Source organism: Polaromonas sp. CF318, from assembly GCF_000282655.1.
GTDB lineage: Bacteria > Pseudomonadota > Gammaproteobacteria > Burkholderiales > Burkholderiaceae_C > Polaromonas.
Genome location: NZ_AKIV01000073.1, coordinates 1 through 55,207, shown reverse-complemented (window position 1 = coordinate 55,207; position 55,207 = coordinate 1). Strand labels below are relative to the sequence as shown.

50 protein-coding genes are annotated in these 55,207 nt (G+C 65.2%); 27 read left to right on the top strand and 23 right to left on the bottom strand.

All coding sequences use genetic code 11. The features are described from left to right. Positions 1-116 precede the first annotated feature (116 nt). From PMI15_RS14015 to PMI15_RS14005, 3 genes are read left to right on the top strand one after another with little or no spacing between them, the layout of a single operon-like run. Positions 117-1,652: an RNA polymerase factor sigma-54 gene (locus PMI15_RS14015; protein WP_007870000.1), complete on the top strand. Its 1,536-nt coding sequence runs from the start codon at positions 117-119 to the stop codon at positions 1,650-1,652. A gap of 42 nt (positions 1,653-1,694) precedes the next feature. Further along, on the top strand, positions 1,695-3,104 hold the full coding sequence (locus PMI15_RS14010) for a class I SAM-dependent RNA methyltransferase (protein WP_007869997.1): 1,410 nt from the start codon (positions 1,695-1,697) through the stop codon (positions 3,102-3,104). After that, entirely contained in the window at positions 3,101-3,526 is a 426-nt protein-coding gene (locus tag PMI15_RS14005) for a putative toxin-antitoxin system toxin component, PIN family (protein WP_007869995.1), read from the top strand. Before PMI15_RS14010 ends, PMI15_RS14005 begins: the two co-directional genes overlap by 4 nt. Before the next feature lie 26 nt (positions 3,527-3,552). Here the strand turns inward: PMI15_RS14005 and PMI15_RS14000 are convergent, their stop codons facing one another. Further along, positions 3,553-5,280 carry an FMN-binding glutamate synthase family protein gene (locus PMI15_RS14000; RefSeq protein WP_007869992.1) on the bottom strand — a complete coding sequence of 576 codons (1,728 nt, stop codon included), beginning with the start codon at positions 5,278-5,280 and terminating at the stop codon, positions 3,553-3,555. 95 nt (positions 5,281-5,375) lie between these two features. Here PMI15_RS14000 and PMI15_RS13995 point away from each other — a divergent pair, with 95 nt between their 5' ends. Beyond that, positions 5,376-6,206 (top strand): UPF0149 family protein, encoded by an 831-nt coding sequence (locus tag PMI15_RS13995; RefSeq protein WP_007869989.1) that lies wholly within the window; start codon positions 5,376-5,378, stop codon positions 6,204-6,206. A gap of 16 nt (positions 6,207-6,222) precedes the next feature. Here the strand turns inward: PMI15_RS13995 and PMI15_RS13990 are convergent, their stop codons facing one another. The 6 genes from PMI15_RS13990 to PMI15_RS13965 all read right to left on the bottom strand — a co-directional run bounded on the left by PMI15_RS13990 (position 6,223) and on the right by PMI15_RS13965 (position 13,656). Continuing rightward, positions 6,223-6,990, bottom strand: coding sequence for a 5'-methylthioadenosine/adenosylhomocysteine nucleosidase (locus tag PMI15_RS13990; protein ID WP_007869986.1), 768 nt, complete (start codon positions 6,988-6,990; stop codon positions 6,223-6,225). A 100-nt stretch (positions 6,991-7,090) separates the two neighbouring features. Next, the gene (locus tag PMI15_RS13985) at positions 7,091-8,779 is read right to left on the bottom strand and encodes a long-chain-fatty-acid--CoA ligase (RefSeq protein ID WP_007869984.1); all 1,689 of its coding nucleotides are present in this window, start codon (positions 8,777-8,779) and stop codon (positions 7,091-7,093) included. Positions 8,780-8,932: 153 nt separating this feature from the next. Continuing rightward, positions 8,933-10,357 (bottom strand): NAD(P)(+) transhydrogenase (Re/Si-specific) subunit beta, encoded by a 1,425-nt coding sequence (locus PMI15_RS13980; RefSeq protein WP_007869983.1) that lies wholly within the window; start codon positions 10,355-10,357, stop codon positions 8,933-8,935. Further along, positions 10,354-10,680, bottom strand: a complete 327-nt coding sequence (locus PMI15_RS13975; RefSeq protein WP_007869982.1) for an NAD(P) transhydrogenase subunit alpha — start codon at positions 10,678-10,680, stop codon at positions 10,354-10,356. Before PMI15_RS13975 ends, PMI15_RS13980 begins: the two co-directional genes overlap by 4 nt. Positions 10,681-10,768: 88 nt before the next feature. Beyond that, positions 10,769-11,884: a Re/Si-specific NAD(P)(+) transhydrogenase subunit alpha gene (locus PMI15_RS13970; protein ID WP_007869980.1), complete on the bottom strand. Its 1,116-nt coding sequence runs from the start codon at positions 11,882-11,884 to the stop codon at positions 10,769-10,771. Positions 11,885-12,120: 236 nt separating this feature from the next. Further along, a complete protein-coding gene (locus PMI15_RS13965; RefSeq protein ID WP_007869977.1) occupies positions 12,121-13,656 on the bottom strand; it encodes a CoA-acylating methylmalonate-semialdehyde dehydrogenase in 1,536 nt (511 codons plus the stop codon). A gap of 163 nt (positions 13,657-13,819) precedes the next feature. On the opposite strand from PMI15_RS13965, the gene PMI15_RS13960 reads away from it, so the two are divergent. Together PMI15_RS13960 and PMI15_RS13955 are read left to right on the top strand one after the other, a co-directional pair. Next, positions 13,820-14,782 carry a LysR family transcriptional regulator gene (locus PMI15_RS13960; RefSeq protein ID WP_007869974.1) on the top strand — a complete coding sequence of 321 codons (963 nt, stop codon included), beginning with the start codon at positions 13,820-13,822 and terminating at the stop codon, positions 14,780-14,782. A gap of 62 nt (positions 14,783-14,844) precedes the next feature. After that, positions 14,845-15,369 (top strand): NUDIX hydrolase, encoded by a 525-nt coding sequence (locus PMI15_RS13955; RefSeq protein ID WP_007869972.1) that lies wholly within the window; start codon positions 14,845-14,847, stop codon positions 15,367-15,369. Here PMI15_RS13955 and PMI15_RS13950 read toward each other — a convergent pair. Beyond that, on the bottom strand, positions 15,363-16,964 hold the full coding sequence (locus tag PMI15_RS13950; protein ID WP_036839060.1) for a glucan biosynthesis protein D: 1,602 nt from the start codon (positions 16,962-16,964) through the stop codon (positions 15,363-15,365). The two genes, PMI15_RS13955 and PMI15_RS13950, sit on opposite strands and share 7 nt — an antisense overlap. A 200-nt stretch (positions 16,965-17,164) precedes the next feature. On the opposite strand from PMI15_RS13950, the gene mnmA reads away from it, so the two are divergent. Further along, positions 17,165-18,403 carry a tRNA 2-thiouridine(34) synthase MnmA gene (gene mnmA / locus PMI15_RS13945; protein WP_007869966.1) on the top strand — a complete coding sequence of 413 codons (1,239 nt, stop codon included), beginning with the start codon at positions 17,165-17,167 and terminating at the stop codon, positions 18,401-18,403. Here the strand turns inward: mnmA and PMI15_RS13940 are convergent. Next, positions 18,382-19,797 (bottom strand): MipA/OmpV family protein, encoded by a 1,416-nt coding sequence (locus tag PMI15_RS13940; protein ID WP_007869963.1) that lies wholly within the window; start codon positions 19,795-19,797, stop codon positions 18,382-18,384. The two genes, mnmA and PMI15_RS13940, sit on opposite strands and share 22 nt — an antisense overlap. 214 nt (positions 19,798-20,011) lie before the next feature. Here PMI15_RS13940 and PMI15_RS13935 point away from each other — a divergent pair, with 214 nt between their 5' ends. From PMI15_RS13935 to PMI15_RS13925, 3 genes are read left to right on the top strand one after another with little or no spacing between them, the layout of a single operon-like run. Then, the gene (locus tag PMI15_RS13935; protein WP_007869951.1) at positions 20,012-20,287 is read left to right on the top strand and encodes a DUF4242 domain-containing protein; all 276 of its coding nucleotides are present in this window, start codon (positions 20,012-20,014) and stop codon (positions 20,285-20,287) included. A 9-nt stretch (positions 20,288-20,296) separates the two neighbouring features. Then, on the top strand, positions 20,297-22,123 hold the full coding sequence (locus PMI15_RS13930; protein WP_007869949.1) for a BTAD domain-containing putative transcriptional regulator: 1,827 nt from the start codon (positions 20,297-20,299) through the stop codon (positions 22,121-22,123). A gap of 32 nt (positions 22,124-22,155) precedes the next feature. Then, positions 22,156-22,617, top strand: a complete 462-nt coding sequence (locus tag PMI15_RS13925) for a DUF2917 domain-containing protein (RefSeq protein ID WP_007869945.1) — start codon at positions 22,156-22,158, stop codon at positions 22,615-22,617. 3 nt (positions 22,618-22,620) lie between these two features. Here PMI15_RS13925 and PMI15_RS13920 read toward each other — a convergent pair whose 3' ends face one another. Further along, the gene (locus PMI15_RS13920; RefSeq protein ID WP_007869940.1) at positions 22,621-23,580 is read right to left on the bottom strand and encodes a LysR family transcriptional regulator; all 960 of its coding nucleotides are present in this window, start codon (positions 23,578-23,580) and stop codon (positions 22,621-22,623) included. A 76-nt stretch (positions 23,581-23,656) separates the two neighbouring features. Between PMI15_RS13920 and PMI15_RS13915 the strand changes: the two genes are divergently transcribed. From PMI15_RS13915 to PMI15_RS13880, 8 genes are all read left to right on the top strand, one after another. Continuing rightward, a complete protein-coding gene (locus tag PMI15_RS13915; RefSeq protein WP_007869937.1) occupies positions 23,657-24,292 on the top strand; it encodes a DsbA family protein in 636 nt (211 codons plus the stop codon). A gap of 65 nt (positions 24,293-24,357) precedes the next feature. Next, positions 24,358-25,257 (top strand): MBL fold metallo-hydrolase, encoded by a 900-nt coding sequence (locus PMI15_RS13910; protein ID WP_007869933.1) that lies wholly within the window; start codon positions 24,358-24,360, stop codon positions 25,255-25,257. Between the two features lie 4 nt (positions 25,258-25,261). Next, complete coding sequence (locus PMI15_RS13905; protein WP_036839052.1) at positions 25,262-25,657, top strand: nuclear transport factor 2 family protein; 396 nt, start codon at positions 25,262-25,264, stop codon at positions 25,655-25,657. 209 nt (positions 25,658-25,866) lie between these two features. Then, complete coding sequence (locus PMI15_RS24825) at positions 25,867-26,781, top strand: helix-turn-helix domain-containing protein (protein WP_007869928.1); 915 nt, start codon at positions 25,867-25,869, stop codon at positions 26,779-26,781. A gap of 233 nt (positions 26,782-27,014) precedes the next feature. Next, positions 27,015-27,515: an SRPBCC family protein gene (locus tag PMI15_RS13895; RefSeq protein ID WP_007869924.1), complete on the top strand. Its 501-nt coding sequence runs from the start codon at positions 27,015-27,017 to the stop codon at positions 27,513-27,515. Between the two features lie 71 nt (positions 27,516-27,586). After that, positions 27,587-28,150, top strand: a complete 564-nt coding sequence (locus PMI15_RS13890; protein WP_007869922.1) for a DUF4124 domain-containing protein — start codon at positions 27,587-27,589, stop codon at positions 28,148-28,150. Positions 28,151-28,249: 99 nt separating this feature from the next. After that, positions 28,250-29,800: an ankyrin repeat domain-containing protein gene (locus PMI15_RS13885; protein WP_007869920.1), complete on the top strand. Its 1,551-nt coding sequence runs from the start codon at positions 28,250-28,252 to the stop codon at positions 29,798-29,800. Between the two features lie 44 nt (positions 29,801-29,844). Then, positions 29,845-30,249, top strand: coding sequence for a hypothetical protein (locus tag PMI15_RS13880; RefSeq protein WP_007869917.1), 405 nt, complete (start codon positions 29,845-29,847; stop codon positions 30,247-30,249). A gap of 137 nt (positions 30,250-30,386) precedes the next feature. Here PMI15_RS13880 and ssb read toward each other — a convergent pair whose 3' ends face one another. Both ssb and PMI15_RS13870 read right to left on the bottom strand, forming a co-directional pair. Continuing rightward, entirely contained in the window at positions 30,387-30,887 is a 501-nt protein-coding gene (ssb, locus tag PMI15_RS13875; protein WP_007869915.1) for a single-stranded DNA-binding protein, read from the bottom strand. A 54-nt stretch (positions 30,888-30,941) separates the two neighbouring features. Beyond that, positions 30,942-32,174, bottom strand: coding sequence for an MFS transporter (locus PMI15_RS13870; RefSeq protein WP_007869913.1), 1,233 nt, complete (start codon positions 32,172-32,174; stop codon positions 30,942-30,944). 252 nt (positions 32,175-32,426) lie between these two features. Between PMI15_RS13870 and uvrA the strand changes: the two genes are divergently transcribed. Then, the gene (gene uvrA, locus PMI15_RS13865; protein WP_007869910.1) at positions 32,427-35,495 is read left to right on the top strand and encodes an excinuclease ABC subunit UvrA; all 3,069 of its coding nucleotides are present in this window, start codon (positions 32,427-32,429) and stop codon (positions 35,493-35,495) included. A gap of 75 nt (positions 35,496-35,570) precedes the next feature. Next, on the top strand, positions 35,571-36,500 hold the full coding sequence (locus PMI15_RS13860) for a DMT family transporter (RefSeq protein WP_007869907.1): 930 nt from the start codon (positions 35,571-35,573) through the stop codon (positions 36,498-36,500). A gap of 140 nt (positions 36,501-36,640) precedes the next feature. Here the strand turns inward: PMI15_RS13860 and PMI15_RS13855 are convergent, their stop codons facing one another. Beyond that, complete coding sequence (locus tag PMI15_RS13855) at positions 36,641-37,285, bottom strand: NAD(P)-dependent oxidoreductase (protein WP_007869904.1); 645 nt, start codon at positions 37,283-37,285, stop codon at positions 36,641-36,643. Positions 37,286-37,393: 108 nt separating this feature from the next. On the opposite strand from PMI15_RS13855, the gene PMI15_RS13850 reads away from it, so the two are divergent. Further along, positions 37,394-38,332 carry a LysR substrate-binding domain-containing protein gene (locus PMI15_RS13850; protein ID WP_007869901.1) on the top strand — a complete coding sequence of 313 codons (939 nt, stop codon included), beginning with the start codon at positions 37,394-37,396 and terminating at the stop codon, positions 38,330-38,332. Here the strand turns inward: PMI15_RS13850 and PMI15_RS13845 are convergent. The 8 genes from PMI15_RS13845 to PMI15_RS13810 form a co-directional block, all read right to left on the bottom strand. Continuing rightward, positions 38,307-39,221, bottom strand: a complete 915-nt coding sequence (locus PMI15_RS13845; RefSeq protein ID WP_007869898.1) for an EamA family transporter — start codon at positions 39,219-39,221, stop codon at positions 38,307-38,309. The two genes, PMI15_RS13850 and PMI15_RS13845, sit on opposite strands and share 26 nt — an antisense overlap. Before the next feature lie 16 nt (positions 39,222-39,237). Beyond that, entirely contained in the window at positions 39,238-39,684 is a 447-nt protein-coding gene (locus PMI15_RS13840) for an acyl-CoA thioesterase (protein ID WP_007869895.1), read from the bottom strand. A 28-nt stretch (positions 39,685-39,712) separates the two neighbouring features. After that, positions 39,713-40,684, bottom strand: coding sequence for a dipeptidase (locus PMI15_RS13835; RefSeq protein ID WP_007869892.1), 972 nt, complete (start codon positions 40,682-40,684; stop codon positions 39,713-39,715). A gap of 73 nt (positions 40,685-40,757) precedes the next feature. After that, positions 40,758-41,549 carry an ABC transporter ATP-binding protein gene (locus PMI15_RS13830; protein ID WP_007869890.1) on the bottom strand — a complete coding sequence of 264 codons (792 nt, stop codon included), beginning with the start codon at positions 41,547-41,549 and terminating at the stop codon, positions 40,758-40,760. Beyond that, the gene (locus PMI15_RS13825) at positions 41,546-42,394 is read right to left on the bottom strand and encodes an ABC transporter ATP-binding protein (protein ID WP_007869886.1); all 849 of its coding nucleotides are present in this window, start codon (positions 42,392-42,394) and stop codon (positions 41,546-41,548) included. The genes PMI15_RS13830 and PMI15_RS13825 overlap by 4 nt, the downstream gene beginning before the upstream one ends. After that, complete coding sequence (nikC, locus tag PMI15_RS13820) at positions 42,391-43,305, bottom strand: nickel transporter permease (RefSeq protein ID WP_007869883.1); 915 nt, start codon at positions 43,303-43,305, stop codon at positions 42,391-42,393. The genes PMI15_RS13825 and nikC overlap by 4 nt, the downstream gene beginning before the upstream one ends. After that, a complete protein-coding gene (locus PMI15_RS13815) occupies positions 43,302-44,396 on the bottom strand; it encodes an ABC transporter permease (protein WP_238541123.1) in 1,095 nt (364 codons plus the stop codon). The genes nikC and PMI15_RS13815 overlap by 4 nt, the downstream gene beginning before the upstream one ends. A 21-nt stretch (positions 44,397-44,417) precedes the next feature. Next, positions 44,418-45,971 carry an ABC transporter substrate-binding protein gene (locus tag PMI15_RS13810; protein ID WP_081499616.1) on the bottom strand — a complete coding sequence of 518 codons (1,554 nt, stop codon included), beginning with the start codon at positions 45,969-45,971 and terminating at the stop codon, positions 44,418-44,420. A gap of 480 nt (positions 45,972-46,451) precedes the next feature. Here PMI15_RS13810 and PMI15_RS13805 point away from each other — a divergent pair, with 480 nt between their 5' ends. The 5 genes from PMI15_RS13805 to PMI15_RS13785 all read left to right on the top strand — a co-directional run bounded on the left by PMI15_RS13805 (position 46,452) and on the right by PMI15_RS13785 (position 52,534). Continuing rightward, the gene (locus PMI15_RS13805) at positions 46,452-47,480 is read left to right on the top strand and encodes a TRAP transporter substrate-binding protein (protein WP_007869872.1); all 1,029 of its coding nucleotides are present in this window, start codon (positions 46,452-46,454) and stop codon (positions 47,478-47,480) included. Between the two features lie 2 nt (positions 47,481-47,482). Continuing rightward, a complete protein-coding gene (locus tag PMI15_RS13800) occupies positions 47,483-49,417 on the top strand; it encodes a TRAP transporter large permease subunit (protein ID WP_007869869.1) in 1,935 nt (644 codons plus the stop codon). Between the two features lie 165 nt (positions 49,418-49,582). Then, a complete protein-coding gene (locus tag PMI15_RS13795) occupies positions 49,583-50,632 on the top strand; it encodes a LacI family DNA-binding transcriptional regulator (protein WP_007869867.1) in 1,050 nt (349 codons plus the stop codon). A gap of 32 nt (positions 50,633-50,664) precedes the next feature. Further along, positions 50,665-51,672, top strand: a complete 1,008-nt coding sequence (locus PMI15_RS13790; protein ID WP_007869865.1) for an NAD(P)-dependent oxidoreductase — start codon at positions 50,665-50,667, stop codon at positions 51,670-51,672. Between the two features lie 43 nt (positions 51,673-51,715). Then, complete coding sequence (locus PMI15_RS13785; RefSeq protein WP_007869862.1) at positions 51,716-52,534, top strand: amidohydrolase; 819 nt, start codon at positions 51,716-51,718, stop codon at positions 52,532-52,534. 223 nt (positions 52,535-52,757) lie between these two features. On the opposite strand, the gene pyrF is transcribed toward PMI15_RS13785, so the two are convergent. After that, positions 52,758-53,597 carry an orotidine-5'-phosphate decarboxylase gene (gene pyrF, locus PMI15_RS13780; protein ID WP_007869859.1) on the bottom strand — a complete coding sequence of 280 codons (840 nt, stop codon included), beginning with the start codon at positions 53,595-53,597 and terminating at the stop codon, positions 52,758-52,760. An 81-nt stretch (positions 53,598-53,678) separates the two neighbouring features. Here pyrF and PMI15_RS13775 point away from each other — a divergent pair, with 81 nt between their 5' ends. Continuing rightward, positions 53,679-54,569: a DMT family transporter gene (locus tag PMI15_RS13775; protein ID WP_007869857.1), complete on the top strand. Its 891-nt coding sequence runs from the start codon at positions 53,679-53,681 to the stop codon at positions 54,567-54,569. Between the two features lies 1 nt (position 54,570). Here the strand turns inward: PMI15_RS13775 and PMI15_RS13770 are convergent. Continuing rightward, a partial coding sequence (locus tag PMI15_RS13770) for a uracil-DNA glycosylase family protein (protein WP_007869855.1) occupies positions 54,571-55,207 on the bottom strand: 637 nt, incomplete at its 5' end.

The window sequence follows — 55,207 nt, the reverse complement described above, 5'->3', positions numbered from 1 at the left end:
CTTCGTGTAGCCCCCTCCCCCCTCAGGGGGCTGCGCCTGCGGCCCGGCAAAGCCGGTTCCGCGGCCCATGCTTGCGGCTCGCTCACTGTGTCTGATCGCGGGCGCCTGGAACTGTCGTGAAGCAAGGCCTGTCATTACGCGTCTCGCAGCATCTCGCGCTGACGCCCCAGCTGCAGCAGTCGATACGGCTGCTGCAGCTGTCCACGCTCGAGCTGAGCCAGGAAGTCGAGCAGATGCTCGACGAAAACCCGTTTCTCGAGGTGTCGGACGAAACCGCGGTGCGCGAAGAGTTCGGCCTGGAGCATGTCAACACGCCGGTCAGCCAGGACAGCCGCGAGTTTGAATCCGCGGCGGAGTCGATCGCCGGCGGCGCGGAAGACGCGGGCATTTCAGCGGCCGGCGAAGCCGAGGTCAGCGCGGAACCCAAGCTCGAGGAAAGCTGGGAAGGCGACGGCACGGTGGAAACCGCGCCCGACGACAGCGAATGGGGCAGCGACGCGCCGGCGCGCAAGAACAACAACGAGGAAAGCGAGGCCGAGGCCTCGGACCTCACGGGCGGCCATGAGTCCCTGCAAGACCACTTGCACCGCCAGTCGCTGGGCCTGCGCCTCTCGGAGGAAGACCGCGCGGCCCTGCATTTCCTGATCGAGTCGCTCAACGACGACGGTTACCTTGAGGACAGCCTGGCCTCGCTCGCGGCCGGCCTGGCCGGCGGCGACATGGAACAGGCCGAGGACCTCGAGCAGCGTTTTGCCATGGCGCTCAAGCTGCTGCACCACATGGAGCCGGCCGGCGTGGGCGCGCGCAACCTGGCCGAATGCCTGAGCCTGCAGTTGCTCGACTGCAAGGACTGCGAGGAAACCCGCGCCGCCATCGCCGTGTGCAAGCATCCCATGGAGCTGCTGGCCAAACGCGACGTGAAGCGCCTGTCCTACCTGTGCGGATTCACCGAAGCCGCCATCAAGGGCGCGATCGCGGTGATAGGCCGGCTCGATCCCAAACCCGGGCGCCGCTTCGTCAATGTGGAGCGCAACCTGATCGTGCCCGACGTCATCGTCGTGAAGTCGGGCCGGGGCTTCAAGGTCACTCTCAATGGCGACGTGATGCCGCGCCTGCGCGTGCACGACATCTACGCCAACGCCCTCAAGCAGCACAAGGGCCAGGACGGCCAGGCGCTGCAGCAACGCCTGCAGGAGGCGCGTTGGTTCATCAAGAACATCCAGCAGCGCTTTGACACCATACTGCGCGTGAGCAGCGCCATCGTCGAGCGGCAAAAGAGTTTCTTCACGCACGGCGAGCTCGCGATGCGCCCGCTGGTGCTGCGCGAAATCGCCGACGAACTGGGCCTGCATGAATCCACAATTTCGCGCGTGACCACCGCCAAGTACATGGGCACGCCCTTCGGCACCTTTGAACTGAAGTATTTCTTCGGCTCCGCGCTGGGCACCGAAACCGGCGGCAACGCCTCCAGCACGGCGGTGCGCGCGCTGATCAAGCAGTTCGTCTCGTCCGAAAGCGCGAAAAAACCGCTGAGCGACAACCAGATTTCCGAAATGCTCAAGGAGCAGGGCATTGAATGCGCGCGCCGCACCGTGGCCAAGTACCGCGAAGCCCTGCGCATCGCCCCTGCAAACTTGCGCAAGTCTCTCTAGCCGCTCGATCAGGCAGCGCTGCCCCGTCCCTCACAGTCAGTCATGAACCAACTCCAACTCTTTTTACCGTGCGCCGCCGGCGTCGAGGCCCTGCTGGCCAGCGAAGTGCAGCGCATCACCGGCATCCAGGGCAAGGCCTGGCGCGCCGGCGTGCAGCTGCAGGCTTCCTGGCGCGACGCCTTGCAGCTCAACCTGCACAGCCGCCTGGCGCAGCGTGTGCTGATCGAGCTGCAGCACAACCAGTACCGCGGCGAACAGGATCTCTACAACGCCGCCGCCAACGTGGCCTGGGAGATCTGGTTCACGCCCAAACAGACCTTCAAGGTCGAGATCACCGCCCAGCACAGCCCGCTGACCAGCCTGAACTTCGCGGCGCTGAAGATCAAGGACGCGATCGCCGACCGTTTTCGCGCGAAGTTCGACGACGTGCGGCCCAGCGTCGACACGCGCTGGCCCGACGTGCGTGTCTACGTGCACCTGACGACGGACACCGTCACGATTTACATCGACACCTCGGGCGAGCCCCTCTTCAAGCGCGGCTGGCGCGAGGACAAGGGCGACGCGCCGCTGAAGGAAACCCTGGCCGCCGCGATGATCGCCGCCAGCGGCTGGGACCTGCTGTGCAAAACCGGCGTGCCGCTCTACGACCCCTGCTGCGGCTCGGGCACCATCGCCATCGAGGCGGCGCAGATCGCCTGCAACATCGCGCCCGGCATCAACCGGCGCTTCGCCTTCCAGAAGTATTTGCCCTTCCAGGGCCATGTGTGGGACGGCCTGCTGGGCCAGGCCGAGGCCGCCATCACCGAACCGACGGCGCCGGTGTTCGGCAGCGACGTGTCCTTTCGCATGGTCGACTTCGCCGAACGCAATGCCGAGCGCGCCGGCGTGGCCAACGCGGTGGAGTTCCGTGGCGGCGACGCGCTGCAGCGCATGCCGCCCGCGCCTTCGGGCGTGATGCTGGTGAACCCGCCCTATGGCGAGCGCATCGACGTAGCCGGTGTGGCCGGCATCACCGGCGTGCAGGGCCGCGACCAGCGCCGCCAGCAAGGACATGCCGAAGGGCGCGTGCAGCACGACCACCGCAACCAGCCCATCGACGAATTCGGCCAGCCCCTGAACCCCGACAGCGGCGACACGCGCGAAGAGCCCGCCTTCGAGACCTCGCGCGACCGCTCGGCCAACCCGGGCCGCGAACAGGCGCAAAACGCCTGGGGCGAAGAAGCCGCCGACTTCTTTCCGCAGCTGGCAGCGCACTGGAAGAAAAATTACGCGGGCTGGACGGCCCACGTGCTCACGCCCGACCTCAAGCTGCCCGGCAAGATGCGACTGAAGGAATCGCGCCGCGTGCCCATGTGGAACGGCCCGATTGAATGCCGGCTGTTTCGCTTCGACATGGTGGCCGGCTCGGCGCGCGGCAAGCCGGGGTCCGCGGCGCGCGAGCCGGCGCCGTGACCGCGGCGGCGCGCCAGCCCGTGGTGCTGGACACCAACATCGTCCTTGACCTGTTTGTCTTCAACGATGCGGCCGCGCAGCCGCTGAAGCAGGCGCTGGAAGCCGGCGAGCTCGACTGGCTGGCCACCGAGCCCATGCGCGATGAGCTCGCGCGCGTGCTGGCTTATCCGCAGATCGCACCACGCCTGGCGTTTTACCAATTGAGCGCCGACGACGTGCTTGCGGCCTTTGACCGGCATGCACACTTGATGGAGGTGGCCGCGAAGGCATCTGTGACCTGCAGCGACGGCGACGACCAGAAATTCATAGACCTGGCGGTGGCCGGCAAGGCGCTGCTGTTGAGCAAGGACAGAGCCGTACTTTCCATGGCCAGACGGCTGGTCAGCCTCGGCGTCAAGGCGCGGAGCGCGATGCAGCCCTAGCGGCAAGCGGCCACGGCCAGGACTGTTCAGGCCGCCGCGATGCCGGCGCCTGGGGCCATGGCGCCATCGGGCCCGGCCGGCGCCTGCATGGCGGCGCCGTTGGCGCGAAAGCTGTGCGCGCTGGCCAGCGGCCAGTAGTAGCTGAACACGGTGTTCTGTTTTTCCAGCGAACCGAGCAGCGCGCCGGGCTCCACCCGCATGATCAGGTTGCTGAGCAGCCGCACCTCGGTGTCGGTCAGGCGGCGCACGATGTGGTGGGCGTTGACTTCGCGCGGGTGGCACAGGCCGGCGGCCTGCACCAGTTCCTGCAGCGCATGCAGCGTGCTGCGGTGGAAGTTGCGCACGCGCTCGGCCTTGTCGGGCACCACCAGCGCCTGCTGGCGCACCGGATCCTGCGTGGTGACGCCGGTCGGGCATTTGCCGGTGTGGCAGCTTTGGGCCTGTATGCAGCCCAGCGCCATCATGAAGCCGCGCCCGGCGTTGCACCAGTCGGCGCCCAGCGCCATCAGCCGCACCATGTCGAAGGCGCTGACGACCTTGCCGGCCGCCCCTATGGAGATGCGGCTGCGCAGGTTCACGCCGATCAGCGTGTTGTGCACCAGCAGCAGGCCTTCCTGCAGCGGCGCGCCCACATGGTCGGTGAATTCCACCGGCGCGGCGCCCGTGCCGCCCTCGGCGCCGTCCACCACGATGAAGTCCGGCGTGATGCCGGTCTCCAGCATGGCCTTGACGATGGCGAACCACTCCCAGGGGTGGCCTATGCAGAACTTGAAGCCGGTGGGCTTGCCGCCCGAGAGCTTTCGCAGCCTGGCGATGAAATGCATCATCTCCACCGGGGTGGAAAACGCGCTGTGGCTGGAGGGCGAGATGCAATCCTTGCCTTGCGGCACGCCGCGCGCCGCGGCGATCTCCGCGGTGACCTTGGGGCCGGGCAGTATGCCGCCGTGGCCGGGTTTGGCGCCCTGGCTCATCTTGAGTTCGATCAGCTTGACCTGCGGGTCGCGCGCGTTGGCGGCGAAACGCTCCTCGCTGAAGCTGCCGTCCTCGTTGCGGCAGCCGAAGTAACCCGAGCCGATTTCCCAGATCAGGTCGCCGCCGTGCAGCCGGTGGTGCTGCGAGATTGAGCCCTCGCCCGTATCGTGCGCGAAGCCGCCCAGCTTGGCGCCCTTGTTGAGCGCCATGATGGCGTTGGCCGAGAGCGAGCCGAAGCTCAGCGCCGAGATGTTGAAGACGCTGGCATGGTAGGGCTGGGTGCAGGGCTCGACCGAGGGCGAGGGATGCTCGGGCGAGCCGCCTATCCAGACCCGGAAGTCGTGCGAAGGCAGCTTGGTCGGCGACATCGAATGGTTAACCCATTCATACCCCTGCGCGCCCACGTCCAGCTGCGTGCCGAAGGGCCGGTTGTCGGGTTCGCTCTTGGCGCGCTGGTAGACCAGCGAGCGCTGGGCGCGCGAAAACGGCGTGGCCTCGCTGTCGCTTTCGATGAAGTACTGGCGCATCTCGGGCCGTATGAACTCGAACAGAAAGCGCATATGGCCGATGACCGGGTAGTTGCGCAGCACCGCGTGCCGGGTTTGCCGCAGGTCGTGCACGCCCACCCCGACCAGCGCGATACAGCCCAGGAAGGCCAGCAGGGTCAGCCGGCCCACGCCGAAGAGCGCCAGGCTGAACAGCGCCAGCAGCGCGCCCAGCGCGCACAAGGCCATGAAGGTGTAACGAACCGGGAACCGGGCATCCAGACGCTGGAGAAACATGGTGGCGCTTCCGTGGGGGAGGGGCAGAATAACCGCGATGCGGCAGATACACTTTGCATCATAAGAGCCTCGCGTGAGGCTCAGGACTGTTTTTCATGAAGCCCTCCCCCAAATCCGCTACCCCTTCAACGCCCACGCCGGAGCAGGCTTTCCTCGAAGCCGAGGACTTCGACGCGCTCGACGCCATCCTCGACGACTTGCGCACTCGCTACGACGAGACGCCGCAGTGGGAGTTTTGCGAAGGTTTTATGGCCGCCGTGATCTGCTCGCGCCGGCCCATCGCCGCCGCGGAATATCTGCCCGTGCTGCTGGCCGTGCCCGCCGAGGGCGAGGCACCGGACCCGGAAGGCGGCTCCTTCACGGACGACGGCCAACGTGAGCGCTTCCTCACGCTGTGGAACCGGCGCTGGCAGGAAGTCGCTGTCGCATTGGACTCGGAAGTCGACTCACTGGAAGACGACAATTGCTACCACCCCGAGGTGATGGACATACGCGGCGCCGTGGCCGAGATGGCGCCCGAGGAACGCGCCGCCTTCAAGCGCGAGGACCTGCCGGCCTTTGCCCAGGTCTGGGCGCTGGGCTTTATGTTCGCGGTCGAAAGCTGGCCCGACGAATGGACGGCACCGCGCGACAAGGACGCCGCCAAATGGCTGGACGGCGCGCTGCAGGCGGTGGTGGCCATGACCGAGGACGACACGGCCGCGCCCGAAGTCTCACCGCTGAGCGAAGACGGCGCGCCCAGCACCAGCATCGCCCGGCTCAATGCTTTTGGCGAAGCCATCTGGGCGGTGTACGACCTGCGCGAGCTGTGGAAGACGCTGGGGCCGAAAGTGGAGACGGTGCGCGCCCAGGCCACGCCGGGGCGCAACGACCTCTGCTACTGCGGCAGCGGGAAAAAATACAAGAAGTGCCACGGCGCGGGCTGAGAGCCTCCCGCCGCTTTCACGGCTCCAGCGACACCAGCAGCTTCTCCACGATCGCGTGGGCATAACGACTGGCCACTTGCTCGATGAAGCGCGGAAAATCCACATGCGCGCTGTCGTCCGCGCGGTCCGAGATGGTGCGCACGGCCGCAAAGGGCACACCGTAGTCGAGGCAGACCTGCGCCACGGCCGCGCCCTCCATCTCCACCGCGAGCACCTGGTGGCCCGCGCCCGTCAACGTGGCATGCAGGCTGCGCGACTCGCCGGCGCCTGAAACGAACCGGTCGCCGCTGGCGATCAAGCCCCGGTGCACGCGCGCAACCGGAAAGGCCGCGCTGGCGCCGCCGTCACCGAGCGCCGCTGAGGCCGCATTGAACAGCAAGGCCGTGAGGGCCGCGTCGCCCTCAAATCGGGCGCGGCCGTACAGCGGCACCTCATAACGTGGGAATAAAGGCGAGGCGTCGAGGTCGTGCTGGACAAACTCGCTGGCCACCACGACGTCGCCCACATTCACGCCCGCGCCCAGGCCGCCGGCCACGCCGGTGAACACCATGCGGCGCACGCCGAAGCGTTCAATCAGCGCGGTGGCCGTGGTGGCGGCCGCCACTTTCCCGATTTTCGAGAGGGCCAGCACCACGGACCGGCCGTGCAGCTCGCCGAGCCAGAAGTCGCGGCCGGCATGCGTCACCTTGTGCGGCTGGTGCAGCAACTCCATCAGGCCTTGCTGCTCCTGCAGCAGGGCGCTGAGAATGGCGATGGGGGTCGGGGAGGTGGAGGAAATCGACATGAAGGGATTGTGCCCACAAAGCACGGACGCAAAAAAGGGCGACTTGCGCCGCCCCTAGAAAACCTTTGCAGGCTCTAAAAAAACCAGCTTTACCGTTGGGTTATTTTTTATCCCGCAACTCGCGGCGAAGAATTTTGCCGACCGGTGTCTTGGGCAGCTCGGTGCGGAACTCCACCACCTTGGGCTGCTTGTAGCCGGTCAGGTTGGTCTTGCAGTATTCGCGCACCTGGGCTTCGGTGAGGTCCGGATTTTTCTTGACGATCACCAACTTGACGGCTTCGCCCGACTTTTCGTCGGCCACGCCCACGCAGGCGCATTCCATCACGCCGTCGAGCTTGGCCACCACGTCTTCGATCTCGTTCGGGTAGACGTTGAAGCCGCTCACCAGGATCATGTCCTTCTTGCGGTCGACGATCCTGAAGAAGCCGTTTTCATCGAGCACGCCGATATCGCCTGACTTGAAGTAGCCGTCCGGCGTCATGACCTTGGCGGTTTCGTCGGGGCGCTGCCAGTAGCCGGCCATGACCTGCGGGCCCTTGATGGCGATCTCGCCGGGCTGGCCCTGCGGCACTTCGTTGCCGTCGTCGTCGAGCAGCTTGAAGTAGGTGCCGGGAATCGGCACGCCTATGGTGCCGGTGAAGGCCTTGCTGTTGGTCGGGTTGCAGCTGGCCGAGGGCGAGGTCTCGGACAGGCCGTAGCCCTCGCAGACGGGGCAGCCGGTTTTCTCGAGCCAGAGCTTGGCCACCGCGCTTTGCACGGCCATGCCGCCGCCCAGTGAAATCTTCAAGTGCGACCAATCCACCGTGTTGAAGTCCGGGTGGTTGGCCAGGCCGTTGAACAGCGTGTTGACGGCCGGGAAGCTGTTGACCTTGTGCTTGGAGAGTTCCTTGAGCACCGCGGGCAGATCGCGCGGATTGGGGATCAGGATGTTCTTGCCGCCGGTGCGCATGCCCAGCATCATGTTCACGGTGAAGGCGAAGATATGGTACAGCGGCAGCGCGCAGACATAGGTGGGCTGGTGGCCGGCCTGCATACTGGCCATGGCCGGGCCGTTCCAGGCCTCGGACTGCAGCACGTTGGCGATCACGTTGCGGTGCAGCAGCACCGCGCCCTTGGACACGCCGGTGGTGCCGCCGGTGTATTGCAGCACGGCCACGTCGTCGGGCTTGATGTCGGGGCGCTTAAGCGTCAGGCGCGTGCCCTGGGCCACGGCGTCGTTGAAGCGCACGGCGCCCGGCAGGTTGAAGGCCGGCACCATTTTTTTGACGTTGCGCACCACGTAGTTGACCAGCGCGCCCTTGAGCATGCCGAGCTGGTCGCCCATGGCGCACAACACCACGTGCTTGACCGGCGTGGCGGCAATGCACTGCTCCAGCGTGTTGGCGAAGTTCTCGATGATGACGATGGCCTTGGAGCCAGAATCCTTGAGCTGGTGCTCGAGTTCACGCGGGGTGTACAGCGGGTTGACGTTGACCACGACGTAGCCGGCGCGCAGGATGGCCGCCACGGCCACCGGGTATTGCGGCACGTTGGGCATCATGATGGCGATGCGGTCGCCCTTGGCCAGGCCCAGGCTTTGCAGGTAGGCGCCGAAGGCCAGCGAGAGGCTGTCGGTCTGGCCGAAGGTGACGTCCTTGCCCATGAAGCTGTAGGCGACGCGGCTGCCGTGCTTTTTGAAGCTTTCCTCCATCAAGGCCACCAGCGACGGGTATTGCGACGCGTCGATGTCGGTGGGAACGCCCGGCGGGTAGGCCTTGAGCCACGGGCGGTCAATGGTCGCTGCATTCATGTTTGTCTTCTCCATTACGTTTTGCTTACAGCCATGGATTCTCACGGCCTGCCCTCTTCGTGGCTATTGCGTTTTCCCTAGGAAACCCGGGAAATCAGAAGGGGAGCCCCTCTAAAGTGGATGGGCACCGAGGCATCCGGCCGCGGTACAGGCTTATTCGATGGCCTTGCCCATGTCTTCAATCACCTTTTTGGCATCGCCGAACACCATCATGGTTTTGTCCATGTAGAAGAGTTCGTTGTCCAGGCCCGCATAGCCTGCCGCCATGGAGCGCTTGTTGACGATGACCGTCTTGGCCTTGTAGGCCTCCAGGATGGGCATGCCGTAGATGGGGCTGCCCTTGACGTGCGCCGCGGGGTTTACCACGTCGTTGGCACCCAGGATGATGGCCACGTCGGCCTGGCCGAACTCGGCGTTGATGTCTTCCATTTCATGCACCTGGTCGTAGGGCACTTCGGCCTCGGCCAGCAGCACGTTCATGTGGCCCGGCATGCGGCCGGCCACCGGGTGGATGGCGTACTTGACGTTGACACCCTTGTCGATGAGCTTTTGCGCCAGCTCCTTGACCGAGTGCTGCGCGCGCGCCACCGCCAGGCCGTAACCCGGCACGATGATGACGGTTTCGGCATTGCCCAGGATGAAGGCCGCGTCGTCGGCCGAGCCCGACTTGACGGGGCGCTGCTCCTTGGCGCCAGCGGCGGCCCCGCCGGCCTCACCGCCGAAGCCGCCCAGGATCACATTGAAGAAGGAGCGGTTCATCGCCTTGCACATGATGTACGAGAGGATGGCACCCGAGGAGCCGACCAGCGAGCCGGCAATGATCAGCATGGAGTTGTTCAGCGAAAAACCGATACCGGCCGCCGCCCAGCCCGAGTAGCTGTTGAGCATGGACACCACCACCGGCATGTCGGCGCCGCCGATCGGGATGATGATGAGCACGCCCATCACGAAGCTCAGCGCCAGCATCGCGAAAAAGGCTGGCCAGCTGCCGGTGAACATGAACACCAGCCCCAGGCCTATGGTCAGCAGGCCCAGCACCAGGTTCAGCTTGTGCTGGCCGGCGAACTGCACCGGTGCGCCCTGGAACAGGCGGAACTTGTAAGTGCCCGACAGCTTGCCGAAGGCGATCACCGAGCCGCTGAAGGTGATGGCGCCAATCGCCGCGCCCAGGAACAGCTCCAGCCGGTTGCCGGTGGGGATGGCGCTGCCCTTGGCCGCGATGCCGAAGGCATAGGGCTCGGCCACGGCGGCCACGGCGATAAAGACCGCGGCCAGACCGATCATGCTGTGGAAGAAAGCCACCAGCTCGGGCATCTTGGTCATTTCAACCGTCTTGGCGCGCCAGGCGCCATAGCCCCCGCCCACCACCAGGCCCACCAGGACATAGACCATGCCCAGGGCCTTGCCGCCCGAGATTTCGACAATCAGCGCGGCCGTGGTCAGCGCGGCGATGGCCATGCCCACCATGCCGAACAGGTTGCCGCGAATAGAGCTGGTGGGGTGCGACAGGCCCTTGAGCGCCTGAATAAAACAAACGGAAGCCACCAGGTACAGCAGCGTGACGAGGTTCATGCTCATTTGGCGGCTCCTTCAGCGGGCGCGGCGGCTTTCTTTTCTTTCTTGCGGAACATCTCCAGCATGCGGCGCGTCACCAAAAAGCCGCCAAAGATGTTGACGGCCGCCAGCGCCACGGCCAGCACGCCCATGGTCTTGCCCAGCGGTGTCTCAGTCAGTGCGGCCGCGAGCATGGCGCCCACGATCACGATGGCCGAAATCGCGTTGGTCACCGCCATCAGCGGCGTGTGCAGGGCCGGCGTGACGGTCCACACCACGTGGTAGCCCACATAGATGGCCAGTACAAAAATAATGAGGTTGATGAGGGTGGGTGACACTGCATCCATGGTCTTCTCCGTGAGAGCTGCCGGCCAGGGGCCGGCCTTATTTACGATGGGTCCTGGGGTCCTGTGGGGGCCGGTGGATTCGGGACGGCTACTTGCGCTTGACCTCGCCGCCCTGCGTCATCAGGCAGGCCGCGACGATGTCGTCTTCCATGTCGACCTTGATCTCACCTTCCTTGGTGATGATGAGCTTGAGGAAGTCGAGCAGGTTGCGCGCATAGAGAGCGCTGGCGTCGGCCGCGACCAGCGCCGGCACATTGGTTTCGCCGATCAAGGTCACGCCATGCTTGACCACGGTCTTGCCGGCTTCGGTGAGCGGGCAGTTGCCGCCCTGCGGCGCGGCCAGGTCGACGATCACACTGCCGGGCTTCATGGCCTTGACCATCTCTTCGGTGACCAGCACGGGCGCGGCGCGACCCGGGATCAGCGCGGTGGTGATGACCACGTCGGCCTGCGCCACGCGTTTGGCGACCTCGGCCTTTTGCCGCTCCAGCCAGCTGGGCGGCATGGGCTTGGCATAACCGCCCACGCCGACGGCGGCTTCGCGCTCTTCGTCGGTTTCATAGGGCACATCGATGAATTTCGCGCCCAGCGATTCAACCTGTTCCTTCACGCTGGGGCGCACGTCGCTGGCCTCGATGACCGCGCCCAGGCGCTTGGCCGTGGCGATGGCCTGCAGGCCGGCGACGCCGACGCCCAGGATCACCACGCGTGCGGCCTTGACCGTGCCGGCCGCCGTCATCAGCATGGGGAAAAAGCGCTGGTAGCGGTCGGCGGCCATCATCACGGCCTTGTAGCCGGCGATGTTGGCCTGCGAGGACAGCACGTCCATGCTTTGCGCGCGGCTGGTGCGCGGCGCGGCTTCGAGGGCAAAAGAAGTCAGCTTGCCGGCGGCCAGGCGCTGCAGGCCGGCGGCGTCAAAAGGATTGAGCATGCCGACCAGCACACCGCCGGCTTTGGCCAGCCCCATTTCGCTGTCCAGCGGACAACGCACCTTGAGCACGATGTCGGCGCCGTAGGCGCCCGCCGCGTCGGTGATCTCGGCGCCGACGGCCGTGTAGGCCTCGTCGGGAACGCTGGCGGCGACGCCGGCGCCCGACTGCACACGGATGGTGTGCCCCTGGGCCTTGAGTTTTTTGGCCGTCTCGGGCGTGATGGCGACGCGTGTTTCTCCGGCCGTGATTTCGGCGGGTACCCCAATCAGCATGGGTCTCTCCTCAGTACGTTGGTATGGGCTTGGTGGACATCAGCCCGTGGCTGGGCTTGTGCGTGATCTGTCTTCTGCGTGTCTGTATTTGTACCTGTCATGAAGCTTACATGAGATTTTTGCGATTTTTTGTCACGGCAGTCTATAGTTTTTGCGCATTCCGCAGCCGCCCATAAAAATAGCCCCCTCGGACGCCATGCGCCTGAAGGGGCTGCCACGCCGCGCTGTGCGCCGTGTTATTTGGCCGTCGGCATCACGAACTCGGCGCCCTTGCCTATGCTTTCGGGCCAGCGCTGCATGATGGATTTCTGCTTGGTATAGAAGCGCACGCCCTCTTCGCCATAGGCGTGCATGTCGCCGAAGAGGCTCTTTTTCCAGCCGCCGAAGCCGTGCCAGGCCATGGGCACGGGGATGGGCACGTTAATGCCGACCATGCCGACCTGGATGCGGCGGCTGAATTCGCGCGCCACATGGCCGTCGCGGGTGAAGCAGCTCACGCCGTTGCCGAACTCATGCGCGTTGATGAGCGCCACCGCCTCGGCGAAATCCTTCACGCGCACGCAGCCCAGCACCGGGCCGAAGATCTCTTCCTTGTAGATGCGCATCCCGGGCGTGACGTGGTCGAACAGCGTGCCGCCCATCCAGAAGCCCTTGTCGCAGCCGGCGCCGGCCTGTGCGCCCTTGAAGCCGCGGCCGTCGACCAGCAGCTTCGCGCCTTCCTTCACGCCGGTGTCGATATAGCCGGTGATGCGCTGGTGCGCGGCCGCGGTGACGATGGGGCCCATCTCGGCGTCGAGCTCCACGCCGTTCTTGACCACCAGCGTTTTGGCGCGCGCCTCCAGCATGGGCACCAGCTTGTCGGCCACATTGCCGACCAGCACCGCCACCGAAATCGCCATGCAGCGCTCGCCGGCCGAGCCGTAGCCCGCGCCTACCAGCGCGTCCACCGCCTGCTCGAGGTCGGCGTCGGGCATGACCACCATGTGGTTCTTCGCGCCGCCCAGGGCCTGCACGCGCTTGCCATGGCGGGCGCCGGTTTCATAGATGTAGTTGGCGATCGGCGTGGAGCCGACAAAGGACACGGCCTTGACGTCGGGGTGCACCAGCAGCGCGTCGACAGCCTCCTTGTCGCCCTGCACCACGTTGAAGACGCCGTCGGGCAGGCCCGCCTGCTTGAGCAGGTCGGCCATGAACAGGCTGGGGCTGGGGTCTATCGGGCTGGGCTTGAGCACAAAACAGTTGCCGGCGGCAATCGCCACGGGGAACATCCACATCGGCACCATCACCGGGAAGTTGAAAGGCGTGATGCCGGCCACCACGCCCAGAGGCTGGCGCAGCGTCCAGTTGTCGATGCCGGTGGAGACCTGGTCGGTGAAGTCGCCCTTGAGCAGCTGCGGGATGCCGCAGGCGAATTCCACGATGTCAATGCCGCGCGAGACCTCGCCCTGCGCGTCGGTGAAGACCTTGCCGTGCTCGGCGGTGATCATGTGGGCTAGCGTGTCCTTGTTCTGGTTGAGCAGCTCCAGGAACTTGAACAGCACGCGCGCGCGGCGCAGCGGCGGCGTGTCGGCCCAGGCCGGGAAGGCCGCCTGCGCGGATGCGACAGCCGCGTCGACCTCCGCCGTGCTGGCCAGCGCGACGTGGCCCGACACCGCGCCGGTCGCGGGGTTGAAGACTTCCTGGCTGCGGCCCGAGGTCGGTGCGGCGACGCGGCCGTTGAGGTAGTGGCCAATGGTGGCCAGGGGAGCGGTGGCGGCGGGTGACAAAGACATGGGGAAATCCTCTGGAGGTGGCCGGGCGGCCGGCGGGGAGCCCGAAAGGGGCGGCTTGCTGGCAGTCTAGGCCTGCAGGGCCGGATTGATAACTCCCTCATTTGTGATTACATTGTTCATATTCCTGAACAATCGAGGGCTGGGGCGACCCGGCGCCCGCACCATGTCCTCCGACCAGCTCTCCCCCCTTGTCGCCGACCTGCACCTGCTGACGGTGCTGGCCGCCACCCGCAGCTTCACCGAGACGGCGCGCCGCCTGGGCGTCTCCAAGGCCTCGGCCAGCATGCGCATCAGCGAGCTGGAGCGCGCCGCCGGCGTGATGCTGGTACGGCGCACCACGCGCTCGGTGGGTCTGACCGAAGCCGGCCAGCAGCTGGTCAACGGCATGCAGCCGGCCTTTGCCCGCATCAGCGAAAGCTATTCGGCCGTGAAAGACCTGGTGGGCACGCCGCGCGGGCTGATACGCGTGACGGCGCCGGTGGCGCTGGGGCGCCAGCACCTGGCGCCCTGCGTGGCGGCCTTTCTCAAGCGCTTTCCCGAGATCCACATCGAGCTCGAGCTGACCGACCGCTTTGTGAACCTGGCCAATGAGGGCTTCGACCTGGCGATACGCCACACCAACACGCCGCCCGATACCCATGTGGCCTGGGTGCTGTGCGAAACGCGCTCCATCCTGCTGGCCAGCCCCGATTACCTGGCGCGGCGCGGCGTGCCTACCCAGCCCTCGGAGCTCGCTGGCCATGACTGCCTGCTCTACCTGGGCAACCACAACACGGGCAGCTGGACCTTTATGCGCAACGGCAAGCGCAAGTCGCGCGAGCAGGTCGGCGTCAGCATCAGCGGCACGCTCAAGGCCAACAACAGCGAGGTGCTGCGCGAGGCGCTGGTGGCCGGCCTGGGCATAGGGCTGCTGCCGGACTTCAGCGTGCCCCCGGGCGGCGGCGGGCAAGCGCCCCTGGTCCATGTGCTGCCCGACTGGCAGGTGCAGGGCTTTTTCGGCGAGCGCATCTATGCCTTGAGGCCCTGGTCGGCCCAGGTGCCCAAGGCCGTGCAGTGTTTTGTCGAGCACCTGCGCGAGAGTTTTGCCCGCGGCTTCGGCGCCGCGCAGCCTGCCCCGGCGCCGTGACAATCCGGCCAGAGGAAAAATACCCCGACGAACCGTCACGCGCGCCACGGATAATCACCGCCATGAACAATCGATGGAAGCCCAGCGTCACGGTCGCTGCGGTCATAGAAAAAATAATCGACGGCGTCCCCAAGTTCCTGCTGGTGGAGGAGGAGACCCGGGACGGTCTCAAGCTCAACAACCCCGCCGGCCACCTGGACCCGGGTGAAAGCCCGGTTCAGGCCTGCGCCCGCGAAACGCTGGAGGAATCCGCCTGGCACTTCAAGCCCACGGCCATCGTCGGCGTGTATTTGTCGCGCTTCGAGCGGGCCGTGCCCGGCCAGGACCAGCCGCTGGACATCACCTATTTGCGCTTCGCGTTTTGCGGCGAGCTCGGCGACCACGTCCCCGGCCAGGCGCTGGACGAAGGGATTGTGCGCACCGTCTGGCTGACGGCCGACGAGATCCGGGCCAGCGTGCCCATGCACCGCAGCCCCCTGCTGCTGACCTGCCTGGAAGACTACCTGGCCGGCAAGCGCTACCCGCTGGAGCTGGTGACCACGGATGCCAGCGTGCATGCGCCGCTGGGCGAAGGCGGGGCTCAGTAAAGAATCCGTTGCGCCACGGGTGGCGGCGTCCATTGGTATAGCCAGGTTTCCGTCAAGGGCTGGCCGTCGACCTGCAAATGCATGCGCAGGTTGATGGGTGCCGTGCTCTCGCCATCGGGGCGCAAGTCGAACATGGCGCGCCACCCCTTGATGGCGTCCAGCGGCCGGGCCGACGTCAATTCAACCGTGCCGCGCGAGGCGGTGATCACGGCCTTGACCTGGGCCCCGGCATTGAGCAACGCAAAGTCGCCGCCCGCAAAATCGACCGCAAAACGCCGTGAGTAGGCGGTGCGTTTTTGCCCCACCACGCCGCCCAGGCCGGTGCGTGTGGCCACGCAGCGCGCCAGCGGCCCTTGCGCGGCGGGCGGCTGGCCGCCCCAGTGCAGCCGGTAGGAAAACAGCAACTCCTGCCCCGCCTGCGGCTTGTCCCTGGGGTTCCAGAAGGCCACGATGTTGTCAAAGGTTTCGTCCACGGTCGGGATCTCCACCAGCTGCACTGCGCCGGCGCCCCAGCCCGCCTTGGGCTCGACCCACAGGCTGGGGCGTTTTTCGTAGAACACGCCGTCGTCCTGGTAGTGGTCAAAGTTCCGGTCGCGCTGCATCAGGCCGAAACCGCGCGGGTTGTCGTCCTGGAAGGCGTTGAACTGCAGTTGCGCCGGGTTGGTCAAGGGGCGCCACAGCCATTCCCCCGTGCCGCTGTGCATGGCCAGGCCGTCGGTATCGTGGATTTCACCGCGCCAGTCCCAGCCCATACGCCTGTCGTTTTCGCCGGTCTGGAACATGCTGGTGCACGGCGCGATGCCCAGTCGGTCTATGGTCTTGCGCGGGTACAGCGCGACGTCCAGGTCCATGATCTGCGTGTCGCCCGGCGTAATCACAAAGCGGTAGGCGCCGCTGACGCTCGGCGAGTCCAGCAGGGCGTAGACCGTCAGTGAAGCCGCCTTCGGGTCCGGCTTTTCGAGCCAGTAGCCGATGAAATCCGGAAACTCTTCCGGGAAAGTTTGCGCCGTGTCGATGGCCAGACCCCGTGCCGACTGGCCGTACTGCCATTCGCCGCCCACCGCGCGAAAGTAGCTGGCGCCCAGGAAGGCCGCCACGTCACGCACCGGATCGGTGTGGAAATTGAGCCGGAAGCCGGCAAAACCGAGATCGGCGGGCAGTTTGTCGCCCCGCACGCCGCTTTTCCCGTAATCAAACATGGCCGGGTCATAGGCCAGTTCCTGGGCCTGGCCGTTGCTCACTTCGTACATGCGCACCGGCGTCTTGAAATACAGGCCGAGGTGGAAAAACTTGGCCACGAAACGCAGTTTGTCGTCGCCCCACAAGGCATGGTCGTCCCGAAAGCGAATGGCCTGGTGCTGGTCCCAGTTCAAGTCCGAAATACCAGCCGGTAACGCCGCCGACCGGGGCCGGTAGGGTTTGGCGGCCAGGTCGCGCGCCTGGCCCTTGAGCGCCGCGTAGTCGAAGGCCTGGGCCTTGCCCACGGGTTTGAGGCCCGCGGCCCGGGCCAGGGACGAAAGCCATGGCAGCCCGGCGGCCATGCCGGCAGCCGCGGCGGCCCGGCCGGTGCGGGAAAGAAATTGACGTCGTTGCAAAGTGGCAGCTCCTGCAGGAAGGGGCTTTCCATTGTGCTGGAAACATCCGCGGCGACGCGCTGCGGCCGTCGACATTAGTCCGAATGGCTCAACAAGCCCGGCGGTTTGCCCCTGGCGAGCGCCAGCCTGCGGCCGCATGGCCAGCAGGGCCGTAAGGCCCGAAGCAGGCGCAAAAGCTTTCGCCTTTTTACAATGGCGCCATGGACAACCCGCAAATCAACATACACAGCCACGGCGGCAAGCGGCAACGCATCGTCGTCGGCCTGAGCGGCGGGGTGGACTCCGCGGTAACGGCGCACCTGCTCAAACAGCAGGGCCACGAGGTCATAGGCATCTTCATGAAGAACTGGGAAGATGACGACAACAGCGAGTATTGCTCGTCCAACATCGACTTCGTGGACGCCGCCGCGGTGGCCGACGTGATAGGCATCGAGATAGAACACGTCAACTTCGCGGCCGACTACAAGGACCGCGTGTTCGCCGAATTCCTGCGCGAATACCAGGCCGGCCGCACGCCCAATCCCGACATCCTGTGCAACGCCGAGATCAAATTCAAGGCCTTCCTGGACCACGCCATGCGCCTGGGCGCCGAGAAAATCGCGACGGGTCACTATGCACGCGTGCGCCACAACGAAAGCACCGGCCTGCATGAACTGCTCAAGGGCCTGGACCCGGCCAAGGACCAGAGCTACTTCCTGCACCGCCTGAACCAGGCTCAGCTGTCAAAGACGCTGTTCCCGGTGGGCGAGCTGCACAAGACCGAGGTGCGCCGCATCGCCGACGAAATCGGCCTGCCCAATGCGAAGAAAAAAGACTCCACCGGCATCTGCTTTATCGGCGAGCGCCCTTTCCGCGATTTCCTCAACCGCTACATCGCCAAGGCGCCCGGCCCCATCAAGAATGACAAGGGCCGCGTGCTCGGCGAACACGTGGGCCTGTCCTTCTACACGCTGGGCCAGCGCCAGGGCCTGGGCATAGGCGGCGTGAAAGCCAAGGGTGCCGACCTCAAGGCCGCGCAGGCGCGCGGACTGCGCGGCGTGGGCGAGCACGACCCCTGGTTTGTGGCGCGCAAGGACCTGGAGACCAACACGCTGTGGGTGGTGCAGGGCCATGACCACCCCTGGCTGCAATCGACGGTGCTGACGGCGCAGGACTGCAGCTGGGTGGCGGGCCACCCGCCCGCGCCCGGCGCCATGGCCGCCAAGACACGCTACCGGCAGGCCGACGCCGCCTGCGAGCTGCGCCAGGCCTCCAGCGACAGCTGCGAGCTGGCGTTTGCCGATGCGCAGTGGGCGGTCACGCCCGGTCAGTCGGCCGTGCTTTACCAGGGCGAGGTCTGTCTGGGCGGCGGCGTGATCACCGCCAGCAATGTGCAGAACCAGCCGGCGGCCGCGCCGCCCCACGCCGGCGCGGCGCGTCACAGCGCGGTTTCGACGTAGGTGTAGATGTAGTTGGAGCCGCCGTTGACGTTGCCCAGCAGGCGCGACGAGCCAAAAATGCCCGAGCGGTGCGACACGCCGAAGCCGATATAGGTTTCCTTGAGCGGCCGGTAGCCGATCAAATCGCCCAGGCTCACGTCCAGGGTCGGGTCCAGGAAATTGAGCATGCGCGAGGCCGGCTTGCCGTTGGCCGCCAGACTGGAAGCCTCGATGTAAGGGGCGCGCTGCGCCATCGACACCCCCACGCCCAGGCCCAGCCGGGTTTTCACGCGATGGCTCCAGGGGAAGCCCGAGTACACGGCCTTCATGAACAGGTCGAGCTGCATGCCGTTGGCCTGCAACCCGCGCTCGTTGTGCTGCGTCAGGCCCACGTAGCCGATGAAGTCCAGCGGCCAGCCGTTCACGTTGTTGAGAAAGGGCTTGCCGACCTGGATGCCGGTGATGCTGGTCGAATTGGTCTTGGCCGTCGACAGGCACTGTGCCGTGATGATCTTGGCCAGGTGGCAGCCGTCCTCGGTGGACTTGCCGTACAGCACCTTGAAGTAGGTGGGCGTGTCGTTCTCGGCCCATTCGCGCTTGTGGCCGCCGAAATCGTAGGCCGCGCCCACATACACCGCGGGCAGCACGCTTTTTTGCACGATGGGGCTGTCCTTGACCTTGTTGCCCAGGAAGGTCGCCGACACGCCGGCCAGCAGGCGCCAGCGCTCCGTGAGGTCATAGGACCCGTAAAGCCCGAGGGAAGTCTGCACGCCCGCGCCCGGCGCATAGGCGGGACGGCCCGCCGTGGCCTCGCCGGTCTGCACACCGTAGTAATAGTTGTTGAGTTTGGCGTCGCGAAACGCCACCGTCAGGCTGGGGCGCAACATCCAGGGGCCGGAGCGCCAGTCATAGGAATAGCCGAGGCGGAACTCATTGCCCTTGTAGGTATTGCCGATGTCGTGCACCAGCTCGGCCTGCAGCGTGCCCCAGGGCTGGCGCCAGCGGTAGGCCAGGCCCAGGTCGATGGCGGAGTCGCGCGCCGACATGCCGGCCAGGCTGGCCGGCAAGCGCTCGGTGGGAAAGCCTTCCAGGCGCTGCTCCACAAAAAGGTCCAGCCGCCGCTCGTCGCCGTTGAGCAGCTTCACGCCGCCACGGTTGGCATGCAGGAACAGCCGCTCGCCTTCGTAAAGGTAGAGCGGCAACAGGTCGTAGCGGGCGCCCGCGTCCTTGTAGGGCGAGCGCTCGACGCGCATCACGAGCCCGAGCCCGGCGCTGCCCGTCGCCGGGAGAATGTCGGTGATCGGCTCGATGTTGCCACCGGCCAGGGTCGGTGCGGCCGCGCACAGGCCGCTCAGCACAAGGGCGAAACCGCGCAGGATGCCGCGCGGCAAAGGGAGCAGAGGGAAACGATTCATCATTTTTTTTAGGTGTTGGATGCCGGCCGCGCCCGGGCAGGCGCGGCAAACACTCCGATGCTATCCACGAACAATGCATTTTCCCTGGCCGATTTGTAAGAAAACAGGCACAGATCGGATAGGCGCTTATCTCCATGCGAGGCTTTACCCTCACACGCCGGCTCACACGTACACTGCCTATCGTCGGGTCTCCCTTAACTCAACGGAGCCTGTTATGCCCAAATTCGTGATCGAACGTGCCATCCCCGGACTCGGCGCCCTCAAGCCAGCCGAGCTGCACTCCATTTCCCAGAAATCGTGCGGCGTGCTGCGCGAACTCGGCCCCGACGTGCAGTGGGTGCAGAGCTACCTGACGGGAGGCAAGATGTACTGCGTCTACAACGCGGCCAGCGAGGAACTCGTGAGGGAACATGCGCGCAGGGGCGGCTTCCCGGCGGACTCCGTCGCGCGGGTCACCGGCGTCATAGACCCCACCACCGCCGAAGCCTGAGGCCCACCCATGGCTGCGCAAGCCCCGAACGAGATGCCGCCTTTGGGGCTTGCCATCCACCTGCTCGGCCCGCCGCGCGTGGAGCGGGACGGCAAGCCCCTGCCGGCGCCGCGCGGCCACAAGGTCTGGGGCCTGCTGGCCTACCTGGTGCGCAGCGAGTCGCCGGTCAGCCGCAAGCAGCTGGCGGGACTGCTGTTCGAGGATGCCGAGGACCCGCTGGCCGCCCTGCGCTGGAACCTCAGTGAACTGCGGCGCCTGCTGGGCAGCGCGGATTTGCGCGGCGACCTGCTGGCGCTTGCGCTGGCGCCCGCGACCTACGTCGACATCGGGGCCGTGCTGTCGGGAAGCTGGGCGCAAGCCCTGTGCGTGCCCGGCCTGGACCGCGAACTGCTCGAAGGCATGAATTTTTCAGGCAGCCCGGCCTTCGAGGTCTGGCTCGCCACGGAACGCCGCCACCTTCAGGCCGCCGCCGAGGCCGTGCTGCGTGAGGCCGCGCTGGCCCGTCTGGCGGCCGGCGCCATGGCCGAAGCCGCCACACTGGCCGGCCGGCTGGTGCGCCACAACCCGCTGGACGAAAACTACCAGGCGTTGCTGGTGCGCAGCCTCGCCGCTTGCGGCGACGGCGTGGGCGCGGCACGCCAGGCCGCCGCCTGCCGTGAATTGTTCCAGCGCGAACTCGGCGTGCAGCCGGGCGCCACACTGGATGCCGCCCTGCGCACCGCCACCGCGACGCCCACCGAGCGACCGGCCACCGGTCGCGCCGCGGCACTGGCGCAGCTGGAGGCCGGGGAGGCCGCTATAGGCGCCGGAGCGCTCGACGCCGGACTGCAATGCCTGCGCCGCGCCATTGTCGAGGCCGACGCCACCGGCGACACGGCGCTGCGCGCGCGTGCCCGCGTGGCCCTGGGTGGCGCGCTGGTGCATGCCGCCCGCGGCCGCGACGAGGAAGGCGCCACGGCGCTTCACGAAGCACTGGAGGTGGGCCGGGACGCCTCGCCGGCGCTCGCCGCGGCGGCTTGCCGCGAGCTCGGCTACGTGGAATTCCTGCGCGGCCGCTACGAGCGCACGCTGGCCTGGCTGCAGCGCGCCGCGCCGCTGGCAGGCGGCGACCGCACGGAGCAGGCGCGCATCGCCACCGTGCACGGCAGCGCGCTCAGCGACACCGCGCATTACGCGGCCGCCATCAGCCTGCTGCGCGAAGCCGAGGCGCTGGGCGCCGCCGCCGGCGACCACAAACAACTCGCCTACGCCCTGTCCATGCTGGGGCGCGCGCTGCTGCTGCACGGCGAGCTGGACGCCGCCGCCGACGCCCTGGACCGCTCGGTGGCGCTGGCCCAGCCGGGCTGGACCGCTTTTGTGCCCTGGCCGCAATCGCTGCGAGCCGAAGTTGATTTGCTGCGCGGCGACGTGGAGGCCGCCGCAAACCGTTTCGAGCATGCCTTTGCGCTCGGCTGCCAGATCGGCGACCCCTGCTGGGAAGGCATTGCCGGCCGAGGCCTGGGGCGGGTGGCGATGGCACGCGGCGAGCCCCAACGCGCGGCCGAAATCCTGGTCGACGCGCTGGCGCGCTGCGTGCGCCTGCCCGACGCCTACCTGTGGGGCAAGGGCTACGCGCTCGATGCGCTGTGCGGCGTCGCGGTGGCCGAGGCCATGCCCCAGGCCTCGGCCTGGATCAACGAGCTGCAGGACCTGGCCGCGCGCAGCGGCATGCGTGAGCTCACGGTGCGCGCCTGCCTGCACCGCGGCGCGCTGGGCGACGGCGCGAGCGCGGCCGCGGCCGGCTTGCTCGCCGGCCAGATCGACAACCCCGCGCTGCACGCCCTCGCCGGGCTTTGACAGCAGCGACGACACCCCCCAAGAGCTTGATGATGAAGACGAAACCCAAAGACACCGTGTTTCACGGCGGAACCCGGCGCCTGCTGCCCGGCCAGGCGCTGCGCCTGCCGCGGCGCGGCGGCGAATTGACGGTGCTGCGCGGCCGGCTCTGGCTCACGCGGGGCCAGGACCCCGGCGACCACTTCATCGCTGCCGGCCAGCGCGTACGCCTTGGCGACCACGAAAACGCGGTGATCGAGCCCGCGGAAAGCGCGCGGGGCGTGAGCCTGCACTGGGAGCCCTGCCGCCCGGGCCTGGCCGGCGCCCTGCTGGCCCGGCCCTTGAGCGGCGCGGCCTTCCTGGCTTTTGTGGCGGCCCGCGGCTTCGCGGCGCTGGCGCGCCAGGCGGCTGCGGCTGCCAGGCGCGCGCGCGGGGATGGCGAAATCAGCGGCGGCCCTGCCTTGTTCGTTGCGCTCGAAGGCGGCCGGGCGCGGGAGCCGGGCCGGCGCTGCTGAAACTCAGCCTTCCTTAACCTCGCTGACGGCCTGCCCTTGCTGCGCCCTGTCCGCCAGCAGGTCAACAAAGGCGCGGACCTTGGCGGGACGAAAGCGCGCGGCCGGAAACACCGCGTGGATACCGCCCGAAGGCAGCTGCCACTGCGGCAGGACCTCGATGAGACGGCCGGCCGCAAGGTCGCCGGCCACCGCATAGTCGGGTAGCACCGAGAGCCCCGCGCCCTGGCATACGGCCTCGCGCACGGCCAGTGTGGCGTCGAGAAAAATCGAAGCCTGCACAGTCACGGCCTCGCGCTCTGTCTCGCTCAGCGAAAAATTCCAGGCGAGGTGGTCACGCAAGGCGGTGTTGGCGACGAAGGGAAGATCGGCGATGTCTTGCGGACGTGTGAGCCGCGCCACTTGGGCCTTCATGGCCGGCGGCGCCACAAGCAGTTGCCGGAAGGCGCCGATTTTTCGGGCCTGCAAACTGGTTTCAGCCAGCCAGCCGACACGGATTGCCAGTTCGAAGTTGCCGGACATCAGGTCCATCGTCTGGTCGCTCAGGACCGCATCGACCTTGCACGCGGGATATCGCCGGGTAAAGGCGGCGATGGCCGGCACCACCACACCGACGCCATAGTCGAAGGGGGCGGTGAGCCGCAGCATGCCGGACGGCTCCGCCGAAGTTTCGGCCAGGTCGTCGAAGGCATTCCCGGCCTCGCGCAGGATCAGTGCGCAACGCAGGTAAAAGGCCTGGCCCAGTTCGGTGGGCTGCACCTTGCGCGTGGTGCGCACCAGCAGCGACGTGCGGAACTCGCGCTCCAGCCGCGCGACCTGCTGGCTGACCACGGCCTTGGTGATGCCCAGGCGATCCGCCGCCGCGGTGAAAGAGCCGGTTTCCACCACCGCCGCGAAGTAGGCCAGGCGCCTCAGGTTTCCCAGCCCCGCGAGGCCGCTGTCGTCGTGATTGTTTACTTTAAACATACATAGTGTTTATCAGGGATGTCTTTAACAGTCAATGCAGAGTGCCTACCATCGCTTCCATTGACGCAAGAAGCCTATGAACAAGACCCTGCATTACCTGTTCGACCCGCTGTGCGGCTGGTGCTACGGCGCCACGCCAGCGCTCTCGGCATTGAGCGAAGTTCCCGCTGTCAGCGTCGAATTGCTGCCGACCGGGCTGTTCTCGGGCGCGGGCGCAAGGCCCATGGACAGCGAGTTCGCCGCCTACGCCTGGTCCAACGACCAGCGCATAGAGCGCCTGACCGGGCAGCGCTTCAGCGAACAGTACCGCCAGCAGGTTCTAGGTGATCGCCAGCGGCTTTTCGACAGCGGCCCGGCCACCGTGGCGCTGACGGCGGTATCCTTGACTGCGCCGGCCAGGGAGCTGGAAGCCCTCAAGGCCATACAGCATGCACGCTATGTGGACGGCAAGGACGTGACCTCACTGGAAACCCTTGCCGGCCTTTTGCGAGGGCTGGGCCTCCAGCAGGCCGCCGAAATGCTCACGCAGCCCGGTCCGGATCTTCTCGCGGCCAACCAGGCCCGTACCCGCCAGGCACAGGCCTTGATGCAGGAATTCGGCGCCCGCGGCGTGCCGACCTTGATTGCCGACTCGGGTGCCAGGCGCTGGATCGTCAATCACACGGCGTTCTATGCCACCCCCCGTGCACTGATCAGCGAGCTGGAGGCCTGAGCCAGGCGCCTGACTCAAGCGCGCCCGGAGAACCCCTTTTAGTGTCAACCGTAAGAAAGCGAACCATGACCACACGAAGAGAAGCCATCAAAACTGTAGCCGCCGCGGGTGTCGCGACGGCCATCTTAGGAGTGAAAAGCACCATGGCTGCAAATACCAACCTGACCTGGAAACATTTCCCAGCCGGCGAGCATGGATTCTTCCGCGCCCCGGTCCTCATCTCCGGCGAGCGCGAGGCCGTGCTGATCGATGGCGGCTTCACGCTTCCCAACGGCAAAGCGCTGGCCGAGGCCATCAAGGCCACGGGCAAAAAACTCACGACCATTTACATCAGCCAGAGCGATCCTGATTACTACTTCAGCCTCGCGCCCATCAAGGCGGCGTTTCCCGATGCCAAGGTCATCGCCGCGCCGGCCACGATCGCGGCCATCAAGGGCAATGTGGAAAAGAAGCTGGCGACCTGGGGCCCCCAGCTCAAGGAAAACGGCCCGCAGGCCCTGGCCGACATCGTGATGCCCGAAGCCTTCGACGGCCGGAGCCTGACCCTGGAAGGCCAGGCCCTCGAGATCGCCAACGTCGACGGCCTTGCGAATCGCCGCTACATCTGGGTGCCTTCGCTGAACGCCATCTTCGGCGGTGTGCTGCTGTTCTCCGGCGTGCATGTGTGGACCGCCGACACACAGGGCGCCGAAGGCCGTGCCGCCTGGGTGAAAGCGCTTGACGCGATGGCGGCGCGCAAACCCGCCGTGGTGGTACCCGGCCATATGGCGGTCACGGCGGCGGTGGATGCAAGCGCGATCAAATACACCCGCGACTACCTCATCGCTTTCGAAGAAGAGCTCGCCAAGGCCGCCGACAGTGCCGCCCTCATCGCGGCCATGACCAAACGCTATCCGGACGTCGGCATGGGCGTGGCGCTGCAAATTGGCGCCAAGGTCGCCAAGGGCGAGATGAAGTGGGGTTGAGGCCATGATGTCGAACATCGACATCGTCCGCGCGCACTATGCCGCGTCAGCGCAGGGGAACCTCGACGCGATGATGGCCCATGTGTCGCCGCAGGCGCGCTGGACCGAGATGGCGGGCTTTCCCTGCGCGGGGACCTGGGTCGGGCCGCAAGCGGTGGCGGAGAACGTCTTTGCCGTACTGGGCAGGGACTGGATCGGCTATCGCTTCGAACTGCAAAGCCTGATCGACGCCGGCGAGCATATCGTCGGGGTGGGAAGCTACCACGGCACCTACCGCGCCACGGGAAAAGCCATGCGGGCCCGTGTGGCCCACATCTGGCATCTGCAAAACGGCAAGATCGTGGCCTTCGAGCAATTCACGGACACGCTGCTGGTCCGCCAGGCCATGGGTAGCCACTAAGAAAAAAGAAAAGAAAAAGCCCGCCCTCCTCTCGGAGCGCGAGCCTTGGTCAAAACACTGTTGGTAGGGCGCCCGATGTGCGTGTGCTGAACAAGCTGATCGAATCGGGTGCTACGCATTTGCGCGCCGGCATTGACGACAGCCGCTAAAATTCCGACCGGAAGCAAAGGGCACCGGGAGGTCGATCGCCTCGTTGTTGAAGGCAAAACATGGCAATAAACCATCTTGAGGTGGATGACGGGGCAATACACCCCGGCACGCGCACATCGCTATTCCTGCCTTCGCCCTTGCTGGCGGATTGCGTGTGCGCTTATGTGGTGCGCGACACCTTGGACACCCAACTGACTCCCCAACAAAGCTTCAGTCATTTACCGGTGTCTCCGCTGGTCAGCATTGTTTGGTTGATCCAAGGTGGAAGATCATCCGTACCTGTCGGTAATGGCGAATGGCCCCCGTCGTCAAGACGGGTTGTCTTGCGCGGCCCTCGCACGCAACCCACGGTTTGGCAAAGCCACGGCCCGGCCCTTGGATTTTCACTGACTATTTTTCCGGATGCATTTCATGCGCTGACACATTTGAATGTGACCAGTTTGCTTGACCAGGCCAGGAACCTGCAAACCGTACTTGGCAAGGACTGGCAGCAGATGGCAATTGCCGTCCTGCGGGCCGGCGACGACCTGGAACGCATTCAAATCATTGAGGCTTTTTTAACGCCTCGCTGGACACCTGTGCGTGCGCCGCGGCCGGTGACAACGCCGCCGGATGGCCTGTCCTTGTTCAATGACTGGGTCGATGCGGTAGCGCTGCGTGCCTCCGCTTCAACCCTTGGGCAAAGCACGCGCCAACGGGAGCGGCTCATCAAGGGGCAATTGGGACTTCCCATGCGTGCGATCCGTGGGCTGGTACGCATGGAGTCCACATTGACGCGGGGACACGACTCCAACGCGTTTGGAGGCCCGTCTCTGGTGGATGTCGCCCATGCAATGGGATTCTCCGACCAGGCGCATTTGTGCCGGGAAGTGAAACGCTACTCCGGTCTGAATCCAACGGACCTGCAGCGCGCCATTGAAACCCAGGAATCCTATTGGCCTTACCGCTTGAGGCAGGCGCTGAAAGTGCGTTGATAGCCCTGAATCCCGCCCCCAGGCGTGTCTATGCGCCCGCGATTCTTGCGGCCGGCGCCACCAGGTGCGCCGAAATGTCGTTTTGATTCAAGACCGAATCCCCGCACTTCCGTAACATCCGAGGCTTTTGTTTGCCCAGCGGACAAAGGTCTCCGGTCATGCCCCCTTTTGCGGCTGTAGCACTGGGGCTTCAGCACTGTGCAAGTTCAAGTGACAGGCAGCTTTGGCGCCCGATGTTTTTTGAAAAATTGGAAATTGCATTGCAGCTACTCACTGAACAGACCACAACCATTGCCAGATCCGTCGAGGCCACATACCTGTACGCGACAAATCTTGAGCATTTCGCCGAGTGGTTTCCGGGCGTTTTATTCATGGAGTCAGCCAACACGCTTGGGCACGCCCAGCGCGGCAAGGAATATCTTGAAACGGTCGCCGTCCCTCTGAGGGGCAAGAGAAAAATCAAAATCAGTGTCAAAGACGCTCAATCCAACAAGGTGTTCGTTACCGAGGGCGAGTTCCCGCCCTTGATGCCAAGAATGGAAATGCTCTTTCAGGCAACGGGCGCCGGTTCCTGCAGCGTGACATGGCGCATGCTCAGCCGCAACAAGAGCTTTCTATTCAAAACCACGCTCCTGCTTTTGTTCAAGCGCGTCATGCGCAAAAGGGCGGCCATTGGCATGAAGCGCCTGCAGCAAGCCCTCGAAAATCCGGTGGCGGAGCCCGCTGAAACCTGACAAGGCATTGCCACCCTTCACCACGGCGGCTTTCCCGATGAACTTCCACTTTTTCCATCTTTGACCCCACCATGCGCTTGCACATCAGCCCCCAATTTCTCAGCCTGAGCCTGGCCCTGCTGCTCATTACCTCTCCGGGCCACGCCCAGGGTGTCTACAAATGGGTGGATGCACAGGGTAAAACCCACTACGGCGAGCAACCGCCCGCCAACGATAAACCCAGTGAGGCACTGAAGCTGCACAGCAACAGCAGTTTTGGCGGCGACAACAACGGCAAAGTGCGGGCCACGGAATACAACGCCGACGGCACCAAGAAAATCCCCAAAGACGTGCAGGACCTGGCCAAAGGAATGGAGAAAGCCCTGCGGAAAGCAGACCCCAAGGAGGTGCCGCTGGACTGCGCCAGCGCGGTCAGAAATGCACAGGACCAGGCGGATACGGCGCTGGAAGTGAGCGCCAAGAACCTGAGAACCGGCTACATCACCCAGGCGGACTACGACAGCAATGCCGCCAAGTTGCGGCGCGCCAAGGCAGAGACCAACCTGGCCAGTTGCCAGTCCGCCACGGGCAGGGATCGTGCCTTCTACCAGTGCATGTCCAACGGCAACAACCACTTCCTGGCGTGCATCAAGTAGGCAAGCACTGCGCGATTTTCCCGACCCCACCAGCCTTGATAAACCCCGGGCGATTCCAAATACCTTGTTTCACAGCAAGATGAACGTCAGTAGCACCCCATGTCAGAAGTAAGAACGATTGCCACCCTCTGTTTTGAAGACGCCGACAGCAGCCAGCGCTGGCTGGAAGCCTTCAAGCTGGCTTCCGGTGATGGGTGGGATGCCGCCAGCCAGGCCTTGAGCGCCCTGGGCTTGCGCTGTGTTCAGCCGCACGCGGGTGAACGGATTCAAGTTGAGCGCCTGGAGCGCTTTGGCCGACGCCTGGAATTGCGGTTCATGGAGCTGGGCCTGGACAGCCAGACGCTGCTGAACGAGTTGATCGAACTGGGGGCCACGCACTTGCGCGCCAGCATCGACGACAGCCGCACGGGCAGTGTCACCAAGCTGGTTCGCATCGGCAAGGCCAAGGCGAAAGAGGCGGAGTTTGTGGCCGCCGTGGCCGAGTTCGACGACGACTTTGCGTTCCTCACGGCACTGGAAAAAGGCAAGTCGGCGGAAATCAAACGGCTTCTGGCCAAGGGCATCAGCCCGAACCAGGAAGTACGGCCCGGTGTGTACCCCATCCATCTAGCGGTGCTGCATGACAAGAAGCCCATCGTCAAGCAGTTGATTGCAGCGGGCGCCGATGTGAACGTCCAGACGCCTGACAAGCGAATCAAAGAGGACGGGTTAAGAACGCCGCTGCATCTCGCCATCAACAACAAATCGCTTGACGTCATTGAGATGCTGGTCAAGGCCGGTGCGGACCTCACGCTCAGAAACGCTGCCGGGCAAACGTCACTGCACTATGCAATCGTCTATCGGCACCAGGACGCCTGCAAGCTGCTGATGGAACATGGTGCAGATCCGTCCGTGTTGAACGCCAACGGCGTGCCGGCATTGCTCGACCTGCGAACGCACAGCCAGGAAGAAATTCCGGCATTTCTGGCCTTTGCCGATTCGATGGGGCTGGATCTCAACGTCAAACAGGAAGATGGGAAAAATCTCTACTGGAAGCTTGGATACATCAAGGGTGCGGTGGATTACCTGAAGGCGCGGGGCATGATTTCCTCACCACCATCAGATGCCTACACCGGTGACTTGCCCCGCGATCTTTACAAGGCCATTCGTGGGCATGACCTAGCCAAGATCAAGGCACTGACAAAAGAGGGATTTGATCTGGATACGCCGTATGCGGCTTTCGATTTCTGCGAGCCCGAACCGCCAATACTTGCCGCAGCGAGTGATGGCCATACCGACGTGGTTGAACTGTTGCTGGATGCTGGGTGCAATGTCAACGCGACTGGCACCGACAAGGTGACGCTTCTGCACAAGGCAGCATCGAACGGGAGTATTGAACTCGTCAGCATGCTGCTCAAGCGCGGCGCCAATCCCAATGCCATTGAACTCCATGAATCTGCGCTGAGCCAAAAAAGCGATGACCCCATGCTGAAGGCATTGGATGAAGGCCATATCGCGGCGGCAGAAACCCTCATGCCGCATTGGTTGCCAACTCAAGCACGCCTGGAGAAAGCCAAGACGCTTCTTGAGCATCACATCAGGCACAACAACAAAGGCACGGATGCGGTGAATATGCTGATGACGGTTGAAGCGCGCCTTGCGGAAATCTAGTTCTACTGCTGACCACTATTTCGACCATCCTTCAGGAGAAAGCCATGTCACGCATTTTGTCCAAAGCCGTGGAAGCCGCAAACAATTTAATGAAGGCACCGAGCCAGGAGGAGTTGAGAGAGCTTTGGCCAAACACCAGCGAAGTTAATTCAGCCTCTGAAATTTACGGCGAATGGATTGATGAGAAAAGCACCAAAGGATTCATGGAGGTCGTGATCAAGCTGAATGCCGATGGAACCGGCACCTATTTCCATTCAAGGAGGGCTGACATGGGCGAGTGGCCTTTCAATTACTCTCTTGAAGGCTCGGTCTTGACGTTGGCGCTAGAGGCCATAGACAGTGAGGGCATTAGGTACAAGCATCTGGATGCCCGGTTTTTTGAGACGAAGCTTTTGTTGAACGACAACGGTGACGTTTCTGTTTATGTATTGGACAGCTCATCCGAATAAAGGGACTCACGCATACCCTTGAAATCGTGCTGTCACCAAGTACGCGGTAGACCCCGAATCTTTGTGTTGGTAAAGAAAAAGCCCGCACTCCCTATGAAGTGCGGGCCTTTACCCACAAAAAAGCCGGTTTTCCGTATTTAGAACGGAATATCGTCATCCATGTCGTCAAAACCGCTGGCCTGCTTGGAGGCCGCCGGGGCCTGGCGTGGTGCGGCCGCTGCCGGCGCGCGCGCGGGTGCGGACTGGCGCGGGGCTTCGTAGCCGCCGCCACCGCCGTCGTCAGCGCCGGGGCCGCCCATGCCCTGGCGGCTGCCCAGCATCTGCATCTGGTCGGCGCGGATTTCGGTGGTGTATTTTTCGATGCCGTCCTTGTCGGTCCACTTGCGGGTGCGCAGCGAACCTTCCACATAGACCTGCGAGCCCTTGCGCAGGTACTGGCCGACGATTTCGGCCAGGCGGCCGTTGAACACCACGCGGTGCCATTCGGTGGCTTCCTTCATTTCGCCGGTCTGCTTGTCTTTCCACCTGTCGGTGGTGGCGATGGTGACGTTGGCGACCTGGTCGCCGCTCGGGAAGCTGCGCATTTCGGGGTCGCGGCCCAGATTGCCGACGACGATGACTTTATTGACGGATGCCATGAGGGGTTCTCCTGAGCTGATCTACAGGGCGAGGCCCTGCTATTTATGAATACCTCACAGTTTAACTGGCCGGCCCGGCAGGGCCTCGCCAGCCGGGGCTACCGGTGCGGCATGGCGCCCGGGCGCCCGCATGGGCCAGGCCACCAGCAGCCAGGCCAGCATCAGCCCGCCGCACAGCATAAAAAGCCCCGCCGCGCCATGGGTTTTGGTGATCCAGCCGCCGACCGCGCCGCCGGCAAAAAAGCCCAGCGACTGCAGGGTGTTGTACACCCCCAGCGCGGCGCCGCGCGCATGGGCGGGCGCCACGCGGGAGGCCAGGCTGGGCTGGGTGGCTTCCAGCACATTAAAACCGCAGAAAAACAGGAACAGCAAGGCGGTCAGCAGGCCCAGGCCCTGCGGCGCCGGGCTTGAGGACACCACCCACAGCAGGCCCAGCTGCACCACAGAAACCAGGCCCACGGCGCCCAGGAACGCGGCGCGCAGGTAGCCGCGCCGCTCCAGCGGAAACAGCGTCACCCCCATCACCAGGAAGGACGCCAGCACCGCCGGCAGGTAGACCTGCCAGTGACGGGCCTTGTCGAGGCCGGCCGCCACCAGCAGAGCCGGTATCGCCACCCACATGGCCAGTTGCACCGCATGCAGCACAAAAACGCCGAAGTCCAGCCGCAGCAGGGCCGGGTCCTTGAGGACTTCCAGCACGCTGCCGCGCGGGCGGTTCACATGCACCACTGGCTCGGGCGGCACCCACCACAGGACCACCGCGATGCCGCCCAAGGCCAGCGCGCCGGTCAGGGCGAACAGGCCGTGCAGGCCGATGGAGGCCGCCAGCAGGGGCGCAACCAGCAGCGAGAGGGCGAACATCAGCGCGATGCTGCTGCCCACCAGCGCCATGGCCTTGGTACGGACCTCATCGCGCGTGGAATCGGCCAGAAGCGCGGTGACGGCCGCCGAAATCGCGCCCGCGCCCTGCAGCGCCCGGCCGGCGACCAGCCAGTCCAGGTCGGGTGCCCAGGCCGCGATAAAACTGCCCAGGGCAAATATCACCAGGCCGGAAATAATCACAGGTTTGCGGCCCCACCAGTCCGAGGCAATGCCGAAGGGAATCTGCAGCAGGCCCTGGGTCAGCCCGTAAATGCCCATGGCCAGGCCGACGCGGGCCGGGTCGTCGCCGCCCGGGTATCGGGCCGCTTCCAGCGCGAACACCGGCAGCACCAGGAACAGGCCCAGCATGCGCAGCGCAAAAATCGACGCCAGCGAGGCGCTGGCGCGGCGCTCGGTGGCGGTCATGGGATAAGACGGGGGGACGGAGGGCTGGGACAAGGGATAAACAGGCAAAAAAGACTCAAAACCGGGCAAAAGGCGGCCCAAATCAGGGGCAAACCGGGAATTCGGCCGCCGTGGCGCGGCAAACCCCGGCCGCCCGGACCTTGCCTAAGAACCTGTTCACGGTCTAAACGGGGCCGCGAATAGGTTCTAAGCGGCTATTGTGCTTGAAACGGTGCTTCGGTCTATGATGGAGAGTTTTGCGGCTGCCACATCTTGAACTCTCCCGACGACAGCAAATACCTCGCCTCCCAGGCCGCAGAAGGCCGTCACGTGGCTGAGCCCCCGGCCCGCTACCTGGCCCAGGCCCTGGCGGCGCAGCGCATCAGCATTCGCGGCGCGCGCACGCACAACCTCAAGAACATCGACCTGGACATCCCGCGCAACCAACTGGTGGTCATCACCGGGCTGAGCGGCTCCGGCAAATCGTCACTGGCCTTCGACACGCTGTATGCCGAAGGCCAGCGCCGCTACGTCGAAAGCCTGTCTACCTACGCGCGCCAGTTTTTGCAGCTGATGGACAAGCCCGACGTGGACATGATCGAGGGCCTGTCGCCCGCGATCTCCATCGAGCAGAAGGCCACCTCGCACAACCCGCGCTCCACCGTGGGCACGGTGACCGAGATCCACGACTACCTGCGCCTTTTGTTCGCGCGCGCCGGCACGCCGTTCTGCCCCATCCACGACCTGCCGCTGCAGGCGCAAAGCGTCAGCGAGATGGTCGACACGGTGCTGGCCCTGCCGGAAGACACCAAGCTGATGATCCTGGCGCCGGTGGCGCGCGACCGCAAGGGCGAGTTCGTGGACCTGTTCGCCGAAATGCAGTCCCAGGGTTATGTGCGCTTTCGCGTCGACGGCACGGCCTACGAGTTCGACGAACTGCCCAAGCTCAAGAAAACCGAGAAGCACAACATCGACGTGGTGATAGACCGCGTCAAGGTGCGGGCCGACCTGCAGCAACGCCTGGCCGAAAGCTTCGAGGCCGCGCTGCGCCTGGCCGACGGCAAGGCCCTCGCGCTCGAGATGGACGCCGGCAAGGAGCACCTGTTCAGCGCGAAGTTCTCCTGCCCGGTCTGCGACTACTCGCTCAGCGAGATGGAGCCGCGGCTGTTTTCCTTCAACTCGCCGGTGGGCGCCTGCCCGACCTGCGACGGCCTGGGCCACATGGAGTTTTTCGACCCGGCGCGCGTGGTGGCCTTCCCTTCGCTCAGCCTGGCCAGCGGCGCTGTCAAGGGCTGGGACAGGCGCAACGGCTATTACTTCGCCATGCTGGAAAGCCTGGCCAAGCACTACAAGTTCAACATCGACACGGCGTTTGAGGACCTGCCGGACAACGTGCAGCAGGTCGTGCTGCACGGCTCGGGCGAGGAAGAAATCAAGTTCAGCTATGTGATGGACTCGGGCAACTTCGCCGGCAAGAAGATCAGCAAGAAGCACCCCTTTGAAGGCGTGATCACCAACTTCGAACGCCGCTACCGCGAGACCGACTCCGCCGCCGTGCGCGAGGAGCTGGCCCGCTACCGCAGCGTGCAGCCCTGCCCCGAGTGCGAAGGCACGCGGCTGCGCACCGAGGCGCGCCATGTCTACCTGGTCAGCGCGCCCGAGGGCGGCGCCCAGCCGCAACGCAAGGCGATCTTCGAGATCAGCCACGCGACGCTGCGCGAGAGTTTTGAGTACTTCAATGTCCTCAAGATGGAGGGCGCCAAGGCCGAGATCGCGGCCAAGGTGGTGCGCGAGATCGGCCTGCGCCTGAAATTCCTCAACGACGTGGGCCTCAACTACCTGAGCCTGGACCGCAGCGCCGAAACGCTGTCGGGCGGCGAATCGCAGCGCATACGCCTGGCCTCGCAGATTGGCTCGGGCCTGACCGGCGTGATGTATGTGCTCGACGAGCCCAGCATAGGTCTGCACCAGCGCGACAACGACCGCCTGATCGGCACGCTCAAGCATTTGCGCGACATCGGCAACAGCGTGCTGGTGGTCGAGCACGACGAGGACATGATCCGCGCGGCCGACCACGTCATCGACATGGGGCCGGGCGCCGGCATCCACGGCGGGCGCGTGATGGCCCAGGGCACGTTTGACGAGGTGAAGAACAACCCCGATTCGCTGACCGGCAAATACCTGGCGCAAACGCTGAAGATCGCCGTGCCCAAGCGCCGCACGCCCTGGCTGCCGACCACCAAGGCGGTGGAAGCCGCCGAGAAGAAAAAAGCCTCGCGCTTTCCGCAAAGCCCGGCCGCCGAACGCCGTGCCGCGCGCGAAGCCATTCACCAGGCCACGCTGGGCGACATGCAGGCGCTGCGCGTCATCAACGCCACCGGCCACAACCTGAAGGGCGTGAGCGTCGAGTTCCCGGTGGGCCTGCTCACCTGCGTGACCGGCGTCTCCGGCTCGGGCAAGTCCACGCTGGTCAATGACACGCTGTACGCCGCCGTGGCCCGCACGCTGTACCGCGCGCATGAAGAGCCCGCCGCGCACGAGTCCATCGAAGGCATAGAACATTTCGACAAGGTCATCAACGTCGACCAGTCGCCGATAGGCCGCACACCGCGCAGCAACCCGGCCACCTACACCGGCCTCTTCACGCCGATACGCGAGCTGATGGCCGAGATGAACACCGCCCGCGAGCGCGGCTACGGCGCGGGACGCTTTTCCTTCAACGTCGCCGGCGGCCGTTGCGAAGCCTGCCAGGGCGACGGCGTGGTCAAGGTCGAGATGCACTTTTTGCCCGATGTGTACGTGCCCTGCGACGTCTGCAAGGGCATGCGCTACAACCGCGAGACGCTGGAAGTCCAGTACAAGGGCAAGAACATCGCGCAGATCCTGGACCTCACGGTGGAAGTCGCGGCCGAGTTCTTCAAGGCCGTGCCCACCATCGCGCGCAAGCTGCAGACCTTGCTGGACGTGGGCTTGTCCTATATCAAGCTGGGCCAGGCCGCGACCACGCTCTCGGGCGGCGAGGCGCAGCGCGTCAAGCTCGCGCTGGAACTGAGCAAGCGCGACACCGGCCGCACGCTGTACATCCTCGACGAGCCGACCACAGGCCTGCACTTTGCCGACATCGACCTGCTACTCAAGGTGCTGCACCAGCTGCGCGACGCGGGCAACACGATTGTCGTGATCGAGCACAACCTGGACGTCATCAAGACGGCCGACTGGCTGGTCGACATGGGCCCCGAAGGCGGCGCCGGCGGCGGCACCGTGGTGGGCGTGGGCACGCCCGAAGACATCGCTGCAAACCCGGCCAGCCATACCGGGCGCTATCTCGCGCGCCTGCTCTAGGCTTTTTTGTTTGCCGCGCCTGGGCGCCCGCGGCGCTCAGGCCGCGCCTTTTCTTTTTTTCAACGGATTCCGGTTTTGAACAGCTCCACCTTTTTTACCCAGCGCAAAATCGTTTTCCTGCTGGCCTCGCTGTGCTGCCTGCTCTGGGGCAGCGCCTACCCGGCGATCAAGAACGGCTATGCACTGTTCCACATCGCCGCCGATGACATTCCCTCCAAGCTGGTGTTCGCGGGCTGGCGTTTTGTTTTTGCCGGCCTGGTGCTGCTGGTATTTGCCCTCATCAGCCGCAAGCCGGTGTTCCAACTGGACCGCCGGACATTCGGCCAGGTCGCGATCGTGGGCCTGACACAGACCAGCCTGCAGTATGTGTTCTTCTACATAGGCCTGGCCTATGCCACCGGCGTGAAGAGCTCCATCATGAACGCGACCGGCACTTTTTTCAGCGTGCTGCTGGCGCACTGCCTCTACAAGAACGACAGGCTCAGCTTCAACAAGGTGCTGGGCTGCGTGGTGGGCTTTGCTGGCGTGATGGTGGTGAACTTCAGCGAAAGCCTGCTCAGCTTCGACTTCACGCTGCTCGGTGAAGGTTTTGTGGTGATCGCCGCCTTTGTGCTCTCGGCCGCCAGCATTTACGGCAAGAAAGTCTCGCAGCGCGTGGACTCGGTGGTGCTGACCGGCTGGCAACTGGCGATTGGCGGCCTGGCCCTGCTGCTCATCGGCTTTGCCACTGGCGGTTCGCTGGCGGGCTTCACCCTCCAGTCCACCTTGCTGATGGTGTACCTCGTGGTGCTGTCCTCGGCCGCGTTTTCGCTGTGGACGATTTTGCTGAAGTACAACCGCGTGAGCATGATCACCGTGTTCAACTTCATGGTGCCGATTTTCGGGACCATGTTGTCGGCGCTGTTTCTGGATGAGCGCTTTCTCGAGTGGAAAAACGGGGTCGCGCTGGTGCTGGTGTGTTATGGAATTTGGTTGGTGACGAAGGAGGAGAAGGTCGTTGCTTGAGTTTTGTTCTTGCTGGGGGCGCGCCCCCTGCCAGGAGCTGCTGGCCGGGCACCCCCCGGCCAGCAAGCCTCAGCCAAGGGCAAGAGCGCGCAAGCCGGCGCAAGACCCGGCAAGCCCCGCGCCGCATGGCCAATCAGCGCTCAATTGGCCGCCGTAAACCGACGCCTCACATGCCGAGGCGTCTCAATCTCATCCACAATCGCCACGGCCAAATCGGCCACAGAAATCCCGGCCGGCTTGTCCCCCTGGCCAGGCAGCAACTCATCACCACCCAGCCGGTATTTGCCGCTGCGCTCGCCGGGCGCCAGGCCAATCGGAGGCGAGACAAAACTCCAGTCCAGCGAGGTTTCGAGTTTGAGCTGGTTGAGTGCCTCCCGCGCGGCCAGCGCGCCCTGCTTGTATTCGGCGGGGAACTGCGGCGTGTCCACCAGTTGCAGGCCGGGCGCCACATACAGGCTGCCCGCGCCGCCCACAACCAGCAGGCGCTTCACGCCGGCCTGCTTGACGCCGGCCACGATGGCCTGGCTGGCCTGCAGGTGCAGGTCGTAAATCTTCGGCTCGCTCCAGCCGGGGTTGTAGGCGCTGATGACGGCGTCATGGCCGGCCACAGCCTTGGCGACCTGGCCGGCGTCCAGCGCATCGGCGGCGACGACCTTGAGGCCGGTTTGCGGGGCGAGCTTGCCGGGGTTACGGGCCAGCACGGTGACGGTATGGCCGCGGCTGAGCAGTTCGGAAAGTATGGGTGCGCCTACAAAACCGGTGGCGCCTATGAGTGCGATGTTCATGGAGATTCCTCTGTTGATGAAAGAAGTGAAGAAGCCATAAGTTTGATTGCTTCACAAGTCGATGAATAGACGGCAAAATTCGCTAACACTGTGAAGTAAAACTAATCAATGAGTGATAAATCCCTGGATCAGCTCAAGCGCATGGCCGTGTTTGCCGAAGTGGTGGCGGCGGGCTCACTCACGGCGGCGGCGCGCCGCCTGGGCATGACACCTTCGGCCGTGAGCCAGCACTTGCGCCAGCTTGAGCAGGCGCTCGGCCTGGCCCTGCTGCACCGCTCGACCCGGCGCCTGACGTTGACCGAAGCCGGCGAGCGCTACCACGCCGGTTGCGCCGCCATGGTAGGCGCCGCGCGCGAGGCCGAACAGGCGCTGGTGCGCCTGCGCGACGAACCCGAGGGCGAATTGCGGCTGACCGCGCCTGTCGGCTTCGGCAGCCTGCTGGCAGCAGCGCTGGCACCGCTGCGCGGCCATCCCAAACTCACACTGAGCCTGCTGCTGGACGACACCTTGATCGATCTGGTCGAAGAGCGCATAGACATCGCCTTGCGCGCCGGCTCCTTGGCGGACTCATCACTGGTCGCACGCAAGCTGGGTGGCATGAAACGCCAGCTTTGCGCCTCCCCAGCCTACCTGGCTGAACGCGGCTGGCCCGCGCATCCAAGAGACCTGCTGCAGCACGACTGGCTGGCCAGCAGGCCGCAAACCGCCGGCGTCGACATGCTGGAACTCACCGGCCCGGACGGGGAGCGGCAAACCCTGCGACTGGAGCCGCGCGTGCAGGCAACGCAGGTATCGGCGCTGCATGCGCTGTACCTGGCGGGCTGGGGCATAGGCATCGCGGTGAGCGAGGACGATCGCACGGCGCTGGCCGAAGGCCGATTGCTGCCGGTGCTGCCGGGCTGGCGCATGGCGGACATGCCGGTGTATGCCGTCACGCCGCGGCGCGGCGAGCAGCCGGCCAAGGTGCGCTACACGCTGGAGCTGCTGGCGGCCTGGTTTGGCGAGGCGCAGGCCGCCAACCTCAAGCCTGTTGTGGGCGCGGCCTGAACACCAGCCCACCCAGCATCACGCAGGCCAGCGCGGCCACCACGAAGGCGACGCCGGCCCATTGCCAGGGCGTGACGACCTCACCCAGCACCAGCATGCCGGTGGCCAGCCCGACGACGGGCACACCCAGGCTGAAAGGCGCAACGCGGTTCGCGGGGTGGCGCTTGAGCAGGTTCGTCCACAGGCCGTAACCCAGGATGGTGGCGGCCCAGCCCAGGTAGGCCACGGCGGCCCAGCTTGAGGCGCGCGCCTCCAGCCAGTGCCAGCGCAGCGGCTCAGGGTCGAAAGCCCAGGAGAGGGCCGCGAACGGCAGCACCGCGACCAGGCTGCTCCACACCACAAAAGCCAGCGGCGAATAATCCTTGTAAGCCTGTTGCACGCGCCGCGCCACGATGTTGGACATGGCCCACATGGCCGCCGCGCAGAGCGTGAGCACAAAGCCCAGCGGCGTGGTGGCACCCAAGCCGTCCGTGCCCACGTAGTTGAGCGCGAAGCAGGCCAGGCCCAGGGCCGCGAGGACGAGGCCGGCCTGCAGCGGGCGGCTGGCTTTCTCATGCAGCAGCACAAAACCGAACAGCGCCGTCCAGAACACCTGGGTCTGCTGCAGCACCGAGGCCAGCGCCGCCGTCATGCCGACCTTGAGCGCAAAAAACAAGATGCCGAACTGCCCCACACCCTGAAGCAGGCCGTAGGCCGCGATCCACTTCCAGGCCACCCTGGGCGGGCGCACCAGCAGCACCAGCGGCAGTACCGCGAACACATAGCGGGCGGTGCCGAGCTGAAAAGGCGTGAAATCGCGCAGCGCGAATTTCATCACCACAAAATTGATGCCCCACAGCACGACCACGGTGAGGGCCGCCGCCAGGTCGCGGCCTGTCAGTTTTTGCATCTGCGGATGAGGCGGCTCAGCCTAGCTGCATGGCGCGCGCGGCATCCAGGTGCGCCTTGACGCGCTGGGCCAACGCGACGTCGCCGGGAGTCTCTGGCCGCCATTCCTGGGCAGGCAAGGCCTTGCCGTCCAGGTCCACCGCGACAAACACCACCAGGCATTCGGTGATCACCGCCATCTGGCCGATTTTCATGTCGCCGGCGCGCACCTCCACCGAGATGTTCAGGCTGGTCTTGCCGGTATAGGCGAGCCGGGCTTCAACCTCGACCAGGTCGCCGATCATGATGGGGCGCTGAAAACGTATGCTGCCCACCGAGACGGTGACGCAGTAGCGCTTGGCCCAGCTGGTGGCGCAGGCATAACCGGCCTCGTCAATCCATTTCATGACGGTGCCGCCGTGGACTTTGCCGCCGAAGTTGACGGTGCTGGGTTCGGCCAGGAAACGAAGCGTGATGGAGGACATGTGGGGTTGCGGGTGGGTTGCGGGGTGTTCAGGCGTGCTGCCAGGCGATGCCGGCGACACGCATCATATTGTCGCCCATCACGCCCTCGATCTCGGCCGCGCCCAGGCCCACCTGGCGCAAGGCCTCGGGCAACAGCCGCCAGGTTTCGACCGGCGTATAACGCATGCGCTGCACGCTGCGGTCGTAACCGGCAGCCTTGGGCCACCAGTAGTCCGGGTCGTAGTCGCCGGGCGGGTTGTCGTTGAGCTCGTCCTGGCGAAAGCTGATGTCCAGGCCTATGCCCACATGCTGCGCGCCTACCAGGCCGGCCACATAGGCCACATGCCGCGCCATGTCGCCGGCGTGCGGCGTGGCGGTGCCGAGGAAGGCTGAGACGCCCGAGACGCAGACCACGCCGCCGGTGGCCGCGCAGGCGCGTATCTGCTCGTCAGTGATGTTGCGGCCGTGCTCCACCAGCGCCAGCGGGTTGGCGTGGCTGAAGATCACCGGCTTTGACGAGGCCGCCATGATGTCCAGGCTGCAGCGCCGGCCGGTGTGCGAGCAGTCCATGAGCAGGCCGGCCTTGTTGACGGCCCGCACCATGCGCACGCCCAGCGGCGTGAGGCCGCGCGCCTCGTCATGGCAGCCGTCGGCCACGCTGTTGTTGCGGTTGTAGGCAAAGTGGATCTGCCGCACGCCGAGCTCGCGGTACAGCGCCACCATCTCGGTGTGCTCCTGCAAGGGCATCGCACCTTCGAGGTCAAAGCCGATGGCAAGCACGCCCGCCGCGGCGGCTTCGCGGATCTCCTCCACGCTGGAGACCAGCCGGTAGCGATCCGGGTTGGCCGCGATCCTGGTGCGGAAGGCGGCGATCACCGCCATGATTTGCGACACCGGGTTCATGTCCATGCCGACGTTGATGGACACATAGTTGACGCCGGCGGCGCGCAAGGCGTCCATGGGCGAAAAATCGGCCGCCGGGTGCAGCGGCAGGCAGGCATGGGCTTCCCAGTTGATCATGTCGGAGGCCTCCGTGGGTGAAAGGAAATTAAAGCACGCGCCCGCCCGATGCGCCAGTCAGGAATAGCCACCACTACGCCGTGGTGGGCACCCCGGCCTCGGCGCGGCGCTTGAAACCGGTGGAGGCTTCCATCAGGCTCAGCGTGTAGGCATTGCTGACCTTGCGCACCGCCAGGTCGGCCGAAGGCAGCATCTCCACCGTCTGGCCGCGCTGCATCACCATGAGCCGCTCGCACAAATGGGTGACGACGGCCAGATCGTGGCTCACCATGATGAAAGTCAGGCCGCGCCGGCGGCGCAGCTCTTCGAGCAGGTTGAGCACCTCGGCCTGCACCGAGGCGTCCAGCGCCGAGGTGGGTTCGTCCAGCAGCAGGATTTGCGGCTCCAGGATCAAGGCCCGCGCGATCGCAATGCGCTGGCGCTGCCCGCCCGAAAGCTGGTGCGGGTAACGAAAACGAAAGCCCGTGCCCAGGCCCACTTCCTCCAGCGCGCGTTCTATGCGCCCTTCCGCACCCAGGATGCCGTGGATGGCCAGCGGCTCGGCCAGGATGCGGTCCACCGTGTGGCGCGGGTGCAGCGAACCATAGGGATCCTGGAACACCATCTGCACCTGGCGCCTGAAGGCCTTGCTGCCGGGCGCGCTGTCCTGGCCCAGCAGCTTGACCGTGCCGGCCGTGCGCGGCGCCAGCCCGCAGATGGCGCGCAGCACCGTGGACTTGCCCGAACCCGATTCGCCGACGATGCCGAAGCTCTCGCCGGGAGCCACGCTGAAGGAGGTGTCGGCCACCGCGACAAAACCGTCGTATTCCACACGCAGGCCGCTGGCCTCCAGGCCCAGCGCCTTGGGTCCGGTCGCCGCGTTCACAGCGCCCACTCCGGTTTCCGGTCCAGCGTGGCCAGCGGATGGGTGGACGCGCCCAGTTGCGGCAGGCAGGCCATCAGGCCACGTGTATAGGGATGCTGCGCATTCGCCAGGCCGCCGGCGGCGAGCTCTTCCACCACGCGGCCGGCATACATCACGAGGATGCGGTCGCAGAAGGTGGACACCAGCCGCAGGTCGTGCGAGACCAGGATCAGGCCCATGCCGCGTTCGGCCACCAGGGTGTCGAGTATGGACAGCACCTGCAGCTGCACCGTCACGTCCAGGGCCGAGGTGGGCTCGTCGGCGATCAGCAGGTCGGGGTCGGCGATCAGCATCATGGCAATCATCGCGCGCTGGCCCATGCCGCCCGAGACCTCATGCGGATACAGCTTGAAGACGCGCGCCGGGTCGTCGATGCGCACCGACTCGAGCGCGGCGAGCGCGCGTTTTTTGGCTTCCGCCGACGACACGCGCGTGTGGGCCTGCAGCGTCTCCACGATCTGCGCGCCTATGGTCATGACGGGGTTCAGCGAAAACTTCGGGTCCTGCAGCACCATGGCGATGCGGCCGCCGCGCAGCGCGCGGCGTTGCGCCGGCGCGCAGTGGAGCAGGTCCGTGCCGGAAAACGCCAGGCGCCTGGCACTGATGCGGCCTTCAGGCGCGGTCAGCCCCATGATGGCGCGGCCGGTCTGCGACTTGCCGGATCCCGACTCACCGACGATGCCCAGGCGCTCGCGGCCCAGCGTGAAAGACACGCCGCGCACTGCTTCGGTCATGCCGCCGTCGCGGCGCGGAAAGCTGACGCGCAGATCGTCAACCACCAACAGGGGAACGTTGGCGTCCGTCATTTGGCGGCCTTGGGGTCCAGCGCATCGCGCAAGCCGTCGCCCAGCAGGTTAAAGGCCAGGCTCACAATAAAAATCGCGGCGCCGGGCGCGGCCGCCACCCACCACTGGTCCAGCACATAAAGGCGGCCATTGGCGATCATCGCGCCCCACTCCGGCATGGGTGGCTGCGCGCCCAGGCCCAAAAAGCCCAGGCCGGCGGCCGTCAGGATGATGCCGGCCATGTCCAGCGTCACGCGCACGATCACCGAGGACAGGCACAGCGGCATGATGTGGCCCAGCACGATGCGCCAGGGCGAGGCGCCCAGCAATTGCACGGCGGCGATGTAGTCGGTCTGGCGTATCGTCAGCGTTTCGGCCCGTGCCATGCGCGCGTAAGGCGGCCAGGAGGTGATGGCAATCGCGATCACCGCGTTCTGTATACCGGGCCCCAGCGCCGCGACAAAGGCCAGCGCCAGGATAAGGCGCGGAAACGCGAGAAAGATGTCGGTGATGCGCATCAGCACCGCATCGACCCAGCCGCCGGCATAACCGGCCACGGTGCCGACGATCAGGCCCAGCGGCGCGGCCAGCACCGCCACCAGGATCACCACCATCAGCGTGATGCGCGAGCCGATGATGATGCGCGAAAAAATGTCGCGCCCCTGGTCGTCGGTGCCGAACCAGTGCGTCCACGAGGGCGGCAGCAGCCGCGTGGTGCGCAGGTCGCCGGTATAGGCCGAATAAGGCGCCAGCAGCTCGGCAAACATCGCCACCAGCACCAGCGCCAGCACGATGAGCAGGCCCAGCATGGCCAGCCGGTTGCGCGAAAAATCGCGACAGCCGTGGTAGACCCGGCCCATAAAGGCCTGGCGGCGCGAGGTGGGCCTGTCGGTGTCCAGCCAGTTGCGCAAGGATGCGGCCTTGGAAGTCATCGGATGCGCGTCCTTGGGTCGAGAAGCTTGTACAAGACATCAGAGAGTAAATTCAGCCCCACAAAAATCGACCCCACGATGATGGTGCCGCCCAGCACCGCATTCATGTCGGCGTTCTGCAGCGAGTTGGTGATGTACAGACCCAAGCCCGGCCAGGCGAACACGGTTTCGGTCAGCACCGAGCCTTCGAGCAGGCCGGCATAGGACAGCGCGATCACCGTCACCAGCGGCACCATGGCGTTGCGCAGCGCGTGGCGCCAGATGATGCGCGACTCCGACAAGCCCTTGGCGCGCGCGGCGATCACGTATTCCTGCGCGAGCTCATTGAGCATGAAGGAACGCGTCATGCGGCTGATGTAGGCCAGCGCGAAATAGCCCAGCAACGAGGCCGGCAGTATCAGGTGCGAAAACACATTGCGGAAAGCCTCCCACTCGCCGGCCATGGCGGTGTCCAGCAGCAGCAGGCCGGTGACCGGCGTGAGCGTGTATTCGTAGCTGACGTCGATGCGGCCCGGCCCCGACACCCATCCCAGGCGCGCATACAACACCACCAGCGCCATCAGCCCCAGCCAGAAGATGGGCACCGAATAGCCGACCAGGCCTATCACGCGCACCACCTGATCCACCAGCTTGCCGCGCCGCACGGCCGCCCATACCCCCAGTGGCACGCCCAGGCCCGCGCCTATCAATATGCCCAGGCTGGCCAGCTCCAGCGTGGCCGGAAAGGCGCGCTTGATGTCCGTCATCACCGGGTTGGCGGTCAGCACCGAGGTGCCGAAGTCGCCCTTGAGCACCTTGCCGAGGTAGATATAGAACTGCTGGTAGAGCGGCTTGTCCAGGCCCAATTCTTCGCGCGCGCGCGCGATCACATGGGCCGGTGCGCGATCACCCACGATGGCCAGCACCGGATCTATGGGAATCACCCGGCCGATGAAGAAGGTCACGGCGAGCAGGCCCAGGTAGGTGAGCAGTATCACCACCAGGAAGTTGCCGAAACTTCTGGCATGGGGTGCCAGGCGCTGGCCGGCCGTGCGCGTGCTCACCGTGGTGAGCGGCGCCATGCCGGCAGCCGTGGGATCGGGGATGGCCAAAGTCGGTGGAGCTAACAGCTATCAGCGCTTGGACACGTTGAACATGTAGTTGCTGTCGAAGGTCGGGCCCAGCTTCAGGCCGTCCACGTTGCTACGTACCGCCGCCACTTCGGTCTGCTGGTACAGCATGATGAAGGGGCTGGTCTTGCGGAACTCGGCCTGCAGGTCCTCGTACATCTTCTTGCGCTTGCCGGCATCGCGCTCCAAGACGGCGGCGTCCGACTGCTTGGTCAGCTCGGGAATCGCCCAGGCATTGCGCCAGGCCAGGGGCTTGGCCTTGGCGTCGTCGGCATTGTCGGGGTTGCGCGTGAAGGTGTCGGCATTCGAATGCGGGTCCCAGTAGTCGGCGCCCCACTGGCCTATGTACATGTCGTGGGTGCGCGCGCGGTACTTGGTCAGCGTCTGCTTGCCGTCACCGGGGATGATCTCGATGTCGATGCCGGCCTGCTTGGCCGTCTGCTGGAAGGCTTCGGTGATGCCCTGCACCGGCTGTATGGTGCGCATGTCTATGGTCACCTTGAAGCCGTTGGGCAGGCCGGCCTTGGCCAGCAGCTGCTTGGCCTTGGCCACGTCGAGCTTGTAGGGCTTTTCGGTGCTCGCGCCCAGCAGGCCCTGGGGCAGGAAGTTCTGGTTGATCACGCCGATGTTCTTGACCAGGGTGTCGCCGATGGCGCCATAGTCGACCAGGTATTTCATGGCCTCGCGCACCTCGGGCTTGGCCAGGTTGGGGTTCTTCTGGTTCAGGCTGATGTAGTAGACCGTGCCCTTGGGCGTGGAGGTGAGCTTCACGTCCTTGTTGGCCGAAAGCGCCGCGATGTCCTGCGGGCTCAGGTTGCGGGCGATGTCGATATCGCCTTTTTCCAGCAGCAGGCGCTGTGTGGCCGATTCCTTCACGTGGCGGTAGATCACGCGCGCGAGTTTGGATTTGGTGCCGTAATAGTTGTCGTTGCGCTCCAGCGCCACGATCTCATTGGCGCGCCACTCGCGCAGCTTGAGCGGGCCGGAGCCGGCGTAGTTGGTCTTGAGCCAGGCATAACCCCAGTCGCCGTTGACCTCCTTGGACTGCACCAGCTTCATGTCGACAATGCCGGCCACATTGGCCGTCAGGCAGTTGAAGACGAAGGTTGGCGCATAGGCTTTGTCGGTCTCCATGGTCAGCACGGTCGGGCTGGTGGCCTTGATCTTGTCCTTGACGTTGGTTTTGGAGAAACCGAACTGCGTGAGGATGAAGGCCGGGGACTTGTCCAGCATCACGGCGCGCTGCAACGAGTAGGCCACCTCTTCGGCCGTCAGCGGGTTGCCCGAGGCGAACTTGAGGCCGGGCTTGATCTCGAAGGTATAGGTCTTGCCGTCGGCCGAGACGCTCCAGGACTTGGCCACGTCGCCCACCAGCTTGGACGGATCGTTCACGTCCAGGCGCAGCAGGCGATCGTAAGTATTGCCCATGACTTCACCGGCGGACAACTCGAAGGCCTCGGCCGGGTCCATGGTGATGATGTCGTCAAAGCCGAAGGCCAGCACCAGCGTGTCCTTGGGCGTGGCGGCCAGCGCGGCGCCGGCGCCGCAGGCCAGCATGGCGGCGGCTGCGGTGGCGCAAAGGACGCGGCGGCTGAAGAGGGGGAGGTGGTTCAAGATGGTTTCCTTCTGTTGGACGGTTCAAAAAGAATGCGCTGCACCGCTTGTGGCGACTGCGCCCGGAAGCCCAGGGGATGAGCACGAACCGTGCCCATGCACCCCGGTTGTTGCCGCGGCAACTTGTACATACAAGCCAGACTTGCCTGACGCATTCTGCGCCGCTACCGGGCCCCGTCAACACCCGGGTTTTCCGCGATTGCCGGATGAACCAAAAAGGGGCGTCCACGCCGTCCCAGCAGGTTCGAACGCTTTCCCATCCGGCGCCAGCGCTTCACAAACCTGTGTTTACGGAGGAAAACACCTACCAAAAACCCTGCCGTACCGGCTTGACGTGAAATTTGGTGTAACGATACAGTAAATCGTTCTACAAAGAACGCCGAAATCGCCCGCGCATCGCAAAAAACACATCAGGAGACAACCATGAGTTCACTTTCACGCCGCCGCTTTGTCCAGGCCACGTCCGCCGCCTCCGTTGCCGTGGCGACCGGTTTTTCTGGCATGGCCAAAGCCCAATCCCCTGTCGCGCTGCGCCTGTCGTCCGCGCATTTGCCTGACCTCAATTCCTCGCACTTCGCCTGGCAGCAGCTCATGGAGGCCAACCTCAAGAAGGCCGTGGGCGACAAGATCCGCATCGACTACTTTCCCAACAACCAGCTCGGCAAGGAAAGCGACGTGGTGCAGCAGGTCAAGGTCGGCTCCATCGACATGATGCTGACCGGCTCGTCCATCTGGGCCACGGTGACGCCGCAGCTGGGCATGCTGGACCTGGGCTACCTGTTCGACAGCTACGAGCACGTGGCCAAGGCGCTGGACAGCGGCGTGGGCGCCAAACTCAACGAGATGCTGCAGAAAAGCACCGGCTGCCAGGTCATCACCTGGAGCGCGCACTACGGCGCCCGCAACGTCTATACCAAGCAGCCGGTCAAGTCGCTGGCCGACATCAGGAACGTCAAGCTGCGCGTGCTGCCGACGCCGGCCTTTATCGAGACCTTCAAGATCATGGGTGCCATCCCCACGCCGATTTCCTTCGGCGAGCTCTATATGGCCGCGCAGACCGGCGTGGTCGACGGCTTTGAACATGATTCAGGCACGGTACTGGCCAGCAAGCTCAACGAGGTGGTCAAGCACTGCTGGATGACGGAGCACCTGTTCAGCCCCATGGTCTGCATCATGGGCAAGCGCGGCATAGACCGGATCCCGGCTGAGCTGCGCCCGGCTTTCATGAAGGCCGCCGCCGATTCGACCGTGCAACTGCGCAAGACCGGCACCGACAAAGGCCTGCAGGGCATAGAAGACCTGAAAAAGCTGGGCATCAGCTTCACGCCCATGGCCAAAAACGAGCGCGACCAGGTACGCAAGGAAATGGAAACCAGGCTCTGGGCCGGCTTCGCCAAGCAATACCCTGAAACCGCGCCGCTGTTCACGGCCATCAGCGCGGCGCGGGGCTGAGCATGGAAGCCAGCCTGTCGGCGGCCTTGCCCGGGGCCGCAGCCGCCAGCCCCCAAGCTTCGTCCCACAACCCGGCGCACGCGTCCGCGCCCGGCTTCAGCGTCGGCCATTCGCCCGGCCGATGGCTGGCCTGGCTGATGCGCATGACCGAGTACGTCGCGGGCGTGGTGCTGGCCGTCGACGTGCTGGTGGTGTTTGCCTCGGTGGTGTTCCGCTACTTCCTGCATGAGCCCTTCGACTGGGCCGAGGAAGTGGCGCGCGCGCTGATGATCGTGCTGGTGTTTTTCGGCGCGGCAACCGTTCTGGCGCGCAGCCAGCACGTGGGCGTGGACATCTTCCGCGGCCTCCTGCCCGCGCGCTGGCAACCGGCGCTGATCCAGTTCGCGAGCTGGATCATCGTGGGGGTTTCGGCCAGCCTCTTCGTCTCGTCGGTCGGCCTGCTGGTGGACTCCTGGTCCAGCACCACGCCCATAGGCCTGCCGCAATGGATTTACACCTTCCCCGTCGTGATCGGCAGCCTGTTCATGACGCTGTTCGGCATCGCCAACGCCGTCAACGGCCCTTCGCGCGTGGTCTGGTCCACGCTGGGAATCGGCATCGCCATGGTGGCGGCAGTGGTGGGCTGGAACATGCTGCTCCCCGGCCTGGCCGTCAAGCCCTGGATGCTGCTGACCGCCGGCTTCCTGGGCGGGCTGCTGCTGGGCGTGCCGATTGCCTTTGTGCTGGGCCTGTCCTCGCTGGTGTTCTTCATGGCCGACCCATCCCTGCCCATGCTGGTGTATTCGCAGCAGGTGATGGCGGGCACCGACCACTATGTGCTGCTGGCGATTCCCTTCTTTGTGCTGGCCGGGCTGCTGATGGAAGCCAATGGCATGTCCTCGCGCCTCATCGAGCTGCTGCTGCGCATGTTCGGCCGGGTGCGCGGCGGGCTGGGGCTGATCACCATCACGGCGACCGCCTTCTTCTCGGGTGTGTCGGGCTCCAAGCTGGCCGACATCGCCGCGGTGGGCGGCATCATCATGCCGGCGGTGCGCAAGACCAAACAGGACCCGAACGAGACCGCGGGCCTTCTGGCCTGCACGGCCGTGATGGCCGAGACGATTCCGCCCTGCATCAACATGATCATCATGGGTTTTGTCGCCAACATCTCGATTGCCGGCCTCTTCATGGCCGGGCTGGTGCCGGCGGCGGTGCTGGCGCTGTCGCTGGCGGCGGTGACGGTTTATGTGGGCACGCGCATCAACCCCGACGAAGCCTTTGACGTGCGCACGCCGATGTTCCGCTTGCTGGGCGGCGCCATGGTGGCGCTGGTGATGGTGGCCATGATAGGCAAGGGCGTGACCTCAGGCGTGGCGACCTCCACCGAGGTCTCGGCCTTTGCCGTGGTCTATGCCCTGGTGGTGGGCTGGATGGCGTTTCGCGAGCTCACGGTCAAGTCGGTGGCGCAGCTCTTCGTTCGCTCGGCCTCCATGGCCGGCGGCATCCTCTTCATCGTGGCGGCGGCGTCCAGCGTGTCGTTTGCGCTGACCATACAGCAGATCCCGCAATACCTGTCGACCTTCATGATCGGTTTTGCGCACGCCTACGGCAGCACCATGTTCGTGATTCTTTCGGTGCTCATCATGATCGTCTTCGGCGCCGTGCTGGAAGGCGCGCCCGCCTTGATCATTTTCGGGCCCCTGCTGACGCCGATTGCCTCCCAACTGGGCGTCAATCCATTACATTTTGGGACCGTCATGGTGATTGCCATGGGACTGGGCTTGTTCGCGCCGCCGGTCGGGTTGGGCTTGTTCGCCACCTGCGCCATTACCGGCACGCACGTCAAGGACGTGGCCCGGCCCATGATGAAATACCTGGCGGTGCTGTTCGTCACGCTTATCCTGCTGGTGCTGGTGCCGCAATTCTCGTTGTGGCTACCCACCCGTATGGGGCTGTGAAAATGCGAATAGATCTACTGCGCACCCCGATCCCGGCACTGCGGTCCTCACCGTACGCTTGTACGGCTCCGGTCCTCCTGCCGGCCTCGGGGTTGCTCGCTACGATTTCTTCACATTTTCACGCTCCGCAACCAGCAGACGCATTAAAAAAGACAGGGAAAAAAAGTGAGCAAGATCCGAGATGTCGCCAGCCTGGCCGGGGTTTCCACCAGCACCGTGTCCAACGTGCTCAACGGCCGTGCCAACCGCATGGCCGCCGAGACGCTGGCGCGCGTGGAAGCCGCGATCGCCGAGCTCAAGTACCGGCCCAACTCCACGGCGCGCCAGCTCAAGACCGGCTACACGCCGCTGATAGGCCTGCTGGTGCCGTCCATGGCCAACCCCATGTATGGCTTCATCGCGCGCGAGATCGAAACCCTGGCGCAAGAGCGCTACGGCTTTCGCATCATGATCGGCAACACCTACCGCGACAGGGACAAGGAAACGCGCTTCTTCGACGACCTGCTGGCCCACGGCGTGCGCGGCGTGATCATCATCTCCTCGCTGATCGACGAGCAGCACGTGGAGGCCGCGGCCGAACGCGGCATGGTGATGGTGAGCTACGACAGGCGCGCCACGCCGAATATGCGCTCCATCGTCGACCACGTCACGGTGGACAGCTTCGAGTCGGCGCGCATCGCCACGCAGCACCTCATAGACCTGGGCCACCGCCGCCTGGCGTTTGTCACCCCGGCCGGCCGCACCATGAGCCGTAACGAGAAGATAGCCGGCTTCCTGTCGGCCGCCAAAAGCGCGGGGCTGGAAGGCAGCGCGCGCGTCGTCGAGGGCACGCCGGTCGATGAGTACGGTGATTCCATGATGAGCGAAGTCGGCCGCGCCCAGGCCGGCCTGCTGGCCAAATTGCCCGAGCGGCCCACCGGCGTGATAGGCGTCAACGACCTGATGGCTTTCGGCCTGATGGCGGGCTTTCGCGACGCGGGCCTGGCCGTGCCCGAAGACGTGTCTGTGATCGGCATCGACAACGTGTTCCTCTCCACGCTGATGCACCCGGCCATGACCAGCGTGCGCCTGCCGGTGCCCGAAATGGCGCAGGTCATGGTGGAGCGCGTGATGAGCCGGCTGGCCGACCCTTCCATAGAGACCCGGGAATACATCTTCCAGCCCACGCTGGTGGCGCGCGATTCCGCCGTGAGATACCAGGCCCGCGAGCGCTGATTTTTGGTACGAACTGAACACAAGGTTTTTGAATGGCAACGGTTTTTGTCAGCCACCCCCAAAGCAAGCTCGGGCACTACTTCGGCGATCGCGCGATCGCCGCGCTGCGGGCCATCGCCGAGGTGCGTTTCAATCCGGGCGACACCGACCTCTCCTCCACCGAGCTGGCCGCGCTGGCCGCCGATTGCGAGGTCATCATTTCCTACCGACAGACGGTGGGCGACGAGGCGCTGTTCGCCGGCCTGCCTCGCCTGCTGGCCTTTGTGCGCTGCGCCATCGACATCCGCAACATCGACGTGCCGGCCGCCAGCCGCCATGGCGTGCTGGTCACCCAGGCCAGCGCGGGCTTCATCCCCTCGGTCAGCGAATGGATCATCGGCGTGATGGTTGATTTAAGCCGCCACATCAGCGCGACCACGGCCGACTACCACGCGGGCCGGCCCGTGCTGCCCGCCATGGGCCGTGAGCTGCGCGGCGCCACGCTGGGCGTGATCGGTTATGGGCAGATCAGCCGCTACCTCTGCGACGTGGCGCTCGCGCTGGGCATGCGCATCGTGGTGCACGACCCCTATACGCCGACCGGCCGCAAGGAACTCGAGCAGGTCGAGCTGCTGCCGCTGCTGCAGCGCTCCGACTACGTGGTCTGCCTGGCCGCCGCGACGGAAGCCACCGAGAATTTGATGAACGCCACCACCTTCGCGGTCATGAAGCCCGGCGCTTTTTTTATCAACGCCTCGCGCGGCAACCTGGTCGATGACGACGCGCTGATCGCCGCGCTGGATGCCGGCACCATCGCCGGCTGCGCCGTCGACGTGGGCCGTGCGCCCGACCAGATGCCCTCGCCGCGCGTGGCCGCGCACCCGCGCGTGGTCGCATCGCCCCACATAGGCGGACTCACGCCGCCCGCGGTGGAACACCAGGCCCTGGAAACCGTGGCCCAGGTGGCCGAACTGCTGCAGGGGCGCGCGCCCCGGGGCGCGGTGAACGCGGCGCAGGCCAGACGCTGGCAACAGGCCACGCAAGCGCCGCAGCCGGCCTGAATACCGCCCCCGCTTCCCACTTTTTGCGAAAGCCCTTCTTTTCATGCAAGCCACCCAGAACAAAACCTATGCCGGCGCCTGCGATTGCCATGTGCACATCTACGAAGACAAATACCCCATGGTGCCCAATGTGGCCTGGGTGCCGCCGCATCTACCAGTCTCGAAGTATCGCGAAGTGCAACAAGCGCTGGGCCTGAGCCGCGCCGTCATCGTCCAGCCCTCGGCCTACGGTTTTGACAACAGCTGCACGCTGGACGCCGTGGCGCAGCTCGGCAAATCAGGCCGCGGCATCGCGCTGGTGGCGCCCGAAGTGACGGATGCCGAGCTGCGGCGCCTGGACGACGGCGGCATCCGCGGTGTGCGTTACATGATGATCAACCCGGTGCTGGAATGGGCGTCGCTGGAGCCCATGGCCGCGCGCCTGGCCGCCATGGACTGGATGGTCAACCTGCAGCTGGATGGCCGCAATTTCCCCGAGCACGAAGAAATGCTCAAGCGCCTGCCCTGCAAGCTGGTGATAGACCACAACGGCAAATTCCTCGAACCCGTCAAACCTGAACATCCTTCCTTCCAGTCGCTGCTGCGCGTGCTGGACACCGGCAAGGTGTGGCTCAAGCTGTCGGCGCCCTACGAGACCTCGAAGATCGGCCCACCCGGCTATGACGACGTGAGCCTGATCGCGCGCACGCTGGCCGAGAAATTTCCGGAACGCTGCCTGTGGGCCAGCAACTGGCCGCATCCGGGGCGCAACCCTCCGCCTTCCGAGGTCGACCTCTATGACTTGTTGTTTTCCTGGGTTTCGAGTGATGTGGTTCGGAAGAAGATTCTTGTCGACAACCCGGCTGGGTTGTATGGCTTTTGATGAGGGGTGCTGAGCCCCTCGACCGTTCGGGCTGAGGTATCGAAGCCCTCCTGATGGGTTTTATCTGTGTAAATCTGCGTAATCTGTGGATAAAAAGAATCATCCGCAGATCACGCAGATTTACACAGATTGAAGAGAACGGCTGAGTCCATCCGTTCGGTCAGTACAAGCAAGGGCTTCGATACCTCAGCCCGAACGGGGAAGAAGGACAGCGAGGCCTGGGCTAAGGCTTCGAAGCTTCGCTCCGGGCCGCCTCCAGCACATCACGCGTTTTCACCGCTTCCCGCCGCGCGGCATCGGCAAAATCATCTCCCGACGACGCGTACAAAATCGCACGCGACGAATTCACGATGATGGGCGCGCCAGGACGCCAGCCGGCCTTGACGGTGGCGACGGCATCGCCGCCCTGCGCGCCCACGCCTGGAATCAGCAAGGGCAAGGTAGGCGCCACGGTGCGCACACGTTCAATCTCGGCCGGATAGGTCGCGCCCACCACCAGGCCCAACTGGCCATTGAGGTTCCAGGGCCCTTGCGCCAGGCGCGCCACATGTTCATACAGCAGCGGCTGGCCCTCGATGGAGGCAAAACGCTGGTTCTGCAAGTCGTCGCCGCCGGGGTTGGAGGTGCGGCACAGCAAGAACGCGCCCTTGCCTTGGTATTTCAGATAGGGCGCAACCGAATCAAAGCCCATGAAGGGCGAGAGCGTGACCGCGTCGGCGCCGTAGCGCTCAAAGGCTTCCTTGGCGTACTGCTCGGCGGTGGAGCCGATGTCGCCGCGCTTGGCGTCCAGGATGATGGGCACCTGGGGCGCAACGCGGCGCATGTGTTCCATCAGGCGTTCGAGCTGGCCTTCGGCGCGGTGGGCCGCGAAGTAGGCGATTTGCGGCTTGAAGGAAATCACCAGATCGGCGGTGGCATCGACGATCGCGGCGCAGAAATCGTAGATTTTGTTGGCGTCGCCCTTGAGCTTGCCGGGGAATTTGGTCGGTTCCGGGTCCAGGCCGACGCAGAGCATGGAATGGTTCTGGCGTTCTGCGGCGCCCAGCATGTCGAGGAAATTCATAACCCATATTGTAAGAAGGTGGCTCTTCAGCAGGTTTAGCCCCAAACCGGGACAATCGCGCAAACCACCAGACCGTCCCGCATGCAACTCTCCCAACGCCAACTCGTCCTCCTGGTCCTGCTCACCCTGGTCTGGGGCCTGAACTGGCCGGTGATGAAGATGGGCATCGCGGACTACCCGCCGCTGACCTTCCGCGCGATCTCGATCTGGCTGGGCATTCCGGTGCTGGGCCTGGCGATGATGCTGCTCAAGGTGCCGTTTTTTGTGCCGCGCGACAAATGGCGCGAACTGCTCTGGCTGGCGGCGGCGAACATGTTTGTCTGGCATGCGCTCATCATCCTGGCGGTGAAAAACCTGAGCAGCGGCCGCGCCGCCATCCTGGGCTATACCATGCCGATTTTTTCGGCGCTGCTGGGCGCCTGGTTTTTCGGTGCGAAGCTCAAAGCCCGCAACTGGCTGGGCGTGGCCGCCGCGGCGCTGGGCGTGGCCCTGCTGCTCTGGTATGAGCTGACGAACCTGACGGGCCGGCCGCTGGGCGTGCTGTGCGCGCTGGTGGCGGCGGCCGTCTGGGCGCTGGGCACGCAGCTGCTGCGCAAGACCACGATTGAGGCCGCGACCTTGACGATTTCGTTCTGGATGACGGTCATGACGGCCGTGGTGATGAGCGGGCTGGGCATGGTGTTCGAGCTGCCGCAGTGGAAAGCGCCTTCGCCCACGGCCTGGGCGGCGATTGTTTACAACGCGGTGCTGATCTTCGGTTTTGCCCACGCGGCCTGGTTCACGCTGGCGCGCGCGCTGCCGCCCGTGGCCTCTACGTTGAGCGTGATGATGATTCCCATCCTGGGTGTGTTTTCAGGCGCGCTGGGCCTGGGCGAGGTGCTGCACTGGCAGGACTGGGCCGCGGTGTTGCTGATGGTGGCGGCGATCGCGTCGGTGCTGGCGCCCAGCCGGGATGGCAGCGCCAAAGCCTGAATCAAGCCGTCATGGCGACCCGGCTCATGGCCAGGCACAGGTCGTCCCAGGCCTTGGCCTTGTCAGAGGGGTTGCGCAGCAAATAGGTGGCGTCATAAGTCACCACCGCCTGGGCGCCGTGCAGGGTGTGCACCTGGCCGCGCAACCTGCCGAAAGGCTCACCCGATTGCAGCAAGGCCTGCGCGGCCAGCCGGCCCATGACCAGCACCACGTCAGGCTGGGCGCTGGCCAGCAGGGCCGGCAGCGCCTCGGGCAGGGCGGCGCCCATGCCGGCCGCCGCGCCGCGCACCAGTGGCGACAACAGCACCACGCCGGCCTTGTGCAGGCGGGCGGCGCGCAGCATGTTGTCGAGCAGCTTGCCGGCATCGCCCTCGAAGGGATTGAAGGGTTCGCGCTGCAGCGCGGCCGCCGGCGTCTCGGCCAGCACCAGCCAGCGCGCGCCTTCGGCATGGGCGGCCTCGGCATACAAAGCCTGCGCCGCGCCCATGCTCCAGGCGCCTGAGATATTGGGTGCGGCGGCTTCACGCGCTTCGGCGGGCGGCGCGGCCACCGGCGCGCGAGGTGGCGGGGTGCGCACCGGCGGCGGCGCTTCGCGCACCACGGGGGCCGCCGCCGGCGTGGCCTGCGGCAGGGGGGCC

Excerpts from the sequence above, each read along its gene's own strand:
- PMI15_RS14010 (WP_007869997.1), top strand. The coding sequence starts at position 1,695 with ATGAACCAACTCCAACTCTTTTTACCGTGCGCCGCCGGCGTCGAGGCC.
- PMI15_RS14000 (WP_007869992.1), bottom strand. The coding sequence starts at position 5,280 with ATGTTTCTCCAGCGTCTGGATGCCCGGTTCCCGGTTCGTTACACCTTC.
- PMI15_RS13995 (WP_007869989.1), top strand. The coding sequence starts at position 5,376 with ATGAAGCCCTCCCCCAAATCCGCTACCCCTTCAACGCCCACGCCGGAG.
- PMI15_RS13990 (WP_007869986.1), bottom strand. The coding sequence starts at position 6,990 with ATGTCGATTTCCTCCACCTCCCCGACCCCCATCGCCATTCTCAGCGCC.
- PMI15_RS13985 (WP_007869984.1), bottom strand. The coding sequence starts at position 8,779 with ATGAATGCAGCGACCATTGACCGCCCGTGGCTCAAGGCCTACCCGCCG.
- PMI15_RS13980 (WP_007869983.1), bottom strand. The coding sequence starts at position 10,357 with ATGAGCATGAACCTCGTCACGCTGCTGTACCTGGTGGCTTCCGTTTGT.
- PMI15_RS13975 (WP_007869982.1), bottom strand. The coding sequence starts at position 10,680 with ATGGATGCAGTGTCACCCACCCTCATCAACCTCATTATTTTTGTACTG.
- PMI15_RS13970 (WP_007869980.1), bottom strand. The coding sequence starts at position 11,884 with ATGCTGATTGGGGTACCCGCCGAAATCACGGCCGGAGAAACACGCGTC.
- PMI15_RS13965 (WP_007869977.1), bottom strand. The coding sequence starts at position 13,656 with ATGTCTTTGTCACCCGCCGCCACCGCTCCCCTGGCCACCATTGGCCAC.
- PMI15_RS13960 (WP_007869974.1), top strand. The coding sequence starts at position 13,820 with ATGTCCTCCGACCAGCTCTCCCCCCTTGTCGCCGACCTGCACCTGCTG.
- PMI15_RS13955 (WP_007869972.1), top strand. The coding sequence starts at position 14,845 with ATGAACAATCGATGGAAGCCCAGCGTCACGGTCGCTGCGGTCATAGAA.
- mnmA (WP_007869966.1), top strand. The coding sequence starts at position 17,165 with ATGGACAACCCGCAAATCAACATACACAGCCACGGCGGCAAGCGGCAA.
- PMI15_RS13940 (WP_007869963.1), bottom strand. The coding sequence starts at position 19,797 with ATGAATCGTTTCCCTCTGCTCCCTTTGCCGCGCGGCATCCTGCGCGGT.
- PMI15_RS13935 (WP_007869951.1), top strand. The coding sequence starts at position 20,012 with ATGCCCAAATTCGTGATCGAACGTGCCATCCCCGGACTCGGCGCCCTC.
- PMI15_RS13930 (WP_007869949.1), top strand. The coding sequence starts at position 20,297 with ATGGCTGCGCAAGCCCCGAACGAGATGCCGCCTTTGGGGCTTGCCATC.
- PMI15_RS13925 (WP_007869945.1), top strand. The coding sequence starts at position 22,156 with ATGAAGACGAAACCCAAAGACACCGTGTTTCACGGCGGAACCCGGCGC.
- PMI15_RS13920 (WP_007869940.1), bottom strand. The coding sequence starts at position 23,580 with ATGTTTAAAGTAAACAATCACGACGACAGCGGCCTCGCGGGGCTGGGA.
- PMI15_RS13915 (WP_007869937.1), top strand. The coding sequence starts at position 23,657 with ATGAACAAGACCCTGCATTACCTGTTCGACCCGCTGTGCGGCTGGTGC.
- PMI15_RS13910 (WP_007869933.1), top strand. The coding sequence starts at position 24,358 with ATGACCACACGAAGAGAAGCCATCAAAACTGTAGCCGCCGCGGGTGTC.
- PMI15_RS13905 (WP_036839052.1), top strand. The coding sequence starts at position 25,262 with ATGATGTCGAACATCGACATCGTCCGCGCGCACTATGCCGCGTCAGCG.
- PMI15_RS24825 (WP_007869928.1), top strand. The coding sequence starts at position 25,867 with ATGGCAATAAACCATCTTGAGGTGGATGACGGGGCAATACACCCCGGC.
- PMI15_RS13895 (WP_007869924.1), top strand. The coding sequence starts at position 27,015 with ATGTTTTTTGAAAAATTGGAAATTGCATTGCAGCTACTCACTGAACAG.
- PMI15_RS13890 (WP_007869922.1), top strand. The coding sequence starts at position 27,587 with ATGCGCTTGCACATCAGCCCCCAATTTCTCAGCCTGAGCCTGGCCCTG.
- PMI15_RS13885 (WP_007869920.1), top strand. The coding sequence starts at position 28,250 with ATGTCAGAAGTAAGAACGATTGCCACCCTCTGTTTTGAAGACGCCGAC.
- PMI15_RS13880 (WP_007869917.1), top strand. The coding sequence starts at position 29,845 with ATGTCACGCATTTTGTCCAAAGCCGTGGAAGCCGCAAACAATTTAATG.
- ssb (WP_007869915.1), bottom strand. The coding sequence starts at position 30,887 with ATGGCATCCGTCAATAAAGTCATCGTCGTCGGCAATCTGGGCCGCGAC.
- PMI15_RS13870 (WP_007869913.1), bottom strand. The coding sequence starts at position 32,174 with ATGACCGCCACCGAGCGCCGCGCCAGCGCCTCGCTGGCGTCGATTTTT.
- PMI15_RS13855 (WP_007869904.1), bottom strand. The coding sequence starts at position 37,285 with ATGAACATCGCACTCATAGGCGCCACCGGTTTTGTAGGCGCACCCATA.
- PMI15_RS13850 (WP_007869901.1), top strand. The coding sequence starts at position 37,394 with ATGAGTGATAAATCCCTGGATCAGCTCAAGCGCATGGCCGTGTTTGCC.
- PMI15_RS13845 (WP_007869898.1), bottom strand. The coding sequence starts at position 39,221 with ATGCAAAAACTGACAGGCCGCGACCTGGCGGCGGCCCTCACCGTGGTC.
- PMI15_RS13840 (WP_007869895.1), bottom strand. The coding sequence starts at position 39,684 with ATGTCCTCCATCACGCTTCGTTTCCTGGCCGAACCCAGCACCGTCAAC.
- PMI15_RS13835 (WP_007869892.1), bottom strand. The coding sequence starts at position 40,684 with ATGATCAACTGGGAAGCCCATGCCTGCCTGCCGCTGCACCCGGCGGCC.
- PMI15_RS13825 (WP_007869886.1), bottom strand. The coding sequence starts at position 42,394 with ATGACGGACGCCAACGTTCCCCTGTTGGTGGTTGACGATCTGCGCGTC.
- nikC (WP_007869883.1), bottom strand. The coding sequence starts at position 43,305 with ATGACTTCCAAGGCCGCATCCTTGCGCAACTGGCTGGACACCGACAGG.
- PMI15_RS13810 (WP_081499616.1), bottom strand. The coding sequence starts at position 45,971 with ATGCTGGCCTGCGGCGCCGGCGCCGCGCTGGCCGCCACGCCCAAGGAC.
- PMI15_RS13805 (WP_007869872.1), top strand. The coding sequence starts at position 46,452 with ATGAGTTCACTTTCACGCCGCCGCTTTGTCCAGGCCACGTCCGCCGCC.
- PMI15_RS13800 (WP_007869869.1), top strand. The coding sequence starts at position 47,483 with ATGGAAGCCAGCCTGTCGGCGGCCTTGCCCGGGGCCGCAGCCGCCAGC.
- PMI15_RS13790 (WP_007869865.1), top strand. The coding sequence starts at position 50,665 with ATGGCAACGGTTTTTGTCAGCCACCCCCAAAGCAAGCTCGGGCACTAC.
- PMI15_RS13785 (WP_007869862.1), top strand. The coding sequence starts at position 51,716 with ATGCAAGCCACCCAGAACAAAACCTATGCCGGCGCCTGCGATTGCCAT.
- pyrF (WP_007869859.1), bottom strand. The coding sequence starts at position 53,597 with ATGAATTTCCTCGACATGCTGGGCGCCGCAGAACGCCAGAACCATTCC.
- PMI15_RS13775 (WP_007869857.1), top strand. The coding sequence starts at position 53,679 with ATGCAACTCTCCCAACGCCAACTCGTCCTCCTGGTCCTGCTCACCCTG.